Origin of the sequence: Streptococcus infantis (assembly GCF_019929665.1) — a bacterium.
GTDB lineage: Bacteria > Bacillota > Bacilli > Lactobacillales > Streptococcaceae > Streptococcus > Streptococcus infantis_H.
In genome coordinates, this window is sequence record NZ_JAHZPZ010000002.1 from 403701 (window position 1) to 461371 (window position 57671).

55 protein-coding genes and 1 tRNA gene (2 of these 56 cut by a window edge) are annotated in these 57671 nt (G+C 39.9%); 6 read left to right on the plus strand and 50 right to left on the minus strand.

Features of this window, described 5'->3' with window-relative positions; all coding sequences use genetic code 11:
* Positions 1 to 4332 carry the 3' portion of an SIALI-17 repeat-containing surface protein gene (locus K1I61_RS05315; protein ID WP_223333770.1) on the plus strand. The gene continues 825 nt to the left of window position 1, outside the view, so 4332 of the gene's 5157 nt are visible here — the last part of the coding sequence; its start codon lies beyond the left edge, outside the window; the stop codon is at positions 4330 to 4332.
* A gap of 242 nt (positions 4333 to 4574) precedes the next feature.
* Here K1I61_RS05315 and K1I61_RS05320 read toward each other — a convergent pair whose 3' ends face one another.
* The 6 genes from K1I61_RS05320 to K1I61_RS05345 form a co-directional block, all read right to left on the minus strand.
* Positions 4575 to 4775 carry a mechanosensitive ion channel protein MscL gene (locus tag K1I61_RS05320; RefSeq protein ID WP_223333772.1) on the minus strand — a complete coding sequence of 67 codons (201 nt, stop codon included), beginning with the start codon at positions 4773 to 4775 and terminating at the stop codon, positions 4575 to 4577.
* A gap of 153 nt (positions 4776 to 4928) precedes the next feature.
* Positions 4929 to 5855, minus strand: coding sequence for an ATP-binding cassette domain-containing protein (locus K1I61_RS05325; protein WP_223333774.1), 927 nt, complete (start codon positions 5853 to 5855; stop codon positions 4929 to 4931).
* Positions 5856 to 5865: 10 nt separating this feature from the next.
* Positions 5866 to 6933 (minus strand): ABC transporter ATP-binding protein, encoded by a 1068-nt coding sequence (locus K1I61_RS05330; protein WP_223333776.1) that lies wholly within the window; start codon positions 6931 to 6933, stop codon positions 5866 to 5868.
* An 8-nt stretch (positions 6934 to 6941) separates the two neighbouring features.
* The gene (gene oppC / locus K1I61_RS05335) at positions 6942 to 7868 is read right to left on the minus strand and encodes an oligopeptide ABC transporter permease OppC (protein ID WP_006151488.1); all 927 of its coding nucleotides are present in this window, start codon (positions 7866 to 7868) and stop codon (positions 6942 to 6944) included.
* The gene (locus K1I61_RS05340) at positions 7868 to 9364 is read right to left on the minus strand and encodes an ABC transporter permease (RefSeq protein ID WP_223333778.1); all 1497 of its coding nucleotides are present in this window, start codon (positions 9362 to 9364) and stop codon (positions 7868 to 7870) included. The genes oppC and K1I61_RS05340 overlap by 1 nt, the downstream gene beginning before the upstream one ends.
* Positions 9365 to 9429: 65 nt before the next feature.
* Complete coding sequence (locus tag K1I61_RS05345) at positions 9430 to 11424, minus strand: peptide ABC transporter substrate-binding protein (protein WP_223333780.1); 1995 nt, start codon at positions 11422 to 11424, stop codon at positions 9430 to 9432.
* Positions 11425 to 11603: 179 nt separating this feature from the next.
* Here K1I61_RS05345 and K1I61_RS05350 point away from each other — a divergent pair.
* Positions 11604 to 11674: transfer RNA gene (locus tag K1I61_RS05350), tRNA-Cys, on the plus strand.
* 232 nt (positions 11675 to 11906) lie between these two features.
* Here K1I61_RS05350 and K1I61_RS05355 read toward each other — a convergent pair.
* The 11 genes from K1I61_RS05355 to K1I61_RS05405 form a co-directional block, all read right to left on the minus strand.
* Positions 11907 to 13238: a hemolysin family protein gene (locus K1I61_RS05355; protein WP_223333782.1), complete on the minus strand. Its 1332-nt coding sequence runs from the start codon at positions 13236 to 13238 to the stop codon at positions 11907 to 11909.
* Positions 13239 to 13356: 118 nt separating this feature from the next.
* The gene (locus K1I61_RS05360) at positions 13357 to 14184 is read right to left on the minus strand and encodes a DNA/RNA non-specific endonuclease (protein WP_223333784.1); all 828 of its coding nucleotides are present in this window, start codon (positions 14182 to 14184) and stop codon (positions 13357 to 13359) included.
* A gap of 46 nt (positions 14185 to 14230) precedes the next feature.
* Positions 14231 to 14425 (minus strand): DNA-directed RNA polymerase subunit beta, encoded by a 195-nt coding sequence (locus K1I61_RS05365; RefSeq protein WP_052689733.1) that lies wholly within the window; start codon positions 14423 to 14425, stop codon positions 14231 to 14233.
* Entirely contained in the window at positions 14412 to 15704 is a 1293-nt protein-coding gene (gene murA, locus K1I61_RS05370) for a UDP-N-acetylglucosamine 1-carboxyvinyltransferase (protein ID WP_223333786.1), read from the minus strand. The genes K1I61_RS05365 and murA overlap by 14 nt, the downstream gene beginning before the upstream one ends.
* Before the next feature lie 24 nt (positions 15705 to 15728).
* Positions 15729 to 15959, minus strand: a complete 231-nt coding sequence (locus K1I61_RS05375; RefSeq protein ID WP_223333788.1) for a DUF1146 family protein — start codon at positions 15957 to 15959, stop codon at positions 15729 to 15731.
* A 57-nt stretch (positions 15960 to 16016) separates the two neighbouring features.
* Positions 16017 to 17054, minus strand: coding sequence for a SepM family pheromone-processing serine protease (locus K1I61_RS05380; RefSeq protein WP_223333790.1), 1038 nt, complete (start codon positions 17052 to 17054; stop codon positions 16017 to 16019).
* On the minus strand, positions 17038 to 17526 hold the full coding sequence (coaD, locus tag K1I61_RS05385; RefSeq protein WP_223333792.1) for a pantetheine-phosphate adenylyltransferase: 489 nt from the start codon (positions 17524 to 17526) through the stop codon (positions 17038 to 17040). Before coaD ends, K1I61_RS05380 begins: the two co-directional genes overlap by 17 nt.
* The gene (gene rsmD, locus K1I61_RS05390) at positions 17516 to 18055 is read right to left on the minus strand and encodes a 16S rRNA (guanine(966)-N(2))-methyltransferase RsmD (RefSeq protein WP_049494510.1); all 540 of its coding nucleotides are present in this window, start codon (positions 18053 to 18055) and stop codon (positions 17516 to 17518) included. The genes coaD and rsmD overlap by 11 nt, the downstream gene beginning before the upstream one ends.
* A gap of 59 nt (positions 18056 to 18114) precedes the next feature.
* A complete protein-coding gene (gene asnA / locus K1I61_RS05395; RefSeq protein WP_223333794.1) occupies positions 18115 to 19107 on the minus strand; it encodes an aspartate--ammonia ligase in 993 nt (330 codons plus the stop codon).
* Positions 19108 to 19202: 95 nt separating this feature from the next.
* Positions 19203 to 19886, minus strand: a complete 684-nt coding sequence (locus tag K1I61_RS05400) for a Bax inhibitor-1/YccA family protein (protein ID WP_036752231.1) — start codon at positions 19884 to 19886, stop codon at positions 19203 to 19205.
* 54 nt (positions 19887 to 19940) lie between these two features.
* Positions 19941 to 20681: a TrmH family RNA methyltransferase gene (locus tag K1I61_RS05405; protein WP_036752228.1), complete on the minus strand. Its 741-nt coding sequence runs from the start codon at positions 20679 to 20681 to the stop codon at positions 19941 to 19943.
* Positions 20682 to 20714: 33 nt separating this feature from the next.
* Between K1I61_RS05405 and K1I61_RS05410 the strand changes: the two genes are divergently transcribed.
* Both K1I61_RS05410 and yidC read left to right on the plus strand, forming a co-directional pair.
* A complete protein-coding gene (locus K1I61_RS05410) occupies positions 20715 to 20993 on the plus strand; it encodes an acylphosphatase (protein WP_001174501.1) in 279 nt (92 codons plus the stop codon).
* A 76-nt stretch (positions 20994 to 21069) separates the two neighbouring features.
* Entirely contained in the window at positions 21070 to 21996 is a 927-nt protein-coding gene (yidC, locus tag K1I61_RS05415) for a membrane protein insertase YidC (protein ID WP_036752222.1), read from the plus strand.
* A gap of 74 nt (positions 21997 to 22070) precedes the next feature.
* Here yidC and pflA read toward each other — a convergent pair whose 3' ends face one another.
* The 12 genes from pflA to K1I61_RS05475 form a co-directional block, all read right to left on the minus strand.
* Positions 22071 to 22865 carry a pyruvate formate-lyase-activating protein gene (pflA, locus tag K1I61_RS05420; RefSeq protein ID WP_004251620.1) on the minus strand — a complete coding sequence of 265 codons (795 nt, stop codon included), beginning with the start codon at positions 22863 to 22865 and terminating at the stop codon, positions 22071 to 22073.
* A 132-nt stretch (positions 22866 to 22997) separates the two neighbouring features.
* Positions 22998 to 24251 carry a diaminopimelate decarboxylase gene (locus K1I61_RS05425; protein WP_223333796.1) on the minus strand — a complete coding sequence of 418 codons (1254 nt, stop codon included), beginning with the start codon at positions 24249 to 24251 and terminating at the stop codon, positions 22998 to 23000.
* A gap of 72 nt (positions 24252 to 24323) precedes the next feature.
* Positions 24324 to 25148 (minus strand): pur operon repressor, encoded by an 825-nt coding sequence (gene purR, locus K1I61_RS05430; RefSeq protein ID WP_006152187.1) that lies wholly within the window; start codon positions 25146 to 25148, stop codon positions 24324 to 24326.
* A gap of 102 nt (positions 25149 to 25250) precedes the next feature.
* A complete protein-coding gene (locus tag K1I61_RS05435) occupies positions 25251 to 26192 on the minus strand; it encodes a 3'-5' exoribonuclease YhaM family protein (protein ID WP_006152067.1) in 942 nt (313 codons plus the stop codon).
* Positions 26182 to 27438: a DNA recombination protein RmuC gene (locus K1I61_RS05440; protein WP_223333798.1), complete on the minus strand. Its 1257-nt coding sequence runs from the start codon at positions 27436 to 27438 to the stop codon at positions 26182 to 26184. The genes K1I61_RS05435 and K1I61_RS05440 overlap by 11 nt, the downstream gene beginning before the upstream one ends.
* A gap of 1 nt (position 27439) precedes the next feature.
* The gene (locus K1I61_RS05445; RefSeq protein WP_223333800.1) at positions 27440 to 28102 is read right to left on the minus strand and encodes a thiamine diphosphokinase; all 663 of its coding nucleotides are present in this window, start codon (positions 28100 to 28102) and stop codon (positions 27440 to 27442) included.
* Positions 28065 to 28721 (minus strand): ribulose-phosphate 3-epimerase, encoded by a 657-nt coding sequence (rpe, locus tag K1I61_RS05450; RefSeq protein WP_223333802.1) that lies wholly within the window; start codon positions 28719 to 28721, stop codon positions 28065 to 28067. The genes K1I61_RS05445 and rpe overlap by 38 nt, the downstream gene beginning before the upstream one ends.
* Positions 28722 to 28731: 10 nt before the next feature.
* Entirely contained in the window at positions 28732 to 29610 is an 879-nt protein-coding gene (gene rsgA / locus K1I61_RS05455) for a ribosome small subunit-dependent GTPase A (protein ID WP_223333804.1), read from the minus strand.
* A gap of 1 nt (position 29611) precedes the next feature.
* Positions 29612 to 30484 (minus strand): 16S rRNA (adenine(1518)-N(6)/adenine(1519)-N(6))-dimethyltransferase RsmA, encoded by an 873-nt coding sequence (rsmA, locus tag K1I61_RS05460; protein ID WP_223333806.1) that lies wholly within the window; start codon positions 30482 to 30484, stop codon positions 29612 to 29614.
* A gap of 30 nt (positions 30485 to 30514) precedes the next feature.
* Positions 30515 to 31942: an SseB family protein gene (locus K1I61_RS05465; protein WP_223333808.1), complete on the minus strand. Its 1428-nt coding sequence runs from the start codon at positions 31940 to 31942 to the stop codon at positions 30515 to 30517.
* Positions 31943 to 32075: 133 nt separating this feature from the next.
* Positions 32076 to 32639, minus strand: coding sequence for a ribonuclease M5 (gene rnmV / locus K1I61_RS05470; RefSeq protein WP_223333810.1), 564 nt, complete (start codon positions 32637 to 32639; stop codon positions 32076 to 32078).
* Complete coding sequence (locus tag K1I61_RS05475) at positions 32636 to 33412, minus strand: TatD family hydrolase (RefSeq protein WP_223333812.1); 777 nt, start codon at positions 33410 to 33412, stop codon at positions 32636 to 32638. Before K1I61_RS05475 ends, rnmV begins: the two co-directional genes overlap by 4 nt.
* Positions 33413 to 33566: 154 nt before the next feature.
* On the opposite strand from K1I61_RS05475, the gene K1I61_RS05480 reads away from it, so the two are divergent.
* Positions 33567 to 35411 carry an APC family permease gene (locus K1I61_RS05480; protein ID WP_223333814.1) on the plus strand — a complete coding sequence of 615 codons (1845 nt, stop codon included), beginning with the start codon at positions 33567 to 33569 and terminating at the stop codon, positions 35409 to 35411.
* Positions 35412 to 35593: 182 nt separating this feature from the next.
* Here the strand turns inward: K1I61_RS05480 and rpmH are convergent, their stop codons facing one another.
* The 20 genes from rpmH to K1I61_RS05580 form a co-directional block, all read right to left on the minus strand.
* Complete coding sequence (gene rpmH, locus K1I61_RS05485; RefSeq protein ID WP_000831905.1) at positions 35594 to 35728, minus strand: 50S ribosomal protein L34; 135 nt, start codon at positions 35726 to 35728, stop codon at positions 35594 to 35596.
* A 144-nt stretch (positions 35729 to 35872) separates the two neighbouring features.
* On the minus strand, positions 35873 to 37087 hold the full coding sequence (locus K1I61_RS05490) for a pyridoxal phosphate-dependent aminotransferase (RefSeq protein WP_004251584.1): 1215 nt from the start codon (positions 37085 to 37087) through the stop codon (positions 35873 to 35875).
* 470 nt (positions 37088 to 37557) lie between these two features.
* On the minus strand, positions 37558 to 39018 hold the full coding sequence (gene gltX, locus K1I61_RS05495) for a glutamate--tRNA ligase (protein ID WP_223333816.1): 1461 nt from the start codon (positions 39016 to 39018) through the stop codon (positions 37558 to 37560).
* A 129-nt stretch (positions 39019 to 39147) separates the two neighbouring features.
* A complete protein-coding gene (locus K1I61_RS05500) occupies positions 39148 to 40497 on the minus strand; it encodes a glucose-6-phosphate isomerase (protein ID WP_004251578.1) in 1350 nt (449 codons plus the stop codon).
* 169 nt (positions 40498 to 40666) lie between these two features.
* Complete coding sequence (locus K1I61_RS05505) at positions 40667 to 41356, minus strand: gamma-glutamyl-gamma-aminobutyrate hydrolase family protein (RefSeq protein ID WP_004251575.1); 690 nt, start codon at positions 41354 to 41356, stop codon at positions 40667 to 40669.
* 283 nt (positions 41357 to 41639) lie between these two features.
* Positions 41640 to 43406 carry an ABC transporter ATP-binding protein gene (locus tag K1I61_RS05510; RefSeq protein ID WP_223333818.1) on the minus strand — a complete coding sequence of 589 codons (1767 nt, stop codon included), beginning with the start codon at positions 43404 to 43406 and terminating at the stop codon, positions 41640 to 41642.
* 1 nt (position 43407) lies between these two features.
* A complete protein-coding gene (locus K1I61_RS05515) occupies positions 43408 to 45114 on the minus strand; it encodes an ABC transporter ATP-binding protein (protein WP_223333820.1) in 1707 nt (568 codons plus the stop codon).
* A gap of 189 nt (positions 45115 to 45303) precedes the next feature.
* Complete coding sequence (locus tag K1I61_RS05520; protein WP_223333822.1) at positions 45304 to 46005, minus strand: histidine phosphatase family protein; 702 nt, start codon at positions 46003 to 46005, stop codon at positions 45304 to 45306.
* A gap of 58 nt (positions 46006 to 46063) precedes the next feature.
* On the minus strand, positions 46064 to 46501 hold the full coding sequence (comGG, locus tag K1I61_RS05525; RefSeq protein WP_223333824.1) for a competence type IV pilus minor pilin ComGG: 438 nt from the start codon (positions 46499 to 46501) through the stop codon (positions 46064 to 46066).
* A complete protein-coding gene (gene comGF, locus K1I61_RS05530; protein ID WP_223333826.1) occupies positions 46479 to 46940 on the minus strand; it encodes a competence type IV pilus minor pilin ComGF in 462 nt (153 codons plus the stop codon). The genes comGG and comGF overlap by 23 nt, the downstream gene beginning before the upstream one ends.
* Positions 46903 to 47205, minus strand: coding sequence for a competence type IV pilus minor pilin ComGE (gene comGE / locus K1I61_RS05535; protein WP_178895505.1), 303 nt, complete (start codon positions 47203 to 47205; stop codon positions 46903 to 46905). The genes comGF and comGE overlap by 38 nt, the downstream gene beginning before the upstream one ends.
* The gene (comGD, locus tag K1I61_RS05540) at positions 47168 to 47602 is read right to left on the minus strand and encodes a competence type IV pilus minor pilin ComGD (protein WP_223333828.1); all 435 of its coding nucleotides are present in this window, start codon (positions 47600 to 47602) and stop codon (positions 47168 to 47170) included. Before comGD ends, comGE begins: the two co-directional genes overlap by 38 nt.
* Positions 47565 to 47888 carry a competence type IV pilus major pilin ComGC gene (comGC, locus tag K1I61_RS05545; RefSeq protein ID WP_223333831.1) on the minus strand — a complete coding sequence of 108 codons (324 nt, stop codon included), beginning with the start codon at positions 47886 to 47888 and terminating at the stop codon, positions 47565 to 47567. The genes comGD and comGC overlap by 38 nt, the downstream gene beginning before the upstream one ends.
* A complete protein-coding gene (gene comGB / locus K1I61_RS05550; RefSeq protein ID WP_223333851.1) occupies positions 47889 to 48932 on the minus strand; it encodes a competence type IV pilus assembly protein ComGB in 1044 nt (347 codons plus the stop codon).
* Positions 48853 to 49794, minus strand: a complete 942-nt coding sequence (gene comGA, locus K1I61_RS05555; RefSeq protein ID WP_223333833.1) for a competence type IV pilus ATPase ComGA — start codon at positions 49792 to 49794, stop codon at positions 48853 to 48855. Before comGA ends, comGB begins: the two co-directional genes overlap by 80 nt.
* 52 nt (positions 49795 to 49846) lie before the next feature.
* Positions 49847 to 50224: a DUF1033 family protein gene (locus K1I61_RS05560; RefSeq protein WP_036752150.1), complete on the minus strand. Its 378-nt coding sequence runs from the start codon at positions 50222 to 50224 to the stop codon at positions 49847 to 49849.
* A 136-nt stretch (positions 50225 to 50360) separates the two neighbouring features.
* The gene (locus K1I61_RS05565) at positions 50361 to 51419 is read right to left on the minus strand and encodes a zinc-dependent alcohol dehydrogenase family protein (protein ID WP_004251543.1); all 1059 of its coding nucleotides are present in this window, start codon (positions 51417 to 51419) and stop codon (positions 50361 to 50363) included.
* 140 nt (positions 51420 to 51559) lie between these two features.
* Positions 51560 to 52711 (minus strand): N-acetylglucosamine-6-phosphate deacetylase, encoded by a 1152-nt coding sequence (gene nagA, locus K1I61_RS05570; RefSeq protein WP_223333835.1) that lies wholly within the window; start codon positions 52709 to 52711, stop codon positions 51560 to 51562.
* Positions 52712 to 53305: 594 nt separating this feature from the next.
* Entirely contained in the window at positions 53306 to 53929 is a 624-nt protein-coding gene (locus K1I61_RS05575; RefSeq protein ID WP_049478718.1) for a hypothetical protein, read from the minus strand.
* A gap of 85 nt (positions 53930 to 54014) precedes the next feature.
* Complete coding sequence (locus K1I61_RS05580) at positions 54015 to 56627, minus strand: SEC10/PgrA surface exclusion domain-containing protein (protein ID WP_223333837.1); 2613 nt, start codon at positions 56625 to 56627, stop codon at positions 54015 to 54017.
* Between the two features lie 151 nt (positions 56628 to 56778).
* On the opposite strand from K1I61_RS05580, the gene K1I61_RS05585 reads away from it, so the two are divergent.
* Positions 56779 to 57108: a helix-turn-helix domain-containing protein gene (locus K1I61_RS05585; RefSeq protein ID WP_049478720.1), complete on the plus strand. Its 330-nt coding sequence runs from the start codon at positions 56779 to 56781 to the stop codon at positions 57106 to 57108.
* 91 nt (positions 57109 to 57199) lie between these two features.
* On the opposite strand, the gene K1I61_RS05590 is transcribed toward K1I61_RS05585, so the two are convergent.
* Positions 57200 to 57671 carry the 3' portion of a hypothetical protein gene (locus tag K1I61_RS05590; RefSeq protein WP_049478721.1) on the minus strand. Its footprint extends 362 nt past the window's final position, so the window shows 472 of its 834 coding nt (coding positions 363–834); the start codon falls outside the window, past its right edge; it ends in the stop codon at positions 57200 to 57202.

A 57671-nucleotide genomic window follows, 5' to 3' on the forward strand; every position in this document is an offset into this window, starting at 1 on the left:
ACAAACTTTAAACGCGAAACCTTCTCTAGCTATCCTGACGATGTTACTGTGACCCACTTGAGTAAAAAAGGGGATAAAACCCTTGATTTTACACTCTGGAATAGCTTGACTGAAGATTTGATTGCGAATGGTGACTACTCCTGGGAATATTCGAATTATAAACAAGGAGCAGTTACGACTGATTCTAATGGTATTTTGCTCAAAGGAACGGTCAAAGACAATGGTCTGAAATTTGCTTCCTATCTCGGAATCAAGACAGACGGACAAGTCACTGCACAAGATGGCTATTTGACTGTCACCGGAGCCAGCTATGCGACCCTTTTACTCAGTGCCAAGACCAACTTTGCTCAAAATCCAAAAACCAATTATCGCAAGGATATTGACCTAGAAAAAACTGTTAAGTCTATCGTAGAAGCTGCCAAGGAAAAAGATTATGAAACCCTAAAAAATAACCACATCAAGGATTATCAGAGTCTCTTCAATCGTGTTCAACTAAACCTTGGCGGTAGCAAGTCTAGCCAAACTACAAAAGAAGCTCTGCATACCTACAACCCAGAAAAAGGGCAAAAACTAGAAGAGCTCTTCTTCCAATACGGACGTTATCTACTCATTAGTTCTTCTCGTGACCGGACAGATGCCCTTCCTGCCAACTTGCAAGGAGTCTGGAATGCTGTAGACAATCCACCTTGGAACTCTGACTACCACCTCAATGTCAATCTACAAATGAACTATTGGCCTGCCTACATGAACAATCTTGCAGAAACGGCTAAGCCAATGGTCAATTATATTGATGACATGCGCTACTATGGTCGTATCGCTGCTAAAGAATATGCAGGTATCGAATCCAAAGAAGGCCAAGAAAACGGTTGGTTGGTTCATACTCAGGCAACACCATTTGGCTGGACAACTCCAGGTTGGAACTATTACTGGGGTTGGTCTCCTGCTGCCAATGCTTGGATGATGCAGAACGTCTATGACTACTACAAATTCACCAAGGATGAAACCTATCTCAAAGAAAAGATTTATCCAATGCTCAAGGAAACAGCCAAGTTCTGGAATTCCTTCTTGCACTACGACAAATCTAGTGACCGTTGGGTTTCTTCTCCATCCTACTCACCAGAGCATGGAACTATCACGATTGGGAATACATTTGACCAATCTCTAGTTTGGCAACTCTTCCACGACTATATGGAGGCAGCCAATCACCTGAAGGTCGACCAAGACTTGGTGACAGAAGTGAAGGCTAAATTTGACAAGCTCAAACCACTTCATATCAACCAAGATGGCCGAATCAAGGAATGGTACGAAGAAGACAGTCCTCAATTCACTAATGAAGGAATTGAAAACCATCACCGTCACGTTTCTCATCTAGTTGGACTCTTCCCAGGTACTTTATTTGGCAAAGATCAGCCGGAATACCTGGAGGCCGCACGCGCAACCTTAAACCATCGTGGAGATGGTGGTACCGGTTGGTCTAAGGCTAATAAAATCAACCTCTGGGCTCGTCTCCTAGATGGAAATCGTGCCCATCGTTTATTGGCAGAACAACTCAAATCCTCAACTCTAGAAAACCTCTGGGATACGCACGCGCCTTTCCAAATTGATGGGAACTTTGGTGCAACCAGTGGAATGGCAGAAATGCTCCTTCAATCTCACACCGGCTACATTGCCCCATTACCAGCCCTTCCAGATGCATGGAAAGATGGTCAAGTCTCAGGCCTAGTAGCTCGTGGTAACTTTGAAGTCAGCATGAAATGGAAAGAAAAGAATCTTGAAACGCTATCTTTCATTTCTAATGTGGGTGGAGACTTAGTCGTAGACTATCCAAATATCGAAGCTAGCCTTGTCAAGGTAAACGGCAAGGAAGTACAAGCTACCCGCATCAAAGACAACCGTATTCAACTTACGACACAAAAGGGCGATGTCATTACCTTTGAAAACTTCCCTGGTCGTATTACTCGTCTGACTGCCCAACGAAAAGATTCAACGACTGCAGAACTTAATTTCAATGCTGTTGAAGGGGCGACTCATTATGTCATCCATCGGGAAAGTAGAGATGAAACTGGTCAAACTTCTACTGTCCGTGAGTTTACAACAAACCAAACTCGCTTTATCGACCGTTCTATTGATTCAAGCCATGCCTATACTTATACCGTTAAGGCTATACTAGGAGACCGTTCAACACCTGTTTCTGATGTTGCTTCAATCTCCGCCTTTAGTGAGCTCATGGACGATCGTGACTCTCGCATTCAGTATGGCGCTGCCTTTGGAGACTGGTCTGACTCAGAACTCTTTGGCGGAACAGAAAAATACGCCGACATCTCAAATGGAAATTATTCCGATAAAGATGCAACAGCAACCATTCCTTTCAATGGACCTGGTATTGAAATCTACGGACTCAAATCTTCTCAATTAGGACTTGCTGAGGTTACAATCGATGGCAAATCTGTTGGTGAGCTTGATTTCTATACAGATGGAGCTACTGAAAAGGGTGTCCTAATCGGTCGTTATACAAATCTTTCTTCAGGCCCTCATCTCATGACTATCACTGTTAAGCGTGAACATAAGGGACGTGGAAGTGAACGCTCAAAAATTTCCTTAGACTACTTCAAGGTCTTCCCAGGTCAAGGAGAAACAGTTGAGAAGATAGATGATCGTGATTCTCGTATCCAGTACGGATCGGCATTTAAAGACTGGACTGATGCGGAACTCTATGCTTCTACAGAGAAATATGCAGATATTAACGCAGATGATAGTCTCGCTCCTGAAGCAACTGCAAGAATTCCATTCTCTGGTACAGGTATCCGTATCTATGGACTGAAAACTTCAGCTCTTGGCAAGGCACTTGTGACACTCGATGGAAAAGAAATGCCAAGCCTTGACTTTTACACTGCCGGAGCTACCGAAAAAGGAGCATTGATTGGAGAGTTTACTAATCTAGCAGATGGCGACCATGTCCTAACTTTGAAAGTAGACCCAGATTCTCCAGACGGTCGAAAGAAAATCTCCCTTGATTCATTCGATATTCTAAAAGCTCCATCAGTATCATTAGATACACCAAGCCTCGAACCTATAAAGGTAGAAGATAAGACAGTTACCCTAACTTTACCAACTGGTAACTGGGATGCTGTTGCTGTGACATTCCCTGGTGTTACAGATCCCCTAGTCCTAAGAAAAGTCGATGAAGATCATCTTGTCACTTCTGGCGAGCAAACTGTATTAAGCATAAAGGATAACAAGGTAGAAATCGACATTCCTGAAACTACGGAACGTAAAACTGGCAATCCAATAGAAGCTTATGCTATCCTAGGAGAAACACGAAGCAGTACTATTGTAACAGTCTTTCCAAAAGGGGAAACTGCACCTATAGAAGATCCAGTTGTTACAAGCAAAGGTGACGATCCTGCTCCAGTAGTAACCATTCCTGAGCACACTGAACCTATCGGTACTGCGGGAGAACAAGCAGCGCCTACCGTAGATATTCCTGAATATACTAAGCCTATCGGTACTGCGAGCGACCAAGCAGCGCCTATTGTAGATATCCCTGAATACACTGGGCCTATCGGTACTGCAGGGGAACAAGCAGCGCCTACCGTAGATATTCCTGAATATACTAAGCCTATCGGTACTGCGAGCGACCAAGCGGCGCCTATTGTGGATATTCCTGAATACACTGGCCCTATCGGTACTGCGAGCGACCAAGCGGCGCCTATCGTGGATATTCCTGAATACACTGGCCCTATTGGTACTGCGAGCGACCAAGCGGCTCCTATCATCTCTCTTCCTGAGTTTAAACTCAAAGTCTTAAAAGACCAGACTACCGGAGTTCAAGTCATCAGTGGAGCAAATGAGCTAGGTGAAGCAAGTTATCTTGAAATCCAGAAAGTAGACAAGCAAGAACTCTTGGGCAAGAAATATGATGCCTACGACATTCAACTCAAGAATGAAAATGGTCAACTAATCCAAGCAAAAGGTGCTGTCCTCGTTCGATTACCAATTTCTGGCACAGTCCAAGAATTCTATCGCTTCAGTTCAGAAAAAGACTTGAAAGCACAAGATTTCACAATTCGTGATGGCATGCTTGAGTTTCTCACCATTGATTTGACTACTTATGCTATCGTCTACAAGACTGAAACAGAAGCCCAACAACCAAGCTCAAGTCAAATCGAAGAAGCTAGTCCATTAGCAAATAAAAACCAGCTCAATGGTGAAAATTCTACAAATGACAAACAACTTCCTGCCACTGGAGAAGAGGCCAGCCCACTCCTCTTCATGGCAAGTCTCAGCTTAGCTTTAACTGCAGCCTTCTTGCTAAAAGGTAAAAAAGAGTGATCCCAATAAATCTATAAAGATTTAGATAAATAGAAAAAGGATGAGTAAATTACTCATCCTTTTGATTTCTTTCAGAGTCTTTTAAAATAAACTAAAAAGCCAGTTATAAATCCAGTTAAAAATCGAATATAACAAATTCAAAAGGAATTCATAAAAAAATAAACAAATGTGATACCAAATGAATTCTACAATCGTAATCAGTGGCTTGACTAGGATATAAAATAAAATATCCCAAATAAATTTCATTTTTTTTCTTCCTTTCTAGGAAGTCCCGCAATCCAAGGCAGAGCAGATATCATTTTATAAGCCGCAAGAAATTTAGCAACCTCTAGGGCTTTTGGCTCAGATTCCTTCTTCTCAGTCAGTACTTCCATTCCTTTTACCCAGAGGCATGTCCCAATAATTCTAGCCATTCCTGTAAAAAAATTTGGTTGGTTGTCCATGTGATTCTCCCCTAGTTCATGTCATTTCTAACAGATTAGTTCTTATTGTATTCAGTATATCAAATTTATATAGATTATCAAGTTTTTATCTGCAAAATAAAAAAGTTTCATAACCTTTCTAGAATAATACTAGGAAGATTATAAAACTTTTCATTAGTTCATATCTTTTTTATAGCGTTCCAATTCTGCTTGGTTAGCCCAAACATAATGTCCTGGACGAATTTCAACCATAGACGGTTTATCAGTTTCGTAGTCATGTTGGTCTGGATCATAGACTTTCAAAACTTTCTTACGTTCCAAGATTGGATCTGGAATCGGCACAGCTGATAAAAGTGCTTGTGTGTATGGATGAACTGGATTGTTAAACAATTCTTCAGTTTCAGCCACTTCAACAATAACACCCTTATAAATTACCGCGATACGATCAGAGATAAAACGAACTACTGACAAATCGTGGGCGATAAAGAGATAGGTCAAGCCCAATTCCTTCTGGAATTTCTTGAGCAAGTTCAAAACTTGGGCACGCACAGAAACGTCCAAGGCTGAAATTGGCTCATCCGCGATAACGAAATCAGGTTGCATAACCAAAGCGCGGGCAATCCCGATACGTTGACGTTGTCCACCTGAAAACTCATGAGGATAACGTGTCAAATGTTCAGCCAAAAGTCCAACTTCACTGATAATCTTTTTAACTTTTTCTTGTCTTTCTTCCTCATCCTTAAATAGATGGTAGTTATAAAGACCTTCAGAAATAATATAGTCAACTGTTGCACGTTCATTCAAACTAGCAGCAGGGTCTTGGAAAATCATTTGAATACGACGGATTACTTCAGCTTCTTGAGCTCGTGATTTTTTACCGTTGATCTTTTTACCTTCGAAGAGGATATCCCCTTTGCTGGTATTATTCAAACCGATAATTGCACGACCAATTGTTGTTTTACCACTACCTGATTCTCCAACAAGTGAGAATGTTTCACCTTTGTTGATAAAGAAGTTAGCATTTTTAACAGCTACAAACTTTTTGCTTCCTTCACCGAAGGAAATCTCTAAGTCTTTAATTTCTACTAATTTTTCAGACATTTCCTTCCTCCTAGTTTTCCAGATGAACAAGACCCATTCTCTCACGAATCTTGTCATGTAAATCTGCAATTACTGCTGGTTTTGCAACTTTTGGTGCTTGATCATGAAGTAACCATGTTTTAGCCCAATGAGTATCTGACACAGCAAATTGAGGTGCTTTTTCTTCAAAATCGATCTTCATTGCGTAATCTGAACGAAGAGCAAATGCATCACCTTTTAATTCTGTATATAGTGACGGAGGAGTACCTGGAATTGAATATAGTTCTCCTTTATCATCAGCTAACTGTGGCAAACTTGATAAGAGGCTCCATGTGTATGGGTGACGTGGATCGTAGAAGATTTCTTCAACTGTACCATACTCAACGATTTCACCAGCATACATAACCGCAACTTTGTCAGCAATACTTGCTACCACACCAAGGTCGTGTGTGATAAAGATTGTTGTAAAGTGATATTCATTTTGTAGAGACTTCAACAAGTCAATAATCTGAGCCTGAATCGTCACATCAAGGGCAGTTGTTGGCTCATCACAGATAAGAACATCCGGACGACATGCAAGAGCGATAGCGATAACGATACGTTGACGCATCCCTCCAGAATATTGGAATGGATACTCCTCAAAACGCTTTTCAGCATCAGGAATACCAACCTTATTCATGTAGTCAATAGCCATTTCTTTTGCTTCTTGAGCTGTTTTCCCTTGGTGTTTAATGATAACCTCAGTAATTTGGCTTCCGATTGTTTTGATTGGATCCAAACTAGTCATCGGATCTTGGAAGATAGTTGCAATCTTTGCCCCACGAATTTGTTCCCAATCCTTGTGAGACGAAAGTGCTGTTAGGTCTTGTCCACGGTAATCGATGCTCCCCTGAGCGATACGCCCGTTTTCTTCTAACATTCCTGTAAAAGTTTTTGTCAAAACTGATTTACCCGAACCAGATTCTCCAACCAAGGCAAGAACTTCTCCTTCAATCAACTCAAGAGAAACTCCGCGAATAGCGGTCAAAACTTTGTCACGAACATCAAATTCCACGACAATATCTTGAGCAGATAAAATTACATTTTTATTGTTCGTCATTTCTACTCCTATCTGTGTGTACGTGGATCACTAGCATCGGCTAAGTTTTGTCCAACAATGAAAAGTGATAAGGAAACCAAAACCAAAATTGTCAATGGAATCCAGAAGAGGTAGGCATTTGTAGTTACGTTCTGAGAATAATCTGAGATCAAACGTCCCAAACTTGGTACTGTGATTGGTAAGCCAAGTCCAAAGAATGATAGGAAGGCTTCATATGAGATAAATGCAGGGAGCATTTGTGACATAGTCGTAACAATAACAGATACCAATTGAGGCATGATGTTTTTTATGACGATTTTGTAAGTTGGTGTTCCGAGTGTACGTGAAGCAAGGTTGTACTCCAAATCACGGTAACGCATGATTTGAATACGGATTGAATAAGCAATACCAATCCATGTAGTCACACTCATGGCAAAAATCAAGTTCCAGAAACCTGCTCCGATAGAGTAAGTCAAAACGATAACGATCAATAGCGATGGAATATTGTTGATAACGTTGTAGACTTCCATCATGATACGGTCTACCGATTTTGAAATACCCCAAATTCCACCTACAATCACACCGATAACAAGGTTGATAAAGGTCGCAATTACAGAAATTAAGATAGAGTTACGAGCTCCAAACCAGACACCATCAAAGAGAGATTTCCCGTTACTATCTGTACCGAACCAATATTCACCATTCGGTTTGATATAGCGAGCACTAAAATCATTTACCTTACTTACATCGTTAAAGTCAAAATCTGAGAACATTGGATAGATGAAACTCATCAAAACGATGGCAATCAAGATACCGAGCATGATGACTGTTGATTTTTTCTTGAAAAACTGTCTAAAGACAGAACCCCAGTATGAATAGGCAGGAGTATCAATTGCTTCAGAGGCAAAATCATCACGTTTTACAAATTGAAATTTATCATTACTAATTGTAGACATTATTTGCCTCCTTTCTCTGTCAGTTTAATACGTGGGTCAATCATAGTCATCCAAATATCCCCTACAAATAATGAGAAGATAGAAATACATGTAAAGATAAAGACAAGACCAACAACCATATTGTTGTTTGATGCTTTTACAGAGTCAATCAGCATTTTACCCATACCAGGGAAAGCGAAGACTGTTTCTGTAAGAGTTGCTCCACTGATAACACCAATAATAGAACCTGGAATACCTGAAACGAGTGGTACCATAGCGTTCTTAAAGATGTGTTTGTTTGAAATTTCTTTCTCAGAAAGACCTTTTGCACGAGCAAAACGAACGAAGTCTTGAGATTGTAAGTCAATCATATAACGACGAATCCAAATTGCCATACCAGGTGCACCCAACAAGCCCAAAATCACTGCAGGAAGGACATAAGAACGCCAATCTCCAGCACCCAAAATTGGGAATGAATCAGGGAATCCGATAGATGAACCAATCAAACGAATGATATAAACCAAGGCAATGGTTGGAAGGGCAAGCAAGAAAGTCAAAACTCCTGTTGAGAAACTATCAATCCAAGTATTCTTGAATCGAGCCATTGCAGAACCAAGTGGAATTGCAATCGCGTATGAAATAGCAAGACCAATCAAACCTGTGATAGCAGAACTTGCAATCATTGAAGGATACTGATAATTGCTTTCAGTAGCTGTATAAGGATCATCCTTACCATAGTTTGCTACTTCACGTGCATCTGCTTGACTTGGAGATTTGTAGGTTCTTGAGTAAATGTTGACTGATGAAGTTTTCTTACCTGTTGGGAATTGAACTTCTGAAGTCTTGGTTTGTCCTTGACCTTGTGTGATAACTTGAAGAACAGGAGTATTGGCATAAGTTGGGTAAGAATCTCCTAGGTTCAAGTTCACAAAGTTCTGATGAACAAATGGGAACTGACTGTTGAAGTACAAGAGGTATTTATGTTTAGTCCCTGAACCTACTAAAGACCATCCGATAGCTGGATCGTTTTCAAAACGCAAATAACGCTCTAAGTTAGGATTTTCTGGGTCTTGAATCTTGTTTGTATGGTCAATATCAAGCAAGTTTGCATAGAATTTGAACACACGCTCGAAAATAGGGATTTCACGAGTAGCATAGAATTGTCCGCTCTCTGTAAACTCACCCAAAGTCCAACCGTTTCCAATTTGTTGGATGTATTTTTCGTAGATAGCTTTATTTGTATCGTTTGCATCAACGGTTACAGAAGGGTCAATGCTACTAGCTTTTTCCTGCAACTCTTTCGTATCGTAATATTCGATATAACCCATACGCTCAAAAACGGTATTTTCATAGTTATCACGTTTATCAGCTGTTGTTGCAATTTTATTGTAGTTAGTATCTTGTTTGAAGATCAACTTCCGTGGAACCATCGTATAGATGATTGTGTAAATCAAGGTCGTTACTAAAAAAATAGAAACTAACGACCGCAAGATACGCATAAAAACATATTTTTTCATATTATTTCCTTTAAAATCCCAAAAGAACCTTCTCCTCTTGGAGAGAAAGTTCTGATGAGCATTATTTATTTCACGTGGCTCGCTAATTCTTTTTGAGCTTTTTCATTTGATTCAGCTTTTTCTTTGAGCCATTTTTCACGAGCTTTTTGGTATTCTTCTTTTGTAAGAGGTTTTTCACCAACTTCAGTGTACTTCAAGTAACCTGAGGTTTCTCCTTTAAGACCCGCAACTGAGTATGAAGAAGTAAATGGAATAACTTTAGATACAAATGATACAGCAGTTTCTTTCGGACCTGCCATTACAGGAATTGTCAAACCGTTGTCTGTTAACCAAGCTTGTACAAGGGCATATTTTTCATAACGTTTTTGAACGTCTTGATTTTCTTTGTTTGCTTCATCAAGTAATTTTTCATAGTCAGACAAACCAAGTTTTTGGATAACTGATGCATCAGTATCTTTATCGATACCCATAATCAAACGAGTATTACCACCTTTAATCGTGAACTGGTCTAAGAAAGTTGATGGATCTTGGTAATCAGGATTCCATCCAGTCAAGGTATGAATATCCCAGTCTTGTTCTTTAGCTGTTGGAGCACTAAATGAAAGTGGTAATGCTTCTGCTTGAGTCATTTGTTGAAGATCGATGACAACATTGTCAGCTCCAAGTACGTTTTCAATAGACTGTTTAAGTGATTGAACACGGTTTACAACTGCTGTAGACTCTTGGATTGTTAGAGCATCCAAGTGAATTGGGAATTCTACCCCTTCTGCTTTCAAGCTTTCTTTTGCTTTAGCAAAGGCAGCTTTAGCTTTTTCTTCGTTGTAAAGACCATTTTGCGAATCAGCAAGCGATACGTTTGACCATGTGCTTGAGTTTGTCTTCGCAAGACTTTCTTCTACAAGTTTACCAAACTGTTTGTCTCCAACTTGAAGATCATATGGTGAGAATGTATTACGGATTGCAACTGCAGCACCATCTGTACCATTTGTCTGAGCTGAGTAAGAATTACGGTCTACCGCAAAGTTAAGGGCTTGACGGAATTCTTTGTTTAGCAAAGCTTTTCTTGTAGATTCTTTTTGGCTATCTGTTGTTTTTGAGGTATGGTTATAAGTTGTACGACCATAGTTCACACTTACAGTAGCGATAGCTGATCCTGGTTCGTTAAAGAAGATATTATCTTTGAACTCGGAAGCATATTTTTCATATGTTGAGCTAGTAGGATAGATACGAGCTTTACTGTATTGTCCTTCTGAGAATCCTTTAGCAACGATATCTTGGTCTTTCCCATCCCAGTAAGTAAATTTGATGTTTTGAATTTTAACAGCATCTTTATCCCAATAAGCGTCGTTCTTAGCCATTTCAATTGATGATTTAGCTGTGATTGATTTCAAAACAAATGGTCCATTGTACAAAATAGAAGATGGATCTGTAGGTGCACCAAAGCTTTCCCCTTTTGATTTAAGGAAATCTTCGTTAATTGGCATCATCACGCCGTTTGTTGTTTTGTCATTCCAGAAAGTTTCTGGTTGGTTCAATGTATATTCAAGAGTGTTGTCGTCAACTGCTTTTACACCAACCGTTGAAAAGTCGTTTGTTTCACCGTTAATGTAAGCGTTGAGTCCTTTAATTGAAGAACTAATAACTGACAAACCTTTTGATTTGCCTTCTACCGCGTGTTTCAAACCTGTCACAAAGTCTTGGGCTTTAACTGGAGCATATTCTTCTCCTTCAGCAGTAACCCACTTAGCATCCTTGCGGATCTTATAAGTGTAAGTCAAACCATCTTGTGAAACTGTCCATGATTCAGCAATCGATGGCACAAGGTTTCCATATTTATCATTAGCAAGCAAACCATCTACCGCATTTGTAGTGACAAAAGAAGTAGAGTCAACGTTGTTAACAACATAATCCAATGTTTCAGGATCAACTGAATAAACGTATTTATAATCTGATGCTAATTTTGTGTTGCTTGAACCTGCATTTGAATTTGAACATGCAGCAAGTACTCCGACAGCAAGCAAGGATACTCCCGCTACTGCAAGAATCCGACTTTTTTTCATATTTATAAACTCCTCGTTTTAAATTGTGGATATTGAAGATTATACCACAGTTTTTTTAAAAAGTAAACGAATTTTCAGAATATTTTGTCGCATGTTTTTTTAAACATTTGAATCTTATGTTTTCAGAAAAGAAAACTATTGACGAGAAACAATTTTCAAGGTATAATAATAAAAGTTAAGGCGGTATAGCCAAGTGGTAAGGCACGGCTCTGCAAAAGCTTGATCGTCGGTTCAAATCCGTCTACCGCCTTTTTTATACTATTTTATAGGAATTTATCCGAAAAGAAAGCCCGATTTTAAGGTTTTTTTTTATTTTTTTTAGGATAAAAAAGGATAACTTTAAAAAACTTTTGGGGCGAGTTTGGGGCGAGTTTGGGGCAAGGGTATTTTTTAGAGCTTGGATTTTAAATCCAAGCTTTCAGGGTAAACAAAAAAGACCGCTCAAAAAAGCTTTATCAGTTTTCTCTGATAAAGCTTTTGTTTTATTCAGTTTCTTCTTCTGATTCAAGTTCTTGAATTTGAACCTTAAGCTTGGTAACACGACCATTTTTTACCTTGTCATTTGTCAAGGTGATATGCTTGTTGCCACTATCTAACTCATAACTGAGTTTTTCTGATGTTGGAATAGTTCCCACACCTGTCAAATAATAACCAGCAATGGTATCTACATTGTCACTTTCAAGCTCGACATCAAAATAATCATTGAAATCGTTCAAATTCATTGTCCCTTGGACAATATGAGTGTCCTCGCCGATAGTATGAACATAGACTTCAGCACGGTCAGTTTCATCATCAATCTCACCAACAATCTCTTCAAGGAGATCCTCAAGTGTTACCAAACCAGCCATTCCTCCGTATTCATCAAGAAGAATAGCCATCTGTCTTTGTGAATTTCTTAGTTCTTTTAACAAATCGTCCACAAAAATGGTTTCAGGCACAAAGAGTGGATCTTGTAAGATTCGCTTCCAGACGATATTATCGAACCCACTGACAAAGGCTTCTTTAAGGAGACTCTTTGTATGAATCAAACCAATGACATTGTCCTTATCGCCGTCATAAACAGGAATTCGAGAAAAGTTTTGTTTTAAGATACTTTCGATAATGGTCTGAGTGTCATCTTGGATATCTACCATGAAAGCATCTGTTCGAGGAACCATGACTTCACGCGCCATAAGCTCATCTAGTGAGAAAATCCCCTGCAACATCTCGATTTCATCAGCATCCAAAGTTTCTTCGCTTTTAGTCAGCATGTACTCAATCTCATCACGAGTCATTTTTTCGTCTGCATCGTCAAATGTCATCGGCGTCAAACGGCTCAAAAGATTGGTTGATGCAGATAGCAACCAAACAAAGGGACTCACAATCTTACCGAGAGCAATAATAAATGGTACAGTTCGGATTGCCAAGGCATCCTTAAGATTTAGAGCAATGCGTTTAGGATAAAGTTCACCAAAAACGATAGAGATATAGGTCAAGAAAGCAAGTGACAGGAAGCTTGCGATTGCGTGCGCAGTTTCGCTATTTCCCATCCATGAGGCTATCAATTGTCCTAGAGAGTCTGCTAGTTTAGCCCCTGACAAGATTGTAATTAAAGTAATACCAACTTGAATGGTTGATAAAAAGTGATTGGGGTTTTCAAGTACCTTTAGCAAACGGATATAGCGTTTATCCCCCTCTTCAGCCTTTTGTTCAACACGTGAGCGACTAAGAGAAACCATAGCCATCTCTGTAGCAGAGAAAAAAGCATTTAAAAAGGTCAAAACAACTAATAATACAAATTGCAGTAACAAATCCTGACTGCTCGGGTCTTCCATTTTCCTTCTCCTAAAAAGTATAATTGTGACTATTATACCATATTTTTCAACTTCTACACATTAAATTGTGATTTCTATAGTAAATCCCCTACCGAAACAATAAGGGACCGACTATCTATTAGTTCTTTGTAACAGTTACTTTTCCTGTTCGGTAATCTAACTGAATTCCCTTTTGAACGTTAGGAACTACGACGTTAAACTCCAATTCACCATCAGATGATTTGGCTTCAATCTGAGATGCAGAAGGAACCAAATCTTCTTCTGTAGCGTAGAGCAATGTGACACGGTAACGCACGCGCTTATTTTGATCCAAAGCCTTTCGAACTAAACTTTCATAGTAGTTTTGTCCAGTCGAATCTTCTGCGCGTGCTTGGTTGGCCCAGGCTGTTTGTACAGCGATATTTTTGGGATTGCTAGTAGATGCATCAAAGCCATCTAAGCCACCAATCAAGGCATAGCCTAATAAATGTCCTCTATCTACAGCGTGATTATAAGTCCCTTTTAAGTTTTTGACCTGATGCCATCCTGCCGGGGTCCAAGAAGTTGAACCATTACCGGTTTCTTCACGATCTTTGTACTGTCTTGTTGCTTTTGACATGAGGGCGTTAGCCACAGTTGGAACCGTCTCCCCACCTACAGTTTTTGTCTTGTTATCAGCATAGGGTTTACTTGAAACCTTTGCATCTAAGTTCGTTTTGTTCCCATTTACGATAAAAGCACCTGATCCATTCCACTCAAGAGTACCCTTTATTTGTATTTTTACCGAATCAGTCAGTACACTCTCGGCCAGTTCTTGACTTGGAGTATCAAGCGACTGGGATTTTTGTTTTACTCGTGTTTGTGGTGCAGTGTTGGAAGACTGCATTTGTTTAATATAGTAGCTTCCTGCTGACAAGAGCAAAAAGAGCAAGAGGCCAATTAGGGCCTGACTTGTTTTTTTGTTCATACTTTCTCCTTCATTTCACTTCCTAGAAAAAGGCTGGTCACCCAGCCTATTTCCCTGTAAATTTCGCAATTAACTCATGCCACTTTTCTGGAGCTAAAATCGCCCATGGATCTTGGCCCTTGCCTAAGATACCGTAGCCAATCATCAAGCCAATTCCAAGTGCTAAGACACCTAAAAGTAAAACAATGATGACTAAAAGAAATCGACGCAACACATAAGATACTTCTTTATTCATCTTCATCTTCATCAGCTTCCACACTTACCCGTTCAATATTAGCTCCTAACTGAGCTAATTTTTCATGAAAACGATAATAACCTCTATCCAAATGGACAAGTTTCCCAACAACAGTCTCCCCTTCAGCTATTAAACCTGTCAGAATCAAGGCTGCACTGGCACGAAGGTCCGTAGACAGCACTTCTGCCCCTTGGAGAGGTTGCCCGCCAACGATACGAGCTGTATCACGGATAATCTCAGAATGCAAGCCCATGCGACGCATTTCCTCTAGATGTTGGAAACGATTCTCAAAGACTGTCTCAACCATAGTTGATTCTCCTTGAGCAACCGTCATAAGAGCAGTAAACTGCGCCTGCATGTCCGTAGGAAACCCTGGATGTGGTAAGGTCTTGACATAAACTGCTTTTAGTTTGTCTCGTTGAGAACGGATGCGGATTCCTTCATCCTCATCGATGACTTCAACACCCATTTCTTGTAATTTCGCCAACAAGGGACGGTTGTGTTCCCAGATAGCATCTTGAATCAGGACATCTCCACCTGTCATTGCAGCAGCAACCATGAACGTCCCTGCTTCGATGCGGTCTTGAACAACGTTATGGGTTGCACCATGCAAGTTTTCAACACCAGTGATAGTAATGCTCTCTGTTCCCGCACCTTTGACTTTAGCACCCATTTTATTTAAAAGAACAGCCAAGTCTACAATTTCAGGTTCACGCGCAGCATTTTCGATAACAGTTACGCCATCAGCTAGCGTTGCAGCCATCATCAAGTTTTGGGTTGCCCCAACACTAGGAAAGTCCATATAGATATGGGCCCCATGCAAGCGTTCTGCCTTAGCTTCGATATAGCCAGCTGTTTGGGTAATCTTAGCCCCCATTGCTTCCAAACCTTTAAGGTGAAGGTCAATCGGACGACTACCGATCGTACAACCACCTGGCATCGAAACTTTAGCGTGACCAACCCTAGCCAGAATCGGACCCAAGACTACAATAGAAGCACGCATCTTGCTGACATACTTATAGGGAGCTTCTTCTGTGATATCATCTGTCGCATCCACTTCAACAACGTGTGCATCTTGATCAAAATTAACTTTCGCATTTAATCCACGAACTACTTGGTTCATGGTAAAGACATCCGATAGGATAGGAACATTTTTTAAAACTGTTTTTCCTTCGCTTGCTAAAATTGTCGCCGCAAGCAGTGGCAAAACTGCATTTTTCGCGCCCTCAATTGTAACACTTCCGACAAGGCGATTATCGCCACCTCGAACTACAATTTTTTCCATAAATATTTTCCTTTACTTTCGAATTTAGAATAATGTCCGTACAGCTTCTTGCCATAATTGGTAGAGATTTAGGAAAAAAGAACTGATTAGATATCCTAAACCGATACTATACAATACTACCAAAAGTCGTACCTTCATCGCATTGTCCTTGGTCACCTTCAAAATTTGATCCCATTTGACTAAATCTTTCAAAAGTTGAAAAACTAGGTAGATAAAAAACATATGACTACTTAGGGTAAAAAACAATTGAATCATCTGCCTATTATACCATCTTCTTTTTTTCTACGCTAGTCTATGGACTTGCACTATATTCTATGGGTTGTTTTTCAAGTAATCAATTGCATCCTGAAGTGTTTTTACAGGAACAATCTTCATGTCTGTTTTAATCATTTCAGCAGCTTCTACAGCCGTGTCATAATTACTTTTAGCATTAGGATTGGCCTTTTTAGCTTCTTCAGTTACTGGATTGTTAGGAGCAAAGAATACAGTAGCTCCTTTTTTTGCAGCAGCAACAACTTTTTTGTCAATTCCACCAATATCACCAACATTTCCATCTCTGTCGATACTTCCTGTACCAGCAATGATACGTCCATTTCGAAGACTTGGATCTGCAATTTGCGTATAGATGGATAAACTAAACATCATTCCAGCACTCGGACCACCAATGCCAGCAGTTGAAAACTTGATTGGCACATCACTTGACACTTCTGTGCGGTCAATCAAACCGATTCCAATACCGTTTTTCCCATTTTCCAGAGTAATGATTTTTCCTTCAGCGGTTTTGACTTTCCCATCTTCTTGATAAGTAACTTTAACCTTGTCGCCTAGAGTTTGAGAATTGACGTAGTCGACCATCTCCTTAGAACTCTCAAAAGTCTTATCATTGACAGCTGTTACAGTGTCAGCGATATTGAGAATACCCTTGAAGGTTGAGTTATCTGTTACGGTCAAAACATAGACTCCCAGGTATTTGAGTTCTATCTCCTTGCCCGCCGCCTTCAGACCTTGATATTTGGCCATGTTCTGCGAAGTTTCCATGTAAAACTGGTTGATTCGCATAAATTCTGCATCTGAAGAACCACCTGTCATTTCTTTTGCACTACGAATATCTGTAAAAGGTGTTAGCCAAGCATAAACCAAGTCCACCATTCTGGCGTGTTTAACTCCTACCGTCACAAATTGGTAAGAGCCTTCTTCTTGGTCAGATTGGTTATTAACTTGTAAAACCTTTCGAATATCTTCTGAAGTCCCTGGCACCTCAATGTAATAAGGAAGTGGTACCGTAAAAGCTATAAAAGTGATCATGAGCCCGATGATTAAATATATGGGCCATCTAGTTTTTTTCTTCATTCTTTAACTCCTCCAAGACTACATTTGGTACATACTTGCTAATATCTTGTTCAAACTTCAATAGTTCTCTCACAGCTGAAGAGCTGATGTAAACATGCTCTGGGCGACTATGGAGATAGACTGTCTCAATCTCTCCTGCTAATTGATGGTTGTAAAAATCAAAACTGGCTTCATACTGAAGATCAGTAGCGTTACGCAAACCACGAACAAGAACATGGACACCCAGTTTTCTAGCAACATCAACGACTAATTCATCATGAGAGGCAATGACTTGGACATTTTTTAGGTGTCCCACCGCTTTTTCAACCGACTCTAGCCGACTTTCTATCGGTAAAAATCCATTTTTGTGTGGATTATAAAAAATCCCTACATACAATTTATCAAAGAGCTTACTTGCACGCTCAATGAGATCCATATGCCCATTTGTCATTGGATCAAACGAACCTGTGAATAGCCCGATTTTATCTGACATAAACCGTCACCTTACTAATCCCATATATTTTTTCCTTCCAGATGCCTAAACAGGCGATTTCTTCTGGAAGCTCTACTGATTTATCGGTCTCGCAGACCACCATGACATCTTCTGAGAAAAGATTTCTCTCCGCCATTTTTTCAATGTCGGATACGATTTGCTCCTTTGCATAGGGAGGGTCCAAAAAGATGAGATCAAAGACACCATCCACTTGCTCCAATGCGCGACTGGATTCCATTTTCAATAATTGAAATTTAGAGGTCTCCTTGGTCATCTGAATGTTTTCTGCCACAATATTCTGTGCTCGGCGATCCTTCTCAACTAGGACAGCGCTGGACATCCCTCTTGAAACTGCTTCAATGGATAAGCCCCCACTACCAGCATAGAGATCTAGTACACGTCCTCCTTCAAAGTAAGGGCCAATCATATTGAAAATAGCTCCGCGGACCTTGTCCGATGTCGGCCTCGTTGTTTTCCCGTCCAAGGTTTTTAAAGGACGTCCTCCGTAGATTCCTGATACGATTTTCATAAGGTATATTATACCAAATTCTGATGAAATAAGAAAATCGAACCTCTCGGTTCGATTGATTAAAGAATATTCTCGTAAGTATCTCTGACTTCTTGTGGCCAAACACTGGTTTGAACTTCACCGATGTGCTTCTTACGAAGTAAAAACATGGCCATACGAGACTGCCCAATTCCTCCACCGATTGTCAATGGGAAGAGTCCGTTTAGAAGAGCTCTATGCCATTCCAAAGAAAGGCGGTCTTCATCTCCTGTGATAGCTACTTGTCGACGAAGAGTGTCTTCATCAACACGAATTCCCATTGAAGATAATTCAAATGCTGCGCCCAAGTTATCATTCCACACAAGGATATCACCATTCAAGCCATGATAGCCATTTTCAGATTCAGTTGTCCAGTCATCATAGTCTGGTGCACGTCCATCATGAGGTTTTCCATCCGACAATACACCGCCAATACCAATCAAGAAGACAGCACCGAATTCCTTACAGATAGCATTTTCACGTTCTTTAGGTGTCAAGTCTGGATAGCGTTCAACCAGCTCTTCTGTATGGATAAAGGTAATTTGCTTAGGCAAGATTGACTCAATATCATAACGGGCTTCAACTGCTAACTCAGTCAAACGAATGGCCTTATAAATTTTTTCAACCGTTTCTTTAAGATAAGCTAGGTTGCGATGGCCGTTTGGAATGACTTTCTCCCAGTCCCATTGGTCTACATAAACCGAGTGAGTCGCATCTAGTGAGTCTTCGTCTGGACGAAGGGCCTTCATGTGAACAAAGAGGCCTTCTCCTTCACCAAAACCAAAACGAGCCAAAGTATGGCGTTTCCACTTAGCAAGTGAATGCACCACTTCATAGGTTTCATTAGGAATCTGCAAAACCTTAACTGAAACTGGATGTTCAATCCCTGAAAGGTTATCCTGCATCCCATCCCCAACCTTACTCAAGATTGGTCCTTGCACCTCTACTACTTCTAACTTATCTTTTAAATATTGGGTAAAGGTATTTTTTACAAAGGAAATCTCTTCTTGCTGATGGATAAAACTTTTCTTCATACGTTCCTCCTTTTGAATAATAAGAAGATTATACCTTTTTGTTATTAAAAATGAAAGTAAAAATTAAAAAAGAGCTCATTTGAGCTCTAAAAGTATTAATCGTCACGTCCAAAGATACGCAAGAAGCTAAGGAAGAGGTTGATAAAGTCAAGGTAGAGGCTAAGTGCCAAAGAAATTGCCCAACCTGTAGCAACCTGACCGTCTGACTCTTCGTAAACATAACGAATTTTTTGATTATCCCAAGCAATCAAACCTGCAAAAACAAGCACCATAACAATACTAATAATGTAGTCCATTAGGCCACTATTTAAGAAGATATTAACAACCATGGCCAGTATCAGACCAAATAAGGCTGCAATCAAAGCACGACCGATTCCACTCAAATCCTTTTTAATGACTACTCCTACGATAGCCATCACAAAGAAGAGGGCTGCACTGGAGATAAAGGCTGTCAAAACTGTCCCAGGAAGATAGAGCGAAACAATGAAGCTTAGTGAAAAACCATTAACCGCTGAGTAGAGCAGAAATATTGGAAAGGTTGCTGGACTATTCTTTACCGCTAAACCACTCGCAAAAATCACTAGAGCTACTTCTACAATTCCTGTTACGATTAGCCATATACGGGCGTTAATCATTAACTGAACAAGAAGATCTTGGAAGGTTGTTAACATCAAGGCTGAAACAATTGCAGATAAGGCAATCCCAATCCCGACAAAAGCATAGACTTTTGCATAAAATTGATTCAGACCAGAACGTTCTTGAATAATTGTTTGATTCATATCTTTTTTCTCCTTATGAAATCTTTTTACTGATTATAACAAAAATAAAACAATTTAACTCAAATAAAACATGAGTATGCCTGCAGCAATGGCAACGTTGAGACTTTCCGCTTGCCCTTTCATGGTAATATGAACCAGTTGATCTGCCTGATTTGTCATGAATGGACTAATGCCTTGACCTTCATTTCCCATAACCAAGACGAAATCTGCTAGCTGAGCAAGCTCACGATAATCTTTAGAGTTTTGGGACAAAGTAGTTGCCAGAATTGGTAAATTGCCCTTTTTAGCCTCTTCAACAAAAGTTTCAATAGGCATCCGATAAATCGGTAAATGAAAATGACTGCCCTGCATGGATCGAAGAGTCTTCAAGCTATAAATATCTGCTGACTTGCTTGAAACAACGACTCCCGAAAAACCTGCCGCATCTGCCGTTCGGATCATTGTGCCAACATTTCCAGGATCCTGCACGTCTTCCAAGAAAAGATATTTCCCTTGGCTCAAATCCGGCAACTGCTCTTCTTCCTTTTGAACAATGGCTACAATGCCCTGAGGAGTTTGTGAATCTGCTAAATCAAGCAAGATTTCTTCGGCCACAAAGACAGTCTGAGGGTAGTCCGTTAATTTTTCACCATACTCTGAAAGGGCAAATATTTTCTCAATCTTTGCACCAGCCTGAACAGCCTCTTCAAACAAATGCCATCCTTCAATTAAATAAGAAGATTTTCGATATTTTTTTTGATGCAATTTCTTGGCATTTTTTACCACAGAATTGGCTTTAGAGGTTATAATAGTCATAGGAGTATTATAACACAATCAAGGAGGTTTGGTATGCAAAAGGTCAAAATGATCGCACAGGGTCGAGTTCAAGGCGTTGGTTTCCGCTGGGGCGTCTACACCCTTGCCCTCGAACTAGGTGGAATCACTGGTCGTGTCTGGAACAATGATGACGGAACCGTTGAAATTCTTGCCCAAGCAGAGTCTTCAGCTATCATGGCTAAGTTCATCCAAGAGATTCGAAAAGGACCTACTCCCTTCTCAAAAGTAACTTATCTAGATGTTCAATTGAGCAACTTCCCATCCTATTCAGATTTCAAAGTAGCAAATTAGGTCTCTAGAACTATTGTATATTTTCAAAAAAAACAGTAGAATAGAAAGGTATCATTTTTAAGAAGGAATTAAAACAGTGAAATCAATTAAACGAATCGCCCTCTCTATCATGGGAGTGGCCATGCTATTAGTCTTAACAGGCTGTGTCCAGGTTGATAAAGCAACTGGACAACCAACAGGATTTATTTGGAATACAATCGGAGCACCTATGGCTGAAGCCATCAAGTACTTTGCTACTGATAAAGGGCTAGGCTTTGGGGTCGCTATTATTATCGTAACCATCATCGTCCGCTTGATTATTTTGCCACTGGGTATCTATCAATCTTGGAAGGCAACGCTTCACTCTGAAAAGATGAACGCCCTCAAGCATGTTCTTGAGCCACATCAAACTCGTCTCAAAGAAGCAACTACTCAAGAAGAAAAACTGGAAGCCCAACAAGCTCTCTTTGCTGCTCAAAAAGAGCACGGTATCAGCATGTTTGGCGGAGTAGGATGTTTCCCTCTCCTCATCCAAATGCCTTTCTTCTCAGCGATCTACTTTGCTGCTCAACATACAGAAGGTGTTGCTGAAGCTAGCTTCTTAGGAATCGCACTTGGTTCTCCAAGTTGGATTCTTATCGCCTGTGCAGGTGTTCTCTACTACGTCCAATCGCTCCTTTCACTACACGGAGTTGAAGATGAGACTCAAAGAGAACAACTCAAGAAGATGATTTACATGAGTCCAATGATGATTGTCATGTTCTCAATCTTTTCACCAGCCAGCGTTACGCTTTACTGGGTTGTCGGTGGTTTCATGATGATCCTTCAACAATTCATCGTCAACTACATCATTCGTCCAAAACTTCGTAAAAAAGTACGTGAAGAATATGCCAAGAACCCACCAAAAGCAAGCAAAACTTCAGGTGCTCGTAAAGATGTAACTCCTGAATCAGCAGCAGTTATCTCAACTTCTACTAAGAAGAAAAATAAAAAACGCAATTCTGGAAAACAACATTCTAGATAAAAAATAAAAGGCTTAGCATTCTAGCTAAGCTTTTTTTATATCAGAAAAGCCCGATGTTCCCATCAGGCTTCTTTTTATCCATGTACACGTTTCATGTAATCTTGATAACTTTCTGTATCCATCAATTCCTTAGCATTCTTCACACGATCTGCCGTTGGAGGTTTAACCCCTTCAAGAGAATACGGAATGCCAAGCTCGCGCCATTTGAATTCTCCCATAGTGTGGTAGGGTAGGATTTCAAACTTATCAACGTTTTTAAGAGTTTTTACGAACTTACCAAGCTCAATCAAATCTTCATCACGGTCTGTCAATCCTGGCACGAGAACGTGACGAATCCAAACTGGTTTTCCGATATCAGATAAGTACTGCGCACACGCCAAGATGTTTTTGTTGGTTTGGCTGGTTACAATCTTATGTTGAGCTTCGTTGATTTCCTTGATATCAAGGAGAACCAAGTCAGTCACAGCCATAAGCTTGTTGAATTTTTCAAGATAACGTGGTTTATTACGGAACGGAAGGGCACAAGTATCCAAGGTACAGTGGATGCCTTTTTCTTTCGCCTTGGTAAAGAGGGCAATCAAGAAATCAATCTGTAAGAGAGCTTCTCCTCCGCTGACTGTGATACCTCCCTTGTCTCCCCAGAAACCACGATAGCGAAGCGCTTCTTCCAAGACATCATCTACTGTTCGTACACGAGATTTATTGGTTTCCATAGCCCATGTATCAGGGTTATGGCAATATTGGCAACGCATCTGACAGCCCTGCAAAAAGACAATAAAACGAATCCCAGGGCCATCTACCGCCCCAAAACTCTCTGTCGAATGCACCATTCCTGTCACTTGTCCATAGTCAATTGTTTCTTCAGACATCACGTCACCTTCCTTGAAACCGTTTTATAATTTTATTATATCACGCTTGAAAGGAAAAACAATAGATTTTGTCTATTTTTTAGAAAACAATCTGTTTTTCACTTTCAACTTTCATGATTTTCAAAAATTCTTCTAATCCTTGTCAAAGTCAAACCCGTAAAGAGTCGCAAAATAGTCCTCAGGTCGCTCTGCTCTACGGATTAGTCGAGCACCACCGTCCTCTGTGTAGAGAATCTCTGCCGAACGAAGTTTCGCATTGTACTGGTATCCCATAGAGAAGCCATGGGCACCTGTATCATGAATGACTAACAAATCACCAATTTCTGTTTGAGGTAGCTCACGATTTACTGCAAACTTGTCGTTGTTTTCACAAAGAGAACCAACAACATCAACCACTTCAGTCTGACCATCAGAATGCATCATATTAGTAATATGGTGGTAAGCACCGTACATAGCTGGTCTCATCAGGTTAACAGCTGACGCATCGACTCCTAGATAAGTACGGTAGGTTTTCTTTTTATGAGTTACTTTTGTGACTAAAATACCATGAGGCGCTAACATAAAACGTCCTAGTTCTGTAAAAATCTTAACTTGACCAAGACCTACTGGCGTAAGAACTTCTTCATAAACCTGACGAACCCCCTCACCAATCAAAGCAATATCATTAGGCTCCTGGTCCGGACGATAGTTGACCCCGATTCCTCCCGAAAGATTGATGAAGTCCAGCGAAATACCTAACTTTTCCTTGATTTCTACAGCCAATTCAAAAAGCTGACGTGCTAATTCTGGATAATAGAGATGAGTAACAGTATTGGAAGCTAGGAAGGAATGAATCCCAAAAGTTCTTGCTCCCTTTTCTTTCAAGATAGCAAAGGCTTCAAAGAGCTGTTCCTTTGTCATCCCGAACTTAGCTTCACCAGGATTATCCATAATATCCGTTCCTAGTTCAAATACGCCACCAGGATTGTAACGGCAAGAGATAATCTCAGGAATTCCCGCAGCGCGCTCTAAATGGTCGATATCTTCAAAGGCATCCAAGTTGATAGTCGCCCCTAATTCACGGGCATAAGCGTACTCTTGGTCTGGTGTATTGTTTGATGAAAACATCATATCAGAACCAGGAAATCCTAGCTTATGACTCATCAAGAGTTCTACATAACTAGAACAATCCACTCCACATCCTTCTTCTTGCAAAATCTTCAAGATAGCTGGAGTTGGGGTTGCCTTAACTGCGAAGTATTCTTTAAAGCCTTTATTCCAAGAGAAAGCTTCATTAACTGCGCGTGCTTTCTCGCGAATACCTTTTTCATCGTAGAGATGGAATGGAGTTGGAAACTCTTCAACAATCTTTTCTAAGGCTTCACGTTTAATAAATGGTGTTTTCATAGGGCTCCTTCATATTCATTATCAAAGAAAGGCTGGGACGAAAGTTCCAACCTTTAAGTATCATATTCTCTCTTATTTTTCTGTTTCGAAGATGTTCCCAACTTCAACTTCAATTTGTTGGTTCTTCACATCAATATTGGTAACTTTTAAGAGTGATTTGTAGTCAAACTGCTGTTCACGATCTTCCTGCGCATTATCAGCAAAGACAGCTACACCAGCCAACTCAGAATCAAACTCTGTTAAAAGGCTAATCATACCATTAATAGTCCCTCCACCCTTCAAGAAGTCATCAACAATCAAGACACGACTCCCTGCCTTAAGACTACGTTTTGAAAGGAACATTTTTTCAATACGGTCACTAGATCCTGAGACGTAGTTGACACTAACAGTTGAACCCTCAGTGATTTTCAAGTCACGACGGACAATGACAAAAGGTACGTTGAGAACATTGGCTACTGCATTTGCAAGCGGAACCCCTTTGGTCGCTACCGTCATAACAGCATCAATCTTTTGGTCCATAAAGCTCTTAGCAATAATACGACCGATATTTTTCAAAATAGCTGGAGTGCTAAGGAGATCAGACAAATAAATATAGCCACCTGGAAGAATGCGGTCGCTCTCTGAAAGTTTATCACGAAGCTCTTCGATGATTGTTTTGGACTCAAGGGTAGAGATAGATGGTGTGAAAATAACCCCACCACCAGCGCCTGTCACCGTTTGAATATGGCCGATTTCAATTTCTTCAAAGGCGCGCTTAATAATGACAATATCTTCTGAAATAGAAGATTTGGCAGATTCATACTTTTCCGCAAAGGTATTGAGACTGGTTAATTTGTATGGATTGTTAATCAAATAATTGGAAATAACAACCATCCGATCACTTCTTCTTAATTTCATTAGTTATTCACCATTCTTTTTAATTAGTCTTTTTCTTATTATATCACACTAAAGCAAAAAAAACGAACTTTATTGTCTAAATAAAGCTCATTTTTTTAGTTTCTAGTCTAATTTTGGCTTGTAGAAGGAACGATTGTCCATTGCAAAGACTTTATTGGTCATTTCACCCTCATCAACAAGGGCCAGAGCTGTTGACATCATCATCATGCTCGCATCTAAATTATCAATCATATGAATGATTTCAGCTTCCATCACACGAGGACGAACTGGACTACCATACTCAAGCAAACCATGATGGCTGAGAATCACATGGCGCAGAAGCACCACTTCTTCTCGAGTGTCATCAATGCCAAGTTCCATAACTGCTTTGGTAATCTCGCTATCAATCAAAGCGATATGGCCGATAAGATTTCCTCTCACTGTATACTCTGTCTGGTCCGGACCTGTTAACTCAATAACCTTAGCCAGGTCATGAAGCATAATTCCCGCATAGAGCAAGCTCTTATTGAGCTGTGGGTAGACATCTGCAATTGCCTCTGCTAAACGAACCATAGTCGCTGTATGATAAGCAAGCCCTGTTTCAAAGGCATGGTGGTTGGTTTTTGCAGCTGGATAAGAATAAAATTCTTTATCATATTTGGTATAGAGGGCCCGAACGATTCGTTGCCAGATGGGATTTTCAATCTTGAAAATCATCTGTGCCATATACTCGCGGATTTCCTTAACATCCACTGGTGATTTGACCTTGAAGTCTGCTGGGTCATTGGGTTCCCCTGGCTGAGGTAAGCGAAGGGTGATTTGATTGACCTGTGGAGTATTGTTATAAACTTCCCGACGTCCCTGCATGTGGACAACCTTCCCTGCAGTAAAGGCCTCAACGTTGTGAGGTTGGGCATCCCAGAGTTTCCCTTCGATTTCCCCACTATCATCTTGGAAGGTAAAGGCTAGGTAGTTTTTCCCAGCACGTGTCTGTCTTAGGTCAGCTGACTTGATCAGGTAAAAGCCTTCAAAAAGCTCATCTTTTTTCATGTGACTAATCTTCATATTCTTCCTCATCTTCTTGGAACTGGAGTAGGTCAAGCGCTGGCTCACCTTCTGATAACTCAATGTGACGGAGCGTTCGCTCGATAGCTGTAGTACGACGGTTTAATAATTCATCAATGTTGCCAGAGGCATGTTGGAGATGTTTTTGGGCCTTGACTAAGATGCCACCAAATTTTCCAAATTCAGTCTTGACACTAGCTAGGGTTTTACTAATATGATCTGCACTCTTTTGGATATTCAGAGTCTTGAAACCAACTGATAGAGAATTGAGAAGGGCTGACAAGGTACTTGGTCCAGCAACGATAATCTGTTCCTCCCGTCTCAAACCATCAAAGAAAATCGGATTGCGAACAATCTCTGAATAGAGTCCTTCTGTCGGGACAAACAAAACTCCAAAATTGGTTGTCCGAGGTGGCGCCAGGTACTTACTTTTGATATCTTTAGCAAAACGCTTGACGCTTGCTAGGAGAGACTTACGACAACGCTCGATCTCGTCCTTGTCACCTGCTTCATAGGCTTCTTCTAGGCGATAATAATCTGCTAGTGGAAACTTAGAGTCAATCGGTAGATAGACATATTCTTGGTCGCCTTGTCCAGGTAACTTGATGGCGTACTCTACTCGCTCACTCGAATTTTCAACCGTTGCAAATTCTCGTTCATACTGGGCAGGTGTCATGATATCTTCGATAATCTGCCCCAGTTGTAATTCTCCTAGAATTCCTCGAGTTTTTGTACCAGATAAGACCTTATTAAGAGCGCCGACATCCCGCGCCACCGTCTGCATTTCTCCAAGGCCACGATTGACAGATTCTAGTTGCTTGGAAACTGTCTCAAAAGAGGCCTGCAAGCGTGTTTGCAAAGTCTTTTCTAATTTTTCCTCGACCGTCTGGCGCATCTGCTCTAAACGTTGCTCATTTGACTCCTGCAAGGCCTGTAGTCGTTGGTCGGTCTTATCTCTGGTTTGGAGGAGGTTCTCATTCATCTCCCGCCGAACCTGAGTCAGACCTTGGTGCAATTCGATTCGCACTTCCTGCAAGCGATCACTGACAGCCACTTCAAGATTTTTTTGATCCAGCTGACTGGCCTGTCGAGCTTGTTCGAAGCGATAATCCAGCTGATCTGAAAGGTTATCTGCTTGGTCTTCTAAACTTTTGGTCAAATATTTTTCCTGCTTGTCCTGCCTCTGCCAAATGAGAAAGAGGCCGGCTAGGTTAGCAATTAGTAACAGTAGTAATATAATCTCCATCCTATCTCCTGTCCTTGCTATGCAGTACAACCACATAGCCGTCTGGGCAAGTCACCGAAACTTCCCTATCTATATATTCGTTAGAAGCATAAACTTTCTTAAAGAAAAAATTCTCCTCTGTCAGTTCATACTTGGCACCAAGAATAGTCAACTGACTATCCCTCACAGGCATAAAAGCTAGATAATTATAGTCCGAACGTGGTTCTAGCTGGCTGATCCCTTCTGGGCAATAGCTAATCAAATTTTGCCCATCCTCAATCTCTATTTGGCGCATATAGGGTGTCAATTTGGGATTGCTGGGTAGAAAGACATTGGCCAGCATATGATCGATGCGACCACCTAGGGCACCAAAAATGGTCACCTGAGCCTGAGGATTTTTTTCAAAAATCGTTAACAGTGCTAGTTCCAGATCGGTATCATCCTTCTCTGGCTGAGCTTGGACAAAGTGCTGGGCACGTTCTTGAATCAACTGACCTTCTTCTACAGTCACAGAATCAAAATCCCCAACTGCAAGAGCAAGAGGAAGTTTTTCCTCCAATACCCAGAGTGAGCCTCGATCCACACCGACAAAACAGTCAAAATCTGTCCGGTAGTGACCGCGGTCTCCCCCTGCAAAAACTGCAGCTTTAGTCCAGTTGATTTCTGAGAGCTTGCACTCGTTCATTGACATCTCCCTTAAAGATATAAGATCCCGCTACAAAAACTGTAGCGCCAGCTTCTTTGGCTTGAGCAATAGTCTGGTCATCAATCCCACCATCCACTTCGATTTCAAAATTCAAACCTTTTTCCTCACGAAGGGCAACTAACTCACGAACCTTGTCCATGGTTTCAGGCAGAAAAGCTTGCCCACCAAATCCAGGATTAACCGTCATGACCAAAACTTGATCAACTAAGTGAAGGACATGTTTAATCGCCTCAACAGGAGTACCAGGATTGATGACGACCGAAGGTTTAACACCGAGAGAACGAATCTTTTGAAGAGCGCCATGGATATGAGGTGTTGCCTCTACGTGAATGCTGATGATGTCAGCTCCTGCACGCGCGAAATCCTCTAAATGATGTTCGGGATTTGATACCATCAAGTGGCAGTCAAAGACCATCTTACTATGAGGTCGAAGACTTTCGACTACACCTGCACCAAAGCTGATCTGAGGTACAAAGTGACCATCCATGATATCGATATGGGCGTATTCTGCCCCAGTTGCTTCTAGGCGTTTAATTTCACGTTCAAAGTTGGCATAATCTGCTGCCAGAATTGACGGAGCAATCTTGTATTGAGACATAGGTTTCTCCTTATTTTGGAATTTTTTTGCTGACTTTTTTATAGGTTTCTCTACGATTTTCAATCTCACTGAGGAATTGCAGATAGTTGTCGAAACGGAAGTTTGCAATGATGCCCTCTTCTACTGCTGGTTTCACTGCACAAGATGGCTCATGAGTATGCGTACAAGTACGGAACTTACAGTCGCGACTGACACTAGCAATCTCTGGAAAGGCCTGGTTCAGCTCTTCAGCACTTGATACTTCATAATCTAGCGATGAAAAACCTGGTGTATCTGCGATTTTGCCTCCATTTAGGTTGTAAAAACTAACAGCTCGAGTGGTATGACGACCACGGCCTAGACTATCAGAGATTTCTCCCGTCTCTAGATTGAGGTCAGGAGCAATTTTATTAAGCAGGGTTGACTTCCCGACACCTGTCTGCCCCATAAAGACTGTCACTTTGTCTGTCAACAAGGGTAGTAGCTCCTCTTTACTAGTCACAAAGTCGTATCCAATAGCACGATAGGTTTGCTCGTAAAAATCCAGTTCTCCCCCATCTTCCAGTAAGTCCATCTTGGAAATATAGACGATAGGATGAATCCCCTTATGCTCTAAAAGAACCAAGAAGCGATCCAGCAAGTTGCTATTAAAGTCAGGTTCTTTAACGGACATAATGACAACGGCTTGGTCAATATTGACAATGGGTGGACGAACCAAACTATTTTTTCGTTCGTGAATTTTGAGGATATAACCTTCGGAATTTTCCTCCGCAGAAAAATCTACCCAATCTCCAACATAGGGTGTATGGCCTTTTTTACGAAAATTCCCACGCGCGCGTGTTTGATAAACCTTGCCATCACTCTCCACATAGTAGAAACCCGCCAAGGCTTTAATGATTTGTCCCTGCATCTTAGAGTCCTTGTCCTTTAAGTGCGTCTGCTAGACTGGCAAATTCTTCTAAGCCCAGAGCTTCTCCACGTACACTTGGTGATAATCCAGCCTGTTCCAGAGCCTTGGTCAACTTATCCTTAACTTCCTCGGTCTTCCCAAAGTAGCCTGTCAAGTTGTTCCACAAGGTTTTACGACGATGAGTAAAACTAGCCTTGGAAACTTTAAAGAAGAAGTTCTCGTCTTCCACTGCTACAGCTGGTTCTGGACGACGTACCATTTTCAGGATAGCTGAGTCCACATTTGGTGCTGGTACAAAGACCGTACGAGGCACGATAAAGGCAACTTTGGCTGTCATATAATACTGAACCGCAATCGACAAGCTACCGTATGCCTTGGTATTTGGCTTAGCAGAGATACGATCTGCCACTTCTTTTTGCATCATGACCACAAACTCACTAAAAGGAATCCCACTTTCAATCAAGTGCATGAGAATAGGAGTTGTGATATAGTAAGGCAAGTTTGCTACTACCTTAATTGGTAAGTCAGGATTTTTGAAATTCTGGATATGTTTCGCTAGGTCAACTTTTAGAATGTCCTCGTTGACTACGGTCACATTGTCAAAATCACGCAGGGTATCCGCTAAGATTGGCACCAAACGGTGATCAATCTCAAAGGCCATGACTTCAGCTGCACGCTCAGCCAAAAATTCCGTCAAAGCACCTATCCCTGGCCCGATTTCGATAACATTGACTTGATCATCAATCTCAGCCGTATCCACGATTTTTTGAAGGATATTGGTATCGGTCAAGAAATTTTGCCCGAAGGATTTTTTAAAGGTAAAACCGTGACGCTCTAGCACTGCCTTGGTCACGCTATAATCTGCAATTCTCATGTATTCTCTTTTCTAATATTGAAAGGTTTTCTAATCTTGAGCTCTTCCTTCTTGTTCCTCACTAAGTTTTTGCATGTCTCTAAAAGCTGTTAGGCTAACATAGGCACCCGCTTCATAGTATTCCGTTGGGTTTATGGCATAGTCAAAACCTTCAATCATGCCTCCAGCTTCTTCAATCATCCCATTCCATTTTTCATCAAAAACCATTCTCAGACGTTTCCAATCTGTAAATACTGGAACAGAGTTTCGCCCATCTTTTCCTTCTCTAACGGGAATATTAAAGTTAGCGTCTTTTTCCAAAACAAAGGAATTTCCTTCTGAATTATCCTCTGGGAATCCTGATGTTGCATCTAATGGAAGCAAGAATTTTGCTTTAGGCATAGCCATAGAGAAGAACTTGTAGTAAAGCCCATAAACTAGTTCTTGCTCTTCTGTAGTCGGTTGGTCCATCTGTCCCATCAAGAGCATCCATCTTACCAGGTCAGGATTCATGACAGGAACTTGTATTTCTGGCAAATTAGAAAAATCTGGTTTTTGAACCAAGGCTGAGGCACTGATGCTGACTTCCTTGGAATTAAAGATTGCTCCCATGGCACCGTTTAAGTAAAATGCTGTCCCAAGGAAATTCTCAATCCCTTTTTTATCTTCCGTATTTTCAATCAATTTTACGACTGAGTTTGGTCGGCTGTCAATGGTTTCCTTGAATTGGCGATACCAAGATGGGGTCAACAGCATGATCATGGGATCAGTACACAGATAACCTTCCTTACCTCTGTCATAAGTAGTTGAAAAGAGGTAAGGTTCGCCCGTTTTTTCCGAATATACTGCATAAACAGAATCTGCTGCTAACAACTTGTCTTTGACGATTTCCGCGAGACGTTCCAACTTACGAGTGTTGGATTGATAGCTTTCTTCGCTTTCAGTTTCCTGATTTTGACGGCATTTCCATAAAAAGAGACGTAAAATCTCTACGCTGTCATCAAGGGTAGCTGCCAAATAGTCTTCATTTGTTAACTGACCCTCTTGGATGGCTACAAAAGCACGATAAAGAGCATCTGAATAGCTAGATAATTTTTGCTCTTCCTCAATACCTGAACTAAAGAGCACACTTCCTTTTTTCAGTTTATCCAAAGAAGGAATCCTATCAACCACTAGATGGGCAAGAACTTCATCCGTTAGACTATCTGCATCTTTGTTTTGACTGCTGAGTTTTTTAACCTCTACAGTACCAAGACTTTCCATTCCTTGGTCGGGATTGCAAAACTGCAACTGACTTCCAACCTTGATACTACCTTCTAGACTCCCAACAATCAATAATTGGTTCGTTTCCTTCATCGGGAACAAATCTAGAACACCCACGCAAGCATTGTCTTTCGCCTCTTCTGCTTCCTTATTGGATTCAGTTGTTTCAGTAGGCTTTGTTGCTTCTGTCTTTTTTAAAAAATCAAAGATTCCCATAACTTTTCCTCATCATCTCCACTTAGCACAATTTCTATGGAGTCACTTTTCTAATGCTTGCTACCAAGCCTGATTAAACCGTATATGCTTACTTCTATTGTATCACATTCCCTCCACATTTTGGGGGAGTTTCTCAATTCTCATATGATTTCATAGCTTCTTCAACTTCAGCTAGACTGATCCCAAATAACTCTAAACGTTTAAGGAGTTGTTTCCCATTGGAATAACCGATACGAAGGCTTTCTCCTAGATATTCTCTGCGTTTTCGGCTATCTGATCCGGCTAGAAAACCAAGGCGAATCAAGTCACTACGGCTAATATCAAAGTCGCTTTCTGCTTCAAACTGCTCAGTTACTTGTTCTAGTGCTGTCTTCAAGTCTTCATAGTTAGCATGCTCAATTCCTAGAGAACGTCCCTTGGTCTTAGATTTTGGCACTGCCTCATCACGTTTGAGAAAGGCGTGCTGAACTGTCGGAATGGCCGTCATAATCATCCGACGAATGCGTTCCCCGTTAAAATCAGGATCTGTAAAGACAATCACCCCATGACGTTGGTTTAGACGTTGAATTCGTTCAAGATCCTGCTCATTGATAGCCGAGCCACGAGTCTCATAAGTCTCCACATCAAAGTAGCGTTTTAAATTAGCCGTATCGTCACGTCCTTCTACCACGATGACTTGAGAAATTTTCTCTTTCATGATTTACGTTCCAATCCAAAGATGCCTTCTGCATTGGTACTTGTCGCAGTTGCCAATTCTTCTGTCGTCATGCCACGCAAGTCCGCAATAAAGTCTACTACATAGCGCGTGTAAGCTGTCTTGTTTTCACGCCCACGCTTGGGTACTGGGGCTAAATAAGGTGCATCCGTTTCTACCAAAATCTTATCCAAAGGCAACTCTTTGGCCGCTTCCTGAATATCTGTCGCCTTCTTGAAAGTCACCACTCCAGAAAAGGAAATAGTCATCCCAAGCTCCACAAACTTCTCAGCCCACTCCAAAGAACCTGAGAAGGAGTGCATAATCCCACCACGAGGACCAACTCCCTCGCTCTTGATAATCTCATAGGTGTCTTCTAGCGCATCACGTGTGTGAACTACAAAAGGTAAGTCCAGTTCCTTAGATAGCTGAATCTGACGACGGAAAACTTGTTCCTGCACTTCTTTAGATGCTGTCATCCAATGATAGTCCAAACCAATCTCACCCAAGGCAACAACTTTAGGATGTTTTAGTTTTTCTAGCAAGTAAGACTCCACTTCCTCTGTATAAGTCCCTGCCTCTGTCGGATGCCAGCCAATCGTCGCATAGAGTTGGTCATACTTATCTGCTAGTTCTATGGCCCGCTCAATAGTCGGTTTGTCAAAACCAACAATGTTCATCCGAGTTACGCCCATTTCAGCCGCTAAGGTAAGTTCTTCTTCTTCGCGTCCCAAAAATTCTTCCACATTCAAGTGGGTATGAGTATCAAAAATCATTTATATTCCCTCGTTTTTCTACCTTCTATTATACCAAAAAACTAGTCTCATCCTTATAGGAAAAAATATTTTGAAATCATTCATTTTTTCTTGACGACTTTTTTTCATAGCAGTATAATAACTCTTGTTGAATTTTTTCAGAAAAGGAAAGAAAATGTTTACAAAACTAAAATATACCTTTATTGGTCGTCCCCTTAAGTCCTTAACTGAAGGCGAGGGAGGACTACTTGGAAAAACGCAGGCACTCGCAATGCTATCAAGTGATGCCCTATCTTCTATCGCTTATGGACCTGAACAGGTCGTTCTCGTATTGGCTAGTCTTTCTCCGCTTGCTATCTGGTGGAGTCTCCCTATTGGCATTTTTGTCCTCTTACTATTAGCTAGCCTGACCATTTCTTATAGACAAATCATCCACGCCTACCCTCAAGGTGGAGGTGCCTATATGGTTACTCGAGAAAACCTCTCCCCTGAGTTAGGTTTGATTGCTGGGGGAAGTCTGCTTGTTGACTATATGCTAACAGTAGCCGTATCAGTGGCAGCAGGAGCTGATGCTATCACTGCTGCACTTCCTGCCCTCCATCCTTACAACCTCCACATCTCTATTTTTCTAGTATGTTTGCTCATGCTTTTAAATCTACGAGGCTTGAGGGAATCTGCTAGTTCTCTGATGATCCCCGTCTATCTCTTTATCTTTAGTACGGTCTTCCTCTTATTGTTTGGTATCTTCCAACTGTTGACAGGTTCTCTCAGTTATCATGCAACTTCTGCAATTGGTCAAACTGTCCCAAGTCTGTCAATTGTCCTAATTTTAAGAGCCTTTACCAGCGGTTCGGCTTCACTAACAGGGGTTGAAGCCATCTCAAATGCCGTTCCATTTTTCAAAACTCCCAAAGAGAAGAACGCTGCTCAGACACTGACCATCATGTCTCTGATTCTCGGATTTCTATTTGCAGGGATTACCTTCTTAAACTACTGGATGGGGATTACACCTCAACACGGAGAAACAATCCTCTCACAAATGGCTAAAGGGATTTTAGGGGATTCAGCTCTCGGTCAGATTGTTTATTATCTCTTCCAATTTTCAACAGCCTTAATCCTAGCCGTCGCTGCAAATACTGGTTTTTCGGCCTTTCCGATGTTAGCTTACAATATGGCCAAGAACAAGTACATGCCCCATCTCTTTATGGAGAAGGGAGACCGCCTAGGTTACTCAAACGGTATTTTAACCTTAGCTTTTGGTGCTATAATCCTTCTGCTTATTTTCAACGGAAATACAGAACGCTTGATTCCTCTCTATACTATCGGAGTTTTTGTTCCTTTTGCCCTTTCTCAAACAGGGATGATTCGCCACTGGAAAAAAGAAAAAGGCTCTCATTTCTTAAAATCTGCCTTTGCTAACATCCTCGGTGCCATCATTTGTTACGCCATTGTCCTTATTCTACTTCTCTTTAGACTTGGAGATATCTGGCCATTCTTCCCAATTATCCTAGTCTTAACCTTCCTCTTTTTGTCCATCCACAGTCATTACCAAAAGGTGGCCAAACAACTTCGACTTTATGAAGGAATTCAAAAGAAAACCTACGACGGCAATGTCGTCCTTGTCTTAGTGGGAAATGTTACCCGAGTCAGTGTTGGAGCGATTAACTACGCTCAAAGCATTGGAGATGAAGTTTTGGCCATGCACATTTCCACCAAGGAAACCGAGGAAAAAGACCAAGAAATCCTCCAAGAATTTGCCGACTACTTCCCAAATATTACTCTTAAAAACATTAATACCAGCTATCGCGATATTATCACACCTACAGTTCGATATGTTCGAAAAATCTCTCAAGAAGCCAAGAACAAGAACTACACGGTTACAGTTCTAGTACCCCAATTTATCCCTAACAAACCTTGGCAAAATATCCTACACAATCAAATGAGCCTCAAATTAAAATATGCTCTCAGATGGCACGAAGATGTCGTCGTGGCTAGCTACTCTTATCATTTGAAAGAATAAAGAAAAGCTCAAAATCAGAGAAATTATCTTCTGATCTTGAGCTTTTTCTATATGTGATTTTTTCAAGACGTCTTCTAAAATGTCTATCCTCAATCAATAACTTTAGAAAATTCTATCTTTTAGATAAAAGAAAAATCAGTAGGCTCGAGTTCCTACTGACTTCTTTGTTTCATTTGTTTGGATTATGCAGCCAAAACTTTGCGTCCTTTACGACGACGAGCTGCCAATACGCGACGACCGTTTTTAGTTGACATACGGTTACGGAATCCGTGTTTGCGCGCACGACGAAGTTTACTTGGTTGATAAGTACGTTTCACGATGAATACCTCCTCATAGATTTTGTATTCGTTTAGCCGGCTATAAAGTGATCAGTTACTAAACATACTTTACTATTCTATCTGATTCTTACGTATTTGTCAATAGCTCTGACAAATGTTTCCAGCTTTTTTGCTATGAAAGCCTTATCTACGATACTGCTTCAAGAAGCGAGTCATCTTTTCCTGTATTTGGGCCAACTCATCGACACGTGGTAGATAAACGATACGGAAGTGATCTGGTTCTTTCCAGTTAAAACCACGTCCATGTACCAAAAGCACTTTTTCTTGTTTCAAGAAATTAAGGACAAATTGTTCATCGTCATCGATACGGTACATATTGCGGTCGATTTTAGGGAAGATATAAAGACCCGCTTTTGGCTTAACAGCTGATAAACCAGGGATATCTTGAATGGCATTATAAATAAAGTTTCTTTGTTCATAGATACGACCACCAGGAAGAAGCAACTCATCCACTGACTGGTGACCACCTAGTGAAGTTTGAACAACCTGTTGAGCAAGCACATTCGAACAAAGTCGCATGTTTGAGAGCATGTTGAGACCTTCAATGTAGCCCTTTACATGATGTTTAGGTCCAGACAAGACCATCCAACCAACACGGAAACCAGCGATACGGTGAGATTTAGACAGACCATTCATACTGACACAGAAAAGGTCTGGAGCCAAACTTGCGACTGGTGTGTGGACATTGCCATCCATAACCATACGGTCGTAGATTTCATCCGCAAAAATAATCAAGTCATTTTGACGAGCAATCTCGATGATATCTAGTAAGAGTTCTTTAGGATAGAGAGCCCCCGTTGGGTTATTCGGATTGATCAAAACAATAGCCTTGGTATTTGAACTAATCTTAGACTTAATGTCATCTAGGTCTGGATACCATTCCGCTTCTTCATCACAGACGTAGTGAACGGCATTTCCCCCAGCCAAGCTGACTGCCGCAGTCCAAAGTGGATAGTCAGGCATAGGAACCAAGACTTCATCGCCGTTATCCAAAAGCCCTTGCATAGACATAACGATTAGCTCACTAACCCCATTTCCAAGGTAGATATCATCAATATCCACATTGGGGAATTTCTTTAGTTGGCAATACTGCATGATGGCCTTACGAGCTGAAAAGATTCCTTTTGAATCTGAATAACCTTCGCTATCACGCGCATTCATAATTAAGTCATGAATCACCTCATCTGGTGCTGTAAAACCAAACTCAGCTGGGTTTCCTGTATTCAAACGGAGAATTTTTTCTCCATTTGCGCGCATACGCATGGCTTCCTCAAGGACTGGACCACGGATGTCATAAGCCACATGCTCTAATTTTATTGATTTGTTAAATTCTTTCATTTGGGTTCCTCTATTCATCAGGATAGTTAATATTATACCACTCCAAAACGAAATCGTAAATTTCCCAGTACTATTCCACAAAAAACCTTGCATTATGCAAGGTAACAGAGCAAAGTCGATTTCTTTCTATTTTTGGAGAAGAAAGAGTAGATATACTTCTCTAAAAAGCTGGACAAATTGGACCAAAATCTTTGTAGAGAAACTCTGGTGATTGAAAACAAAGTCATTGTAAGGGATGGTAACTGCATGAACAAAAGAATTTCTGCTTCCATTCAGCAAAACGCAAAGAAAAAATAAGTAGACTGACCAACATTAGGAATAATGTTAGACTAAGCCGAGTCTAGTTGTAAAAATACCATCTCACCAACTTATTTCCTTGCCCTGTCAATTCATATTATACACTAAAACATTTGCATTTTCAAACAAGTGTACATATAAAAAGAGCTCAATATTTGAGCTCTTTTTGTATGCTATTTTGCAATTTCTGCCAACATTTTTTCGATGTGTTGGATGGACTTTTCACGTCCAAGCAAGTAGATGGTATCTGGCAATTCGGGACCATGCATCTCCCCTGAAACGGCGATACGGATTGGCATGAAGAGATTTTTCCCTTTAATACCAGTTTCCTTTTGGACCGCTTTGATTTGTGGGAAGATATTTTCTACCACAAACTCATCGTCTGACATGGCTTCGAGTTTGGCTTTAAAGGCTTCAAGTACAGTCGGAACAGTTTCGCCAGACATGACTTCTCGCTCAGCTTCTGTCAATTCTGGAAAGTCTGAGAAGAAAAGGTCTGTCAATGGAACGATTTCGTCCACTGACTTCATTTGTGGTTTGTAGAGTTCTACTAATTTCTCAGCCTTGTCTGTCAAACGTCCTGCTTCTTCAAGGAATGGTTTGGCCATTTCAAAGATAGTCTCAAGATCCGCATTCTTAATGTACTCATTGCTCATCCAGTCCATTTTCTTCTGATCGAAGGCTGCTGGAGACTTGCTGAGACGGTTTTCATCAAAGAGGTTGATGAGTTCTTGACGAGAGAAGATTTCATCTTCCCCACCAGGATTCCATCCAAGAAGGGCGATAAAGTTAAAGACTGCTTCTGGAAGGTAACCTTTCTTGCGGTAATCTTCGATAAATTGAAGGGTATTAGTATCACGTTTAGACAACTTCTTACCAGTTTCAGAGTTGATGATTAAGGTCATGTGACCAAATTCAGGTGCTTCCCATCCAAGTGCTTCATAAACCATAAGCTGTTTTGGAGTGTTGGCAATGTGGTCGTCTCCACGGATAACATGAGAGATTTGCATATCGTGGTCATCGATCACAACGGCAAAGTTGTATGTTGGATAACCATCTTTCTTCTGGATAACCCAGTCCCCACCGATATTGCCACCTTCAAATTCGATATCACCTTTGACCATATCATGCCACTTGTAAATACCAGACTCATTGACAGCCAAACGAACCGTCGGAATGATGCCCGCTGCTTCACGTTCTGCAACGTAAGCTGCTTTTTCTTCTTCGCTCATACCAAGGTATTCGTTAATGTAACGAGGTGTTTCACCGGCTACTTCTTGACGTTCACGTTCTGCTGCCAATTCTTCTTCTGTAACGTAAGATTTGTAGGCTTTTCCTTCAGCTAAGAGTTGGTCGATATATTTTTGATAGAGTTCCAAACGCTCAGACTGGCGGTAGTTTTCATGAGTCTCTGGACTTTCATCCCAGTCCATGCCTAACCAACGAAGGTTCTCAAGCTGTGAACGTTCTCCGTCTTCGACATGACGTTTGCGGTCAGTATCTTCGATACGGATAATAAAAGTTCCACCATGGTGGCGTGCATACAAATAGTTAAACAATGCTGTACGGGCATTACCGATGTGTAATAGTCCTGTTGGACTTGGTGCGTAACGCACACGAATATCTTTTGACATATCTTCTCCTATAAAGTCTCTAGGCGTCTGCCTTTTTGCTCTCTATATTATATCACAAGTCTTGCCAGAGTCCAATTTCTCTTTTCGAGAAAAAGCAAAAAGAGTGGTAAAACCACTCTTTTTATTCTATTATAGACGAGCGTTAAGTTCTTTGCTCAATTCTTCAAATCCTGGTTTACCAAGAAGGGCAAACATGTTACGTTTGTAAGCTTCAACACCCGGTTGGTCAAATGGGTTGATAGCATTCAAGTAACCTGAAAGGGCGATAGCCAATTCGAAGAAGTAGATTGTGTAACCAAGAGTGAAGGCGTCTTGCTCAGGAAGAGTCACGTACATATTTGGCACGTCACCGTCAGTGTGGGCAAGAAGAACACCGTCAGTTGCTTTTTTGTTAACGAAGTCAACGTCTTTTCCTTGAAGGTAACCAAGTCCGTCAAGATCTTCTTCCAAAGTAGGGATGATCACGTTCTTACGAGGTTTGTCAACGCGGACAACTGTTTCAAACATGATACGAGTTCCTTCTTGGATAAATTGACCCAATGAGTGCAAGTCTGTTGAGAAGTTAGCTGAAGTTGGGTAAATCCCTTTTTGGTCTTTCCCTTCTGACTCACCAGCCAATTGTTTCCACCATTCTGAGAAGTATTGAAGGGATGGCTCGTAGTTTACCAAGATTTCAGTTGCATAACCTTTACGGTAAAGGATGTTACGAACAGCTGCATATTGGTAAGCTTCGTTTTCAGAGATTTTATCTGAAGTATAGTCTTTACGAGCTGCGTTAGCACCTTCCATAAGGGCTTTGATGTCTGCACCTGACGCAGCGATTGGAAGCAATCCAACTGCTGTCAATACTGAGAAGCGTCCACCGATATCATCTGGAACAACAAATGTTTCCCAACCGTTAGCATCTGCTTCAACCTTAACAGCACCTTTTTGGCGGTCAGTTGTTGCGTAGATACGTTTGTTAGCTTCTTCTTGTCCGTATTTCTTAACCAAAAGTTCTTTGAAGACACGGAAAGCAATAGCTGGTTCAGTTGTTGTACCTGATTTAGAAATCACGTTCACTGAGAAATCTTTATCTGAAACGTACTCTACCAAGTCAGCAAGGTAAGTAGATGAGATTGAGTTTCCAGCGTAAAGGATTTGTGGCGCTTTACGTTCTTCTTTTGTTTGCAAGTTTGCAAAGTGGTGGTTCAAGAAGTCAATGGCAGCTTTGGCTCCAAGGTAAGACCCACCGATACCGATCACGACCAAAACATCGCTGTCTGCTTTGATTTGTTCAGCAGCTTTCAAGATGCGGTCAAATTCTTCGCGGTCGTAGTTTTCAGGAAGGTCCAACCAACCCAAGAAGTCGCTCCCAGCACCAGTTCCTTTACGGATCAATTCGTCTGCTGCTGTAACTTGTGCTTGCATGTATTCCACTTCATGTGGTGCAACAAATTTGTCTAATACTTTTGAATAATCAAATTTAATATGTGACATAGTATTCCTCCAAAATTTCTTCTTTTCTATCATAACGCTTACTAACAATTTTTTCAAGTTTTTATACTAAAAATTTCCAATTTTTATCACAATTCAAACGTTTGCGTAAAAATACAATTCTATAAAGATTCGTAAACAATGAATAAAAAAACGACTAAATTTCTAGTCGTTACAATTCATTCAATAAATACTCAAATAATTCTAAGTTGCCATCTTCTTCATTGACCAAGAATTCTGGATGCCACTGGAGACCAATAATACGGTGTTCATCAATGGATTCAATTGCTTCAACAGTTTGATCACGTGGATCCACAGCCGTCACACGGAAATTGGGTGCCAGATCTTTAATGCTCTGACGATGCACTGAATTAACCTGACTTTCTTTACCAAATAATTTAGACACTACACTGCCATCCACTGTCTCAATAGAATGTGAAGTCCCAAAAGGTAGACCTTGCCAATGACCTTCAATATCCTGATTGAGTGTCCCACCAAAGGCAACATTGACAAGCTGAACTCCACGGCAAATGGCTAAGATTGGCTTGTTCTGACGCAAAGCTTCTTGTAGAAGAGCTAGCTCAAACTCGTCGCGAGTTAGGTTATAGTCGTCGCTATCAATTGTTTTTTCCTCACCATAAAACTGAGGATGAACATTTTGTCCCCCAGTCAAGATGAGCTTATCAATCATTTCTACATAGTCATGGACCACCGACTCATCACCAACCGGAATGACCAAAGGAAGTCCGCCAACCTGACGAATACTCTCAGCAAATTTACAAGAGACTGATGAATGAATATTTTTTCCTTCTGCGTCCACAGGACATAGGTTTGCCGCTACTCCAACAACTGTTCTTGCCATCACTGATTTCCTTTCCTTTTCTATTGATAATCTTATCATCCTTCCCCACTCCTGTCTAATATGTATTTTTTAAGTCCGTGATAAAATTTTTTTATCAGAAAAAGTTGCCCAAAATTAGGACAACTTTTTTGCTTATACTCAATGAAAATCAAAGAGCAAACTAGGAAGCTAGCCGCAGGTTGCTCAAAACACAGTTTTGCGGTTGTGGATAGAACTGACGAAGTCAGTAACACATATACGGCAAGGGGACGCTGACGTGGTTTGAAGAGATTTTCGAAGAGTATTATTCAAAGACAAATTGATTATGGTACAGTTCAGAGTAAAAGCCTCCAAGCTTGAGTAATTCGTGATGATTTCCTTGTTCGATAACCTCACCATCCTTAAGGACAATAATCTGATCTGCATTGAGAATAGTTTTCAAGCGATGGGCAATCACAAAACTCGTTCTTCCTGCCACAATTGCCTCCATGGCATTTTGAATCTTGCTCTCTGTTACAGTATCCACGTTTGATGTTGCCTCATCCAAAATTAAGACCTGTGGATCTGTCATCAAGGTACGGGCGATAGAAATCAACTGCTTCTGACCGGTTGAGAAGACGCTCTGATCATCATTAATCAGAGTATCATACTTTTCTGGCAGGCTTTCGATGTAGTCATGGATGTGTGTAGCCTTAGCTGCTGCTTCGACCATTTCCTGACTAGCATCCGGTACACCAAATCGAATATTGTCCCGAATAGTTCCACTGAACAAAACAGAATCCTGTAGGACAATTCCTACCTTACTTCGCAAACTGTCTAAATCAAACTCGCGAATATCTCTACCATCAAAACGAATACTACCTGCATCCACATCATAAAAACGATTGATCAAGTTCATGATGGTCGTTTTTCCTGACCCTGTTGGACCAACAACCGCAATCATTTTTCCTTTTGGAGCTGAAATGCTAACATCTTTCAAAATGGGTTTTCCTGGAAGGTAGGAGAAGTCCACGTTACGAATCTCCACACCTTCTTTTAATTCGTTAAAGACTGGAGCATCTTGAGGACGAATTTCTTCTTCTGCATCAAACATTTCTTGGATACGGTCCGCTCCTGTAAAAGCAAGTTGCAAACTTCCCCAGCTCGCCGCTAATTGGATAATGGGTTGGTAATATTGCTGAGAAAACTGGGTAAACATGACAATCAAACCCAGAGCAGTTGCTGTCTCGATGTTCTGATCATTCAGTAAGACAGCTGAACCGACAAAAATAACAATAGCTGTATTGACCAAGCTCATTCCGTTCATGACAGGAAAGAGAATTCCTGAAAACATTCTGCCCTTAAAGGTTGCTTTTCGAACACGTTCATTTTGCTCAACAAAACCTGCAATCACATCTTCTTGAATGCCCTGAACGATAACGGCTTTTTGACCTGAAATACTCTCATCCATATAAGCATTGAGCTTCCCAACTTCCTTTTGTTGGAGGTTAGTGTATTTTCTTGCCAATTTCAAAATGACAATCAACATGATGACAGCTATCGGAGTGCTAGCAATCGTAATCAAAGCCAAGGTCACATTTTTTGCGAACATGACAATCAACAAACCAATATAAAGGGCAATATTGGTCATAACAGACACCAGACTTTCGTTGAAAGCCTGTAGGATGTTATCCAAATCACTGGTGAAACGTGACAGGATATCTCCATCTTGATGGCGGTCAAAGAAGGAAACTGTCAAGCGAGAAAGCTTGCCAAAAAGTCCCTTACGCATCTCATTTGTCGATTCGGCAATAATACGGCTCATCAAAACCATATAGATAAGACTCGACACCACGAGCACAATCAAAATATAAGCAAGATTCATCAAGAGTCCTAATAGACTTTGCCAAACCATATCAGGATTTCCATTTTGATAAGCTATAACCAAATTAGCCAGTTCTGTGACTGTTTGACCTGCAAATACTGGAAAGAGGGCTTGTGCAATCGTTGCAATGATAATCATAGCAATAACAACGACAAAGGATATCTTATAAACTTTAAAATAGTTCCAAAAGAATTCAAATGTCTTCATCCTACTCCTCCTTTCCTTTTTGCGTCTCGTAAATTTCACGATAAACTGGGTTTGATGCAACCAAGTCAGCGTGTTTGCCTTGACCAATCAAGCGACCTTGGTCAAGCACTAAAATTTTATCAGCATGCACAACAGAGCTAATCTTTTGTGCGATGATAATCGTAGTCGTCCCCTTCAAATCCTTGTTGAGGGCTTCTTGAACCAAACGTTCCGATTTGGCATCAAGGGCAGAGGTTGAATCATCAAAAATCAAGATACGAGGATTGCTGACAATCCCACGCGCAATAGACATTCTTTGTTTTTGTCCACCAGAAAAGTTAGTCCCACGTTCCTCAACCGGACTCTCAAAGGCCAAGTCCATACGACTAATAAATTCACTGGCCTGGGCGATGCGAGCTGCGCGTTCCATTTCTGAAACTGTCGCATCTCCCTTACCTTGTCTGAGATTATCTGCGATAGTTCCACTAAAGAGAATGGCTTTTTGTAGGACGATAGAAACTGTCTTACGAAGCGTCCCTTCACTAACTGTCCGAATATCCTTTCCACCAATCTTGATCGAACCTTGCTGAGGATCAAATAATCGTGGAATCAACTGAGCCAAGGTTGATTTCCCTGCACCAGTTGCTCCGACAACCCCAACCATTTCACCAGCTGCGATATCGAAGGATACATCTTTTAGGATAGGTTCTTCATCATTTGGATAGGTAAAGGTAACATTTTCAAAACTGAGACTTCCTTCCAATTCTTCATCTTCCACATCATTGAAAGTCATAGCTGGTTCTGTATCAAGGATTTCACGAATACGACGAAGGGAAATCATAGCACGAGTGACTGAATTCCCCAAAAATCCAACCATGACGATGGTAAAGATAATCTGACTCAGGTAGTTTACAAAGGAAGCAATGGAACCAACTACTGATGGATCTGACTCTGCCATACCTGCTACAAGCCAGATTGAGAGAAAAACAGCCCCGTAAGAAATCAACATCATTGCAGGTTGCATAACAGAAAAGGCATAACCGATATAAAGGTTTTCTCCCAACAATTCATCTGACACCTGCGTAAATTTATCAAACTGATCTTTTTCTCGGACAAAAGACTTAACCACGCGCACACCACGCAAATTTTCTTTAGCAATGGCATTGATACGCTCTAGTAAGGTCTGGAATTTTGCAAAGCGCGGTCCCACAACTCCCATCATAAAACCCATTATGGCAACAATCAGAACGACCATGAGAACTAGCACCCACCACAGCGAAGGCAGAGTAACAACGGCTAATATAAAGGAACCAATAAATAAAATCGGTAGTCGAAAGAGGATTTGGAAGGTCATCATAACGACGTTTTGAATCTGATTGATATCGTTGGTCATACGCACAACGAGGTTCCCTGCATTAAACTTCTCAATATTGGCGTATGAAAAAGTTTGAATCTTACGAAAGGCATCTTCACGTAAGTCAGACGAAACTCCTTGAGCAATGTAAGCTGCTAACACTACATTGATCCCACCTGCAACCAAACCAATCAAGGCAACAAGAATTAACCAAAAACCGATAGTATAAATAGCTTCATTATCACCTGTTAGTAGGGCCTCTAAAACCTCCTGCAAATAACGTGGTTGCAAGAGTGAACTCGTTACCATTAGACCTGTCATAACCAAGGAAGCCAGGGCCTGCCATTTATAGGCTTTTATTTTCTGAAACAGCATATTTCCCCCTTATAAGATAGACAAAAGGGGACGACAGTTCTGTCAGTCCCTTCTTATGCTTTCATGTTGATACTATTCTAACAAAAAAGAATGCTATTGTCAAAGCACTCAGCTCTCAGAAGCTTGTGCAAGCACGACATTAGCATTCTATCAATCCTTTAAAAATTCTTCTAAATTTAGTACTGAATTTTATTGTTCTGAACTATCTTGCTTGTCTAATTGAGCTCGTCCAATTTCACGGTAGCTACAGTCCCCAACAATCTTGACTGAAAACTGACCATCTTCGTACTCAAGAATCGTCACACTTCCGTTATCAAGACCATGTGGATGCATGCCGTTAATGAGGTAAACAATGGTACCAATAGTCATTCCATGGCTGACTACCAGAGCATTTCCTCCACCATTGGCTTCCATTTCCTTGGCAATGGCTTCAAAACCTTCCCAGATACGACCACTTAGCTTTTCCCATCCTTCAGCCCAGCCTGCAGTATCCACTTCGACCAAGCCTTCAGCTAGCTCCGCATAGGACAAACGATGCACATGATCGACATTAAAGATACGAGGAATGATGCCCATAAATAGGTCCCCATCATAAGCACCATCAAAACTACCAAAGCACCATTCACGGATTCGCTTATCCATACGATAAGGAATTTGCCCTGTTAAACCTAGTTCCTCAAGGATAATTCCCATAGTCTGGATGGTACGTCCTGAGTCACTCGAGTAAGCACGCTCAAACTTTAAGCCTGACTCACGCAAACCAATTCCCAGTTCGTGAATACCTCGCTCACCTTCAGCTGTTAAAGGAGTATCACTCCAGCCTTGAGCACGCCCAATCGTATTAAACATTGTTTTCCCATGACGCACTAGATACAATTTTACACTTGCCATTTTTGGTCCTCCATATGTATCTATTATAGCATGATTTCAGGTAAAAACCTCGTCCAAACTACTCTGTGCCCTTCTTTGAAGGTGCTAATTTGGAAGATCTAGCAGTCTCTTTTTTGCTCCCTTCTTCTGTTTTCTCCTCATTTCCTTCTTTGGACTTGTTTTCTGTTTTCTCAGACTTTTGACCGGTCTTTTTTAAAGGAGAAAAGTGAAATTCAAACTTATTTTTTCCTGTGTCAATAGTCGTTGTGAAGAATTTCTCGTCATTACGATAAGTTGACTTCCCTACATTAAATGACTGCTCTCCATTTTCAGAAGTAGCTTTTTCATAGGTTCTCTTAGCCATAGCAAATGCAAGAAGTTTTTCTTTATTTAAGGCATAATCCTGATGATGTGCTAGTTGCCGATTTAGATAAAACTGCAACAAAAGACTAAAAATTCCAGCAATAGTGACAGCGTATAGGAGAACTCCTGCTCTAACTTTTTTCTTTTTCCACACGATAGATAAACTCCCTCTCTAGTCCCTTTTCAAACTGAAAGTGAAAGTGCAGCTCCTGCCCTTTTTCTTGAATTCGAGCTGATTTTAGACCGTAAACCATCGGCTGGTAGCCACGTCCGCTGGCATCTGTTTTTCGGAAATCATTTGACCTTGATTTCCCCATAGAGATAGATTTCCCATCCTGTTTGAGGTAAAGCCTATCATTCTCCACTTTTTCAAATTGAGTTCGATTCAACTCTGCTTCCAGCTGATCCACAAATAAGAGCCATTCTTTTTGCTCACTTTTCTGCTGATAGCGAACCTCTGAAACCAAGAGTTGGCTCATAGATTGAAAAAGAAGCAAACTCCCACTAATCACAATAAGAGCAACCAAAGATTCTAAAAGTGTAAAAGCTCTGACTCTACTTATCTTGAATCGCCAGTAATTTCTCCGTTCCATGGTATACCTCCAAACCTCGCTCATTCGAGACAACATGAACCGTAAGGCCATTGACAGTCAACTCCTTTTGTCCGGTCTGCAAAGCCATCCGAGCCACTCGCAAAACTTCTTCCTGTTTTAGAAGTTCTACTTCTCTTTTTCTACTTTCTTGAATTTGTCCCAGTAAGAGCGTTGCTATACTGGCAAAAATAGCTAGTGAAATCACTGCTTCTAGTAAAATAACCGCCTTAATTTTTTGCTTCTTGAATACGTTTAATCTTTCCATTTCCTAGATATAGTTGGTAGCGAACCACTTCTTTCCTTGTTTGAAATCTCACGTTAGCTAGAGACGAATTCCCTCCAGCCTTATCAAATGTAATTGACTGATTAGACTGCAGTTGAATTCCTTTAGGGATGGCTAATTTCTGATAGCCATTTCCAATACTTCTCTCTTCTAACATTAAGTTGATCTTTTGCTGACTAGCCAGACTTCGCTTCTGCGTTTCCCGATAAAGTTCCTCAAACTCCATAAAGAAAATCTGCTCTTCTACAGCCGCAAAAGTTGACTGAACTGAACTCGACAAGCCCAAGGCTAACAGACTGACTATTCCTAAGACCAATAGACTCTCAAGCATGGTAAATGCCTTAATCCGCAACTGTTTGACTTGTGTTCTGTTTTGCATGGTATTCTTTGTAGGCCTTTGCTTGCTCAGCAGTGATACGTCCGTCTGCCTGTAATTTGCTTAGACTGGCATTCTCATTTTTATCCAGACTATAGAGTTCTGCTTGACTTTCTACCACCTTAACTACTGCAGCTTTACCCTTGTCATTCACTGCATCCTTTTGCTTAGTCAGATTTGGTACAAACAGTAAGAGTAGGACGCTAATGATAAGAAGGACCACTAACATTTCGACTAGTGTGAAAGCTTTTGCCTTGGCTTCTTTTAATTTCATCATCATATTTTTCATTTAAAAATTTACCTCCATATTTTGATACATGGGCAGCAACATGGCTGCGTACAATAAAACGATTAGTAGGGCTACAAAAATAAAGACCAGTGGTTGAACGAGGTTCATGGTCCGATTGACTCGGGTAAAGAATGATTCCCAAGTTTTTTCCGCATAGATTTCCAATTCGCTTCCCAACTTGGATTTAACCTCTCCATATTCAATGATTAATCCCAATTCTCTTCTAAAGAAGGGATAATTTTGAACAGCTTTAGAAAATTCATGCCCATTTTGCAAGGACAGGGATAAATCATGCCCGATTTCCTTAAAAAGAGGATTCCCTTGCTCCTGCATCATCTGGAAAATCTGTGCCAACTCTAAACCTTGTCCAATCATATTTCCCCATTCCCGAGCATAATAGGCAGTTAGATAATACTGAACAAACACACCTAAAAAGGGGATCTTAGCCAAATAAGAACAGACTTGTATCTTTCTAGATTTTCTGTAGAATATCAGTCCTGTTAAAGATGCAAGACTTAATGCCACAGTAAGTCCGAGAAAAATCTGTGGCAGGTTACTAATCACTAAGGTAGCTATGTTACTACTATCCAGTTGGGGCAAGAGATAATTTCGCAAACCCAACATAATGAGCAGTAAGAAAGCTAGCAGAATAAGTGGGTAGGTCGCAACTTCAATTAACTTCTTCTTGACCTTAGCAAGATTATCAAGATACTCTTCAATTTTCCCTAAACTCAAATGAAGATTTCCATGAATTTCAGCCAATGAAAGTTGAGTGACAATCGCACTCGAAAAACCTAAATTCCCCATCATTTCCGAGAAAGATTTTCCTTTCGATAGTCCTAGGTGCATCTGCGAAACATATTCCTTCTCCAACAAAAGACTTCTATCAAGAAAGGAAATGATTTCTACCAAGTGAAAACCACTCGAAAACAAATTGTTAAAGAGAGTAATAATTTTCTTCTGTTTACTGGTAGCTAATTTTCTCCGTTTCAGCTTGAAGGGCAGTGATATGTCGATCCTTAAGAAGCTGATCAATTTGCTCATTCCACTTTTCTGCCTGGTGTTCTGAATAATTTTGGTTTGCAAAATCAATAATTCCTCCTCCCCCGATTAGTCTCTGGTAGCAAACACCTTGTAAAACAACTGCGAGTTCATCTTCACTGACACCAAGTTCTAAAAGACGCTCATAGACCCCACGAACACTCTTGGCATGGATGGTCGAAAATACTGTAGCTCCCGTTAAGCTCGCTCTTACAACCGCACGGGCTGTTTCGCTATCCCGAATTTCTCCAATGATTAAAAGATCTGGACGGTGGCGCAAAGAAAGTTTTATCAAGTTTTCATAGCTCAGTCCAATAGCTTCATTGAGTTGTAATTGAAGCATCTCTTCTTGCTTAATCTCAACTGGGTCTTCAATAGACATAACCTGCTGTCCCGTGAACAATGACTTAGCTAATTCATGCATTAAGGTAGTTTTCCCACTTCCTACAGGGCCTGCAAAAAGATAAAGACCGCGTTGCCTAAAGCCCTTTTCCAGTTCCTTAAGGTCTTGAAACCAGAAGCGCAAGTCTTTTTCTTCATCGTGCAAAAGGCGAATAACTAAACTCTCATGACCACGATAATCTCCTACCGTCGATAAGCGTAGTGAAGTAACCTTGCCATCATGCTGATAATCACAGGACCCAAGCTGACTACGACGCTTTTCTCCAACATTCATCCCCGCAATAAATTTAAAATGACTAATAACTGCTCCCAACTTTTCAAAGTCATAGCTATTAATCAAACGCCTTTCATCTCCTATTCGCATATGCAACTCATAAACCTTATCCTTGGGAATAAAATAGATATCCTGAGCTCCATCCTTCTTTGCGAGACTAATCAATTCTTGTGCAAGTGCTTGTACCATATTCCCTCCTCAGTTAATTATTCGAAGAAAATACAAAAAAAGAACAACTTTATTAAAAAGTTGTTCCATCTTTTTTGATACGACACGTCCGGTGGATTTCTAAACCAGTTTGTTTTTCATAACCCGGTCTGAATTTTTCATCTGGTATAACTTGACCATCTTCCAGTAAAGCCAAGGAATGATATTGCTGCAGAAATTCATCACATTCCTCACACCAACGCTTATCCTCGGGATTCCAAAATATGGTCATTAAGTCTCCTCGACTTTTATATAGTGGAATTTTCTTTTCCAGTTCAAACCAGCAAGATTTATAATACTTCAAGGCATCATAGTAATTTTCAAATTTCTTACTACTAATGACGTCTTCTTCCCATCCTTCTATGAACCACCAAGGTTCAAAATCCCCGTACATTTCTATCACTCGATACATAGTTTCATTTCCTTTGTATCGTATATTATAGCGAAATTTTAAGAACAATGAAAGAAATTTGCTTGCTTTCACGAATTATCTAATATTTTCAAAAAATCCAGCTATTCTAAAAAGAATAACTGGATTCAAAATTTGATTAACCTTCTGAAATATCGTTTTCAATGATTACCTTAATCGCATGATGATCTGCAGCCTTGCCAAATACTTCATAGGCCTTTTCAATTTCACTTAGTTTGAAGTAATGAGTTACCAATTTTTCTGGTTCAATTTTATGGCTTTCTAAAGCTTTCAAAAGCTGAGGAGTTGTGTTGGTAGAAACCAAACCGGTAGTTACGTTAATGTTACGAATCCATAGAGTATCCAAATCAAACTGAACTGGTTTACCATGCACACCACAGTTGGCTACTGTTCCATCTACACCGATAATCTTTTGGCAGAGATCAAACGTTTCAGGAATACCAACAGCTTCTATAGCAACATCCACACCTCTACCATCTGTTAAATCATAAATTTCTTGAATTGCTTTTTCAGGGTCTGAAGAATTAATCTTATGAGTAGCACCGAAAGAAACTGCAGTATCCAAACGGTTATCGTCTAGGTCTACCATGATCAATTTAGCAGGTGAATAGAATTGAGCAGTCAATAGAGCTGCTAAGCCAACTGGACCTGAACCAACGATAGCCACACTACAACCAGGCTCTACTTTCCCTTTTAAGACACCAATTTCATAACCAGTTGGTAGGATATCAGATAACATAACCAAGGCTTCATCAGACAAATCAGCTGGAGTGTGATAGAGAGTATTATCAGCATGAGGAACACGAAGATATTCTGCTTGCATACCGTCGATCAAATGTCCAAAAATCCAACCTCCTTCGTCTTCACAGTGGGCATAGATTCCCTTTTTACAGTAGTAGCATTTACCACAGGCACAAACACAAGAAATCAAAACCTTATCGCCTTTTTTGAAGTTTGAAACGCCTGCTCCAACTTCCTCTACAATCCCGATTCCTTCATGGCCAAGGATAGTTCCACTCTTACATGCAGGGACATCTCCTTTGATAATATGAAGATCTGTTCCACAAATCGTAGTTTTTACAATACGCACAATAGCGTCAGTTGGCTTGCGAATAACTGGTTTGTCAACATCAACAAATGAAGCAAGTCCTGGTTTAACATAAGTATAGGCTTTCATAAAGCTTACCTCCGTTTTTTTATTTGTATTGTTTATATCATAATTGTAAGCCTTTACATAGAGAAAATCAAGTAATATGTGAAGAAACTAACAAACTAAATTAAAAAAAGTAGAAACTAAACTAGTTTCTACTTTAGAGATTATGCTTGATAACGTTTTTCACCATCAAGGTAAGTTGCTACCAATTCCAAATCCTTATCAAGAACGATAAAGTCAGCATCGTAGCCTTCACGGATTTGTCCGCAAACATCATCAATATGAACTGATTTTGCTGGGTTGAGACTGGCCATCATAACTGCTTCATGAGGATTTGCAATGCCCCATTCAACAACATTTTTCAAACCGTCTTTAAGTTTGAGAATAGAACCTGCCAAGTTCCCAGTAGATTTGAGACGAGCAGTACCATTTGAAACCACAACTGGGAATTCTCCTAGCATGTAGTCACCATCTTGCAAACCACCCGCTGTCATACAGTCAGTAATAAGAGCAATATTTTCAGTACCTTTTTGTTTAAGTAGGATGTCACAAGCCTTAGGATCAACGTGATGCCCATCGCAAATCAATTCAGCATAAGTATGTGGCAATTCATACATAGCACCAACCATACCAAGCTCACGGTGAGTTAAGCCACGCATACCATTATAAGCATGAACCCAAACACTTGCACCAGCGTCAACAGCCTTCTTAGCCTGATCAAAAGTTGCATTTGAGTGACCTAAAGCAACAGTAACACCTTCACCAGTAACCGTACGTACAAAGTCCTCAACACCTTCACGTTCAGGTGCAAGGGCAATTTTATTTAGAAGACCATTAGCAGCCTTCTGCCAAGCACGAAATTCATCCATGCGAGGATCTTTCATGTAAGCAGGGTTTTGAGCTCCTTTAAATTCCTCAGTAAAGTATGGACCTTCAAAGTAAATCCCACGAATTTTAGCACCAGAAGCCTCTTGATAACGCGCACCAATATTTTCAGTAACAGCTAATAATTGTTCGTATGATGATGTTAGAGTAGTTGGAAGGAAACTAGTAACACCTGTGCTAAGAAGACCTTCACTCATTGTATGAAGAGTACCTTCGATGTTATTATCCATAACATCAACCCCACCAAATCCGTGAATATGTGTATCAACAAGACCAGGTGCAATACTATAACCAGTATAGTCAATAATTTCTGCATCCTCAGAAACTTGATCCACATGCTTACCAAATTTACCATCAACTAGTTCTAGAAAACCGCCACGGCGAACACCATGAGGATAGAAAAATTGATCCGCTTTAATATATTTAGGCATAATGATAACCTCCGTAATTCATTTTTCTAATATTTATTATGTCAATTACATTATAAACCTTTCTGTGTAATTTGTAAATGGTATAGACCTATTATAGTTAAATTTATAAAGAAATAAATTAAGATTTAGTAAACATATAGTAAAGTAATATTGAACATTCAGGTTTATAATAAAATTTTAAAAAAATATAAGTAATTTTAAGTAACTGCAAAAGAAAAAATTAGAAGAAAAAATAAAAAGACAAGGTCCGAAAACCTTGTCTTTAATACTATACCGGCGGCCAACAAACTAGCGTTAAAATAAGTTAAAATAAATAACCAAGAAACGATTAAATCAAGATATTATCACACGCTAGTTAGTATTGAAATTGAGGAAATTGACCAGTGGTTGACCAAATAAATTTTAAACTTTTACTTTAATTTTATAGTCTTGAAATTTAATAATCACAATTTTTTATACATAGTTCGATACCGTGTTCGACACAATCGGTATAGTCCAATATTTATTCTCAAAAATGGTTTAAATAGCGTAGTCTTTTAAACTAATTTTGAGAATCCAAAAAATCTTCCTACATATGTAAGAAGATTTTTTTAATTATTCTATAATTGTATAATCTCCACTATCTAACAAGTCTATTACTTTTTGAACAAACTGAGTTGAAAGTAAATCTACTATATCAGCTCCATGAGTTTGAAAATTCTCATCTATTTCTTTGATTTCTAATTCAGTATTTTTTTCTGCCCTTTCTTCTGTAATTGGGGTATGAAAACTATATTCACCGATTTCATAATACAAGAAATATAAATATTTTTTCTCACCTAAACTATAATCAAAAAAGTCAACTTCCTTATTTCTATCGTAGTCATAGTAACTATTTTCCCAAACAATATCATTTCTTTTTTCATTATATAGTTTTTCATAATTTTTTTGATAACTATAGACTCGTTGTCTTTTCTCCCCTACATACTGTTTATGAACCAATTTTGGGCTGAAGTTTAATAATAAATCTTCTTTCATACTATAGTATCTTTCTTTTTGTTCCTTTGCTTTTTCATTATTAATTTCTTTGTATTTGTAGAACCCAGCTTGATTAGAATCTTCTATTTTATCTCGATAGTTTTTTGCTCTTTTATTAACAGAATATATACATTCTGCAATAATTTGATTTGTTATTTTTTTATTCTTAATTAAATCAGTATATCTCTTAGGAGTTCTCATTTTTTAACCCTCATATTTTTTCTATCTTATAGTATATATTTTAACAAAAATCTTCCTATTATAAAATAAGAAGATTTTTATTTTTCTAGTTCTTTCTACGTACCGTTACAAGTCCAAATGCTCCAAGAATTGCACCGAGTACCAACATTGCAACACTCGACGACTCGCCTGTATTTGGCAATGATTTTGCGCGTTCTACTCGTGAATAAATCGGCTTACTTGATGCTTGTTGCTTACTTGTGTATGTTTGACCATTTACGACAACATTTCCTTTGTTGTCAATAGTCACATTTTTATCACTTGTGTACGCCTGCTTTGATTTATCATTGCTCGTTTTTGGATGTTCAACACTAATTGGTTTTGTAGCACGTACAATAACTTTTCCGTCAATAATTTCAATATCTTTACCTGATGCAATAGCTTCTTTTAGTGCTTTAATATCAATTTCAGGACGCTCTTCAGAAACTGGTGTCCCTTTAGGTACAGCAACAATTGTTCCGTCAGGTAATGTTGCGATGACGTTATCTTTAGCTTTTTCTTCTAAATCTTGAAGTTTTTCATATTTTGTTTGAATTTCGTCAAGTTTAGTTTGTTCAGCTTCAAGTGTTGAAGTGATTACTTCAACAAGATTTTTAGCACTTTGAGCTTTAGTTTCAGCATCTTTAAGAGCGTTTTGTTTTTCAGCTAATTTATCTTTAGCTTTAGCTAAATTAATTGGTGCTTCAACATAACCTTTTAATTCTTCAGCAAGAGCTTTAGCTTCTTTAACCAAGCGGTCTTTTTCCTCAATTAATTTAGCTTTTTGAGTTTTAAGAGCTTCAAGTTTTGATTCTTGTTTTGTAAGTTCAGTTTTTGAATCAGAAAGAGCTTGAACTTTTTGTTCTTGAACACGTTTAGCTGATTCAAGAGCTGATTTAGCATCATCAAGAGCTTGTTTCTTAGAAGCAAGGTCAGCTGAGAAGTTATCAACTGCTTTTTGAGCTTCAGCTTGACGTTTTTGTGCGCTGTCAAGAGCAAGTTTTGCAAGACGCAAGTTGTTTTCAGCAACTTGTGTTTGAATTGGCGTAGCAGTAGCGTCAGCCAATGTCTTTTCAGCTGAAGTTTTAAGTTCTAATGCACTAGCATAATCAGCAGATGCTTGTTTAAGAGCATCATTTGCTTTTTCTGAAGCAGTTTGAGCTGTATCTTTTTCAGCTTTAGCATCTTCGTATGCTTTCTGGATAGCTTCAGCATTAGTTGGGTTAACAAGAGATGTACCTTTATTGCTAAATGCAATTACTAGCCAGTAATCACCGTTGATGTTTGCAATATCAAGACCAACGTTTTTAGCAAAATTAAGGTTGGCTTTCAAGTGTCCCCAGTTTGAATGAGCGTCATCAAATGATGTACCTAGCAAAGCTTTAACAACAGCTTCTTTGAGGTCATACATTGATTTGAAGTCATCTTTTGAACCTAGACGTTCTAGGTTTTCAACACCAGCTCCAATGTGTCCGTGTGTAAGTGGGCTCTTACCACGTTGTTCGTATTCACGTGCACGACTAGTTGCTAATTCGATAGCTTCTTTAGTAACGCCAGTGTTTTCTTTTGATGTTACAAGATATTTAGAGTTATCTTTCAATTGTTCACGGACTTGTTTTAATCCTTGAACATACAAGTGAGAAATTTCTTCTTTTTGCGCTTGAGTTAGATTGTCGATATCAACAGGTTGGCTCTTAGCGTTTTTACCAATTGAAGTTTCTGTATTTTCAATAGCTTTAGCACCAGAGTCAGTTATGAAGTCATTGTCACCTGATGCAATGTCTTCTTTGAATTGAGTCAAATTTGGAATTTTGACAATATCAACGCTATCCAAAGCTTTTGTAGCTTTATCAAGTTTATCTTCAGCTTGAGAAAGTGTTGTTGTAGCACCATTAGCTTTTGTAGTAGCTGATTCAAGGTTGTCTTTAGCATCATTTACTAAAGTTGTTTTAGCATCAACATCTGATTGTGCATTATCAATAGCTTCTTGACGTTTTTCGTCAGCTTTCTTAGCATCAGTTAAGGTTGTATCTGCAAGAGAAACATTCTTTTCAGCACCCTTAGTTTCAGCTTTAGCTTCATCAAGTTTATCTTCAGCTTGAGCAAGTCCAGTTCCTGAAATTGCGTCTTTAGCTGATTTAACTTGAGTTTCTTTAGCAGAAACATCAGCGTTAGCATCTTTAAGGGCTTGTTCAGCGTTAGCTTCATCTGTTTGAGCCTTGCTTACAGCGTCAGCTTGAGTTGCAATATTTGCATCAGCAGTAGCTGTTTCTTTAGCGTTAGCTTCTTGGTCAGCAAGATTAGCTTTTTGGTCCGCTTTATTAGCTTCAATGTTTTGAGGCGTAGCTTTAGAAGCAACTTCTTCAGCGTGTTTAACATCTTCAGTAGCTTTATCTACAGCTGTTTGAGCGTTAGACACTTGTTTGTTAGCTTCATGAGCTTTAGTTTGTGCGTCAGTAAGTTGTTCTTTAGTTTTTTCTACAACTTTCTTTTGAGCATCAAGAGCTGGTTTTACGTCTGATGATTTTTCAATAGTTTGCTTTTCAACAAGAGCTGGTTCATTTACGCTTGTTGCCGTAGCTACATCAGAGTTGGCTTCTTGAGCAAACGCAGGCACACCAGCTGATGCAAGCCCAATAACTGCTGTAGTTGTTAGGGTTTTAATAGTATTTTTTGACATAACATCTCCAAAAATTAACATTAACAACTATATATAGTTGTTTTTTCTCTAATTATACCGCACTTAACCAACCTTGTAAAGTCATAAGCAATCTTTTAAGAACTAAAATATGTAGTAAAAAAACTGTAGTATTAAGTTCGAGAGGTATTACATGAAACAATCATTAAGAAAATATATAGGAAAACGAATTCGCCTTTTAAGGTTGAAAAAAGGATTTACACAAGAACAAATTGAAGAAAGAGCAGACCTTGGAACAAACTATGTTTACAAACTTGAACATCTAGAAACAAATATAACAATTAATACCCTTGAAAAAGTTATGAATGCCCTTGAATGTGATATTTCATCTTTCTTTGATATTACAAAAAAAGATGAAAATCCTGAGATTGTTGAATTAATTACGAATATAAAAAATTTACCTGATAGTAAACAAAAAGAAATACTTTCTGCATTCCATACAATTCTTAATAATGTAAAATGATAATTTAATGAATTTTATTTACTTCTAATTAAACTATAATTTAGTTTAAAAAACGCATAATTCTAGACGAACATGCTAGAGCTATGCGTTTTTATTTTATATTCATCAAATCAACAGTCCACCTATTTAAACTATCCGTTAAAACTATTTCTCCTTCCAATTGTTCCTGATAATGAATCATAGACTTTATAAATGTATCTATTGATTTCGAAAAATCGAATTGTGGATGAAACTTAGAATTCACTCCAGGTAATGAATCAAACGTCATTTCTGTAACTAATGATAAATTTTGCAAAATTAAATCAAAAAAATCTTCCCCTCTATCAAATAGAGCTCCTTTTGAAATCATATCTAAAAGTTCAGTCTCAAAAAAATTATTAATCCTTTTATCTAATTTAGTAGTATACAAATCACTAAAATAATTAGCATGTCTTTCAAAAAACTCTTCCTTATAATGATTGTATAAAAGTTGCATAGCTAATAAACTTTTTTCATTACCTTTTTCAATATTAAAGCTTGGAAATAATAAGCTAATTCCATCACCATATCTATTTTCCCATTCC

What these genes read in the sequence shown, in the direction of transcription:
- K1I61_RS05320 (WP_223333772.1), bottom strand. Translation starts at nt 4,775, where the DNA reads ATGGACAACCAACCAAATTTTTTTACAGGAATGGCTAGAATTATTGGG.
- K1I61_RS05325 (WP_223333774.1), bottom strand. Translation starts at nt 5,855, where the DNA reads ATGTCTGAAAAATTAGTAGAAATTAAAGACTTAGAGATTTCCTTCGGT.
- K1I61_RS05330 (WP_223333776.1), bottom strand. Translation starts at nt 6,933, where the DNA reads ATGACGAACAATAAAAATGTAATTTTATCTGCTCAAGATATTGTCGTG.
- oppC (WP_006151488.1), bottom strand. Translation starts at nt 7,868, where the DNA reads ATGTCTACAATTAGTAATGATAAATTTCAATTTGTAAAACGTGATGAT.
- K1I61_RS05340 (WP_223333778.1), bottom strand. Translation starts at nt 9,364, where the DNA reads ATGAAAAAATATGTTTTTATGCGTATCTTGCGGTCGTTAGTTTCTATT.
- K1I61_RS05345 (WP_223333780.1), bottom strand. Translation starts at nt 11,424, where the DNA reads ATGAAAAAAAGTCGGATTCTTGCAGTAGCGGGAGTATCCTTGCTTGCT.
- K1I61_RS05355 (WP_223333782.1), bottom strand. Translation starts at nt 13,238, where the DNA reads ATGGAAGACCCGAGCAGTCAGGATTTGTTACTGCAATTTGTATTATTA.
- K1I61_RS05360 (WP_223333784.1), bottom strand. Translation starts at nt 14,184, where the DNA reads ATGAACAAAAAAACAAGTCAGGCCCTAATTGGCCTCTTGCTCTTTTTG.
- K1I61_RS05365 (WP_052689733.1), bottom strand. Translation starts at nt 14,425, where the DNA reads ATGAAGATGAATAAAGAAGTATCTTATGTGTTGCGTCGATTTCTTTTA.
- murA (WP_223333786.1), bottom strand. Translation starts at nt 15,704, where the DNA reads ATGGAAAAAATTGTAGTTCGAGGTGGCGATAATCGCCTTGTCGGAAGT.
- K1I61_RS05375 (WP_223333788.1), bottom strand. Translation starts at nt 15,959, where the DNA reads ATGATTCAATTGTTTTTTACCCTAAGTAGTCATATGTTTTTTATCTAC.
- K1I61_RS05380 (WP_223333790.1), bottom strand. Translation starts at nt 17,054, where the DNA reads ATGAAGAAAAAAACTAGATGGCCCATATATTTAATCATCGGGCTCATG.
- coaD (WP_223333792.1), bottom strand. Translation starts at nt 17,526, where the DNA reads ATGTCAGATAAAATCGGGCTATTCACAGGTTCGTTTGATCCAATGACA.
- rsmD (WP_049494510.1), bottom strand. Translation starts at nt 18,055, where the DNA reads ATGAAAATCGTATCAGGAATCTACGGAGGACGTCCTTTAAAAACCTTG.
- asnA (WP_223333794.1), bottom strand. Translation starts at nt 19,107, where the DNA reads ATGAAGAAAAGTTTTATCCATCAGCAAGAAGAGATTTCCTTTGTAAAA.
- K1I61_RS05400 (WP_036752231.1), bottom strand. Translation starts at nt 19,886, where the DNA reads ATGAATCAAACAATTATTCAAGAACGTTCTGGTCTGAATCAATTTTAT.
- K1I61_RS05405 (WP_036752228.1), bottom strand. Translation starts at nt 20,681, where the DNA reads ATGACTATTATAACCTCTAAAGCCAATTCTGTGGTAAAAAATGCCAAG.
- K1I61_RS05410 (WP_001174501.1), top strand. Translation starts at nt 20,715, where the DNA reads ATGCAAAAGGTCAAAATGATCGCACAGGGTCGAGTTCAAGGCGTTGGT.
- pflA (WP_004251620.1), bottom strand. Translation starts at nt 22,865, where the DNA reads ATGTCTGAAGAAACAATTGACTATGGACAAGTGACAGGAATGGTGCAT.
- K1I61_RS05425 (WP_223333796.1), bottom strand. Translation starts at nt 24,251, where the DNA reads ATGAAAACACCATTTATTAAACGTGAAGCCTTAGAAAAGATTGTTGAA.
- purR (WP_006152187.1), bottom strand. Translation starts at nt 25,148, where the DNA reads ATGAAATTAAGAAGAAGTGATCGGATGGTTGTTATTTCCAATTATTTG.
- K1I61_RS05435 (WP_006152067.1), bottom strand. Translation starts at nt 26,192, where the DNA reads ATGAAGATTAGTCACATGAAAAAAGATGAGCTTTTTGAAGGCTTTTAC.
- K1I61_RS05440 (WP_223333798.1), bottom strand. Translation starts at nt 27,438, where the DNA reads ATGGAGATTATATTACTACTGTTACTAATTGCTAACCTAGCCGGCCTC.
- K1I61_RS05445 (WP_223333800.1), bottom strand. Translation starts at nt 28,102, where the DNA reads ATGAACGAGTGCAAGCTCTCAGAAATCAACTGGACTAAAGCTGCAGTT.
- rpe (WP_223333802.1), bottom strand. Translation starts at nt 28,721, where the DNA reads ATGTCTCAATACAAGATTGCTCCGTCAATTCTGGCAGCAGATTATGCC.
- rsgA (WP_223333804.1), bottom strand. Translation starts at nt 29,610, where the DNA reads ATGCAGGGACAAATCATTAAAGCCTTGGCGGGTTTCTACTATGTGGAG.
- rsmA (WP_223333806.1), bottom strand. Translation starts at nt 30,484, where the DNA reads ATGAGAATTGCAGATTATAGCGTGACCAAGGCAGTGCTAGAGCGTCAC.
- K1I61_RS05465 (WP_223333808.1), bottom strand. Translation starts at nt 31,942, where the DNA reads ATGGGAATCTTTGATTTTTTAAAAAAGACAGAAGCAACAAAGCCTACT.
- rnmV (WP_223333810.1), bottom strand. Translation starts at nt 32,639, where the DNA reads ATGAAAGAGAAAATTTCTCAAGTCATCGTGGTAGAAGGACGTGACGAT.
- K1I61_RS05475 (WP_223333812.1), bottom strand. Translation starts at nt 33,412, where the DNA reads ATGATTTTTGATACTCATACCCACTTGAATGTGGAAGAATTTTTGGGA.
- K1I61_RS05480 (WP_223333814.1), top strand. Translation starts at nt 33,567, where the DNA reads ATGTTTACAAAACTAAAATATACCTTTATTGGTCGTCCCCTTAAGTCC.
- K1I61_RS05490 (WP_004251584.1), bottom strand. Translation starts at nt 37,087, where the DNA reads ATGAAAGAATTTAACAAATCAATAAAATTAGAGCATGTGGCTTATGAC.
- gltX (WP_223333816.1), bottom strand. Translation starts at nt 39,018, where the DNA reads ATGTCAAAAGATATTCGTGTGCGTTACGCACCAAGTCCAACAGGACTA.
- K1I61_RS05500 (WP_004251578.1), bottom strand. Translation starts at nt 40,497, where the DNA reads ATGTCACATATTAAATTTGATTATTCAAAAGTATTAGACAAATTTGTT.
- K1I61_RS05505 (WP_004251575.1), bottom strand. Translation starts at nt 41,356, where the DNA reads ATGGCAAGAACAGTTGTTGGAGTAGCGGCAAACCTATGTCCTGTGGAC.
- K1I61_RS05510 (WP_223333818.1), bottom strand. Translation starts at nt 43,406, where the DNA reads ATGAAGACATTTGAATTCTTTTGGAACTATTTTAAAGTTTATAAGATA.
- K1I61_RS05515 (WP_223333820.1), bottom strand. Translation starts at nt 45,114, where the DNA reads ATGCTGTTTCAGAAAATAAAAGCCTATAAATGGCAGGCCCTGGCTTCC.
- K1I61_RS05520 (WP_223333822.1), bottom strand. Translation starts at nt 46,005, where the DNA reads ATGGCAAGTGTAAAATTGTATCTAGTGCGTCATGGGAAAACAATGTTT.
- comGF (WP_223333826.1), bottom strand. Translation starts at nt 46,940, where the DNA reads ATGGAACGGAGAAATTACTGGCGATTCAAGATAAGTAGAGTCAGAGCT.
- comGE (WP_178895505.1), bottom strand. Translation starts at nt 47,205, where the DNA reads ATGGAAAGATTAAACGTATTCAAGAAGCAAAAAATTAAGGCGGTTATT.
- comGD (WP_223333828.1), bottom strand. Translation starts at nt 47,602, where the DNA reads ATGCAAAACAGAACACAAGTCAAACAGTTGCGGATTAAGGCATTTACC.
- comGC (WP_223333831.1), bottom strand. Translation starts at nt 47,888, where the DNA reads ATGAAAAATATGATGATGAAATTAAAAGAAGCCAAGGCAAAAGCTTTC.
- comGB (WP_223333851.1), bottom strand. Translation starts at nt 48,932, where the DNA reads ATGAGCAAATTGATCAGCTTCTTAAGGATCGACATATCACTGCCCTTC.
- comGA (WP_223333833.1), bottom strand. Translation starts at nt 49,794, where the DNA reads ATGGTACAAGCACTTGCACAAGAATTGATTAGTCTCGCAAAGAAGGAT.
- K1I61_RS05560 (WP_036752150.1), bottom strand. Translation starts at nt 50,224, where the DNA reads ATGTATCGAGTGATAGAAATGTACGGGGATTTTGAACCTTGGTGGTTC.
- K1I61_RS05565 (WP_004251543.1), bottom strand. Translation starts at nt 51,419, where the DNA reads ATGAAAGCCTATACTTATGTTAAACCAGGACTTGCTTCATTTGTTGAT.
- nagA (WP_223333835.1), bottom strand. Translation starts at nt 52,711, where the DNA reads ATGCCTAAATATATTAAAGCGGATCAATTTTTCTATCCTCATGGTGTT.
- K1I61_RS05575 (WP_049478718.1), bottom strand. Translation starts at nt 53,929, where the DNA reads ATGAGAACTCCTAAGAGATATACTGATTTAATTAAGAATAAAAAAATA.
- K1I61_RS05580 (WP_223333837.1), bottom strand. Translation starts at nt 56,627, where the DNA reads ATGTCAAAAAATACTATTAAAACCCTAACAACTACAGCAGTTATTGGG.
- K1I61_RS05585 (WP_049478720.1), top strand. Translation starts at nt 56,779, where the DNA reads ATGAAACAATCATTAAGAAAATATATAGGAAAACGAATTCGCCTTTTA.